Source organism: Micromonospora sp. CNZ295, assembly GCF_004217535.1.
The window spans coordinates 4907381-4963547 of record NZ_SHKZ01000001.1; the positions used below are offsets into that span (position 1 = coordinate 4907381).

At 73.1% G+C, this 56167-nt stretch carries 53 protein-coding genes and 1 pseudogene (1 of these 54 only partly in view); 18 read left to right on the top strand and 36 right to left on the bottom strand.

The genetic code is table 11. The features are described 5' to 3' along the window. Nucleotides 1–185 precede the first annotated feature (185 nt). From EV376_RS22915 to EV376_RS22965, 11 genes are read right to left on the bottom strand one after another with little or no spacing between them, the layout of a single operon-like run. Nucleotides 186–689, bottom strand: a complete 504-nt coding sequence (locus EV376_RS22915; RefSeq protein ID WP_130326429.1) for a hypothetical protein — start codon at nt 687–689, stop codon at nt 186–188. Nucleotides 690–705: 16 nt separating this feature from the next. After that, nucleotides 706–1506: a hypothetical protein gene (locus EV376_RS22920; RefSeq protein WP_130326431.1), complete on the bottom strand. Its 801-nt coding sequence runs from the start codon at nt 1504–1506 to the stop codon at nt 706–708. A gap of 26 nt (nt 1507–1532) precedes the next feature. Further along, complete coding sequence (locus EV376_RS22925) at nt 1533–2768, bottom strand: MlaD family protein (protein WP_165438065.1); 1236 nt, start codon at nt 2766–2768, stop codon at nt 1533–1535. Further along, on the bottom strand, nt 2765–4159 hold the full coding sequence (locus EV376_RS22930) for an MCE family protein (RefSeq protein ID WP_130326435.1): 1395 nt from the start codon (nt 4157–4159) through the stop codon (nt 2765–2767). The genes EV376_RS22925 and EV376_RS22930 overlap by 4 nt, the downstream gene beginning before the upstream one ends. A 44-nt stretch (nt 4160–4203) precedes the next feature. Then, nucleotides 4204–5451, bottom strand: a complete 1248-nt coding sequence (locus EV376_RS22935; protein WP_130326437.1) for an MCE family protein — start codon at nt 5449–5451, stop codon at nt 4204–4206. Continuing rightward, complete coding sequence (locus EV376_RS22940) at nt 5451–6434, bottom strand: MCE family protein (RefSeq protein ID WP_130326439.1); 984 nt, start codon at nt 6432–6434, stop codon at nt 5451–5453. Before EV376_RS22940 ends, EV376_RS22935 begins: the two co-directional genes overlap by 1 nt. Continuing rightward, nucleotides 6431–7465: an MCE family protein gene (locus EV376_RS22945; protein WP_207228324.1), complete on the bottom strand. Its 1035-nt coding sequence runs from the start codon at nt 7463–7465 to the stop codon at nt 6431–6433. The genes EV376_RS22940 and EV376_RS22945 overlap by 4 nt, the downstream gene beginning before the upstream one ends. After that, complete coding sequence (locus tag EV376_RS22950; protein WP_130326443.1) at nt 7462–8754, bottom strand: MCE family protein; 1293 nt, start codon at nt 8752–8754, stop codon at nt 7462–7464. Before EV376_RS22950 ends, EV376_RS22945 begins: the two co-directional genes overlap by 4 nt. A gap of 2 nt (nt 8755–8756) precedes the next feature. Beyond that, nucleotides 8757–9560 carry an ABC transporter permease gene (locus EV376_RS22955; RefSeq protein ID WP_130326445.1) on the bottom strand — a complete coding sequence of 268 codons (804 nt, stop codon included), beginning with the start codon at nt 9558–9560 and terminating at the stop codon, nt 8757–8759. 1 nt (nt 9561) lies between these two features. Next, nucleotides 9562–10332: an MlaE family ABC transporter permease gene (locus EV376_RS22960; protein WP_130326447.1), complete on the bottom strand. Its 771-nt coding sequence runs from the start codon at nt 10330–10332 to the stop codon at nt 9562–9564. Then, nucleotides 10329–11345, bottom strand: a complete 1017-nt coding sequence (locus tag EV376_RS22965; protein ID WP_130326449.1) for an ABC transporter ATP-binding protein — start codon at nt 11343–11345, stop codon at nt 10329–10331. The genes EV376_RS22960 and EV376_RS22965 overlap by 4 nt, the downstream gene beginning before the upstream one ends. Before the next feature lie 165 nt (nt 11346–11510). Between EV376_RS22965 and shbA the strand changes: the two genes are divergently transcribed. Next, nucleotides 11511–12089 (top strand): RNA polymerase sigma factor ShbA, encoded by a 579-nt coding sequence (shbA, locus tag EV376_RS22970; RefSeq protein WP_130326451.1) that lies wholly within the window; start codon nt 11511–11513, stop codon nt 12087–12089. Then, entirely contained in the window at nt 12089–12886 is a 798-nt protein-coding gene (locus EV376_RS22975) for an anti-sigma-D factor RsdA (RefSeq protein ID WP_130326453.1), read from the top strand. Before shbA ends, EV376_RS22975 begins: the two co-directional genes overlap by 1 nt. A 12-nt stretch (nt 12887–12898) precedes the next feature. Here EV376_RS22975 and EV376_RS22980 read toward each other — a convergent pair whose 3' ends face one another. The 3 genes from EV376_RS22980 to EV376_RS22990 all read right to left on the bottom strand — a co-directional run bounded on the left by EV376_RS22980 (nt 12899) and on the right by EV376_RS22990 (nt 17245). After that, nucleotides 12899–14368: a GTPase domain-containing protein gene (locus EV376_RS22980; RefSeq protein ID WP_130326455.1), complete on the bottom strand. Its 1470-nt coding sequence runs from the start codon at nt 14366–14368 to the stop codon at nt 12899–12901. After that, on the bottom strand, nt 14365–16221 hold the full coding sequence (locus tag EV376_RS22985; protein WP_486482764.1) for a dynamin family protein: 1857 nt from the start codon (nt 16219–16221) through the stop codon (nt 14365–14367). Before EV376_RS22985 ends, EV376_RS22980 begins: the two co-directional genes overlap by 4 nt. 109 nt (nt 16222–16330) lie before the next feature. Next, on the bottom strand, nt 16331–17245 hold the full coding sequence (locus tag EV376_RS22990; protein WP_130326457.1) for an IniB N-terminal domain-containing protein: 915 nt from the start codon (nt 17243–17245) through the stop codon (nt 16331–16333). A 297-nt stretch (nt 17246–17542) separates the two neighbouring features. Here EV376_RS22990 and EV376_RS22995 point away from each other — a divergent pair, with 297 nt between their 5' ends. The 5 genes from EV376_RS22995 (at nt 17543) to EV376_RS23015 (ending at nt 24317) form a co-directional block, all read left to right on the top strand. Continuing rightward, nucleotides 17543–18790: an Hsp70 family protein gene (locus tag EV376_RS22995; protein WP_130326459.1), complete on the top strand. Its 1248-nt coding sequence runs from the start codon at nt 17543–17545 to the stop codon at nt 18788–18790. A 5-nt stretch (nt 18791–18795) separates the two neighbouring features. After that, nucleotides 18796–21330: a helix-turn-helix domain-containing protein gene (locus EV376_RS23000; protein WP_130326461.1), complete on the top strand. Its 2535-nt coding sequence runs from the start codon at nt 18796–18798 to the stop codon at nt 21328–21330. Beyond that, nucleotides 21327–23186 carry a nitrate- and nitrite sensing domain-containing protein gene (locus tag EV376_RS23005; RefSeq protein ID WP_130326463.1) on the top strand — a complete coding sequence of 620 codons (1860 nt, stop codon included), beginning with the start codon at nt 21327–21329 and terminating at the stop codon, nt 23184–23186. Before EV376_RS23000 ends, EV376_RS23005 begins: the two co-directional genes overlap by 4 nt. Next, nucleotides 23164–23541 carry a DUF742 domain-containing protein gene (locus EV376_RS23010; protein WP_130326465.1) on the top strand — a complete coding sequence of 126 codons (378 nt, stop codon included), beginning with the start codon at nt 23164–23166 and terminating at the stop codon, nt 23539–23541. The genes EV376_RS23005 and EV376_RS23010 overlap by 23 nt, the downstream gene beginning before the upstream one ends. An 89-nt stretch (nt 23542–23630) precedes the next feature. Continuing rightward, nucleotides 23631–24317 carry a cellulose binding domain-containing protein gene (locus EV376_RS23015; RefSeq protein ID WP_130326467.1) on the top strand — a complete coding sequence of 229 codons (687 nt, stop codon included), beginning with the start codon at nt 23631–23633 and terminating at the stop codon, nt 24315–24317. Between the two features lie 62 nt (nt 24318–24379). Here EV376_RS23015 and EV376_RS23020 read toward each other — a convergent pair whose 3' ends face one another. Beyond that, entirely contained in the window at nt 24380–24895 is a 516-nt protein-coding gene (locus EV376_RS23020; protein ID WP_130326469.1) for a M23 family metallopeptidase, read from the bottom strand. A gap of 256 nt (nt 24896–25151) precedes the next feature. On the opposite strand from EV376_RS23020, the gene EV376_RS30540 reads away from it, so the two are divergent. Further along, nucleotides 25152–25328 carry a hypothetical protein gene (locus EV376_RS30540; protein WP_207228634.1) on the top strand — a complete coding sequence of 59 codons (177 nt, stop codon included), beginning with the start codon at nt 25152–25154 and terminating at the stop codon, nt 25326–25328. A 126-nt stretch (nt 25329–25454) separates the two neighbouring features. On the opposite strand, the pseudogene EV376_RS31015 reads toward EV376_RS30540, so the two are convergent. After that, a pseudogene (locus EV376_RS31015) lies at nt 25455–25586 on the bottom strand (helix-turn-helix domain-containing protein); the annotation flags it as partial. A 199-nt stretch (nt 25587–25785) separates the two neighbouring features. Here EV376_RS31015 and EV376_RS31020 point away from each other — a divergent pair. Continuing rightward, nucleotides 25786–25917: a hypothetical protein gene (locus EV376_RS31020; RefSeq protein ID WP_486482765.1), complete on the top strand. Its 132-nt coding sequence runs from the start codon at nt 25786–25788 to the stop codon at nt 25915–25917. A 154-nt stretch (nt 25918–26071) separates the two neighbouring features. On the opposite strand, the gene EV376_RS23035 is transcribed toward EV376_RS31020, so the two are convergent. Beyond that, a complete protein-coding gene (locus tag EV376_RS23035) occupies nt 26072–26530 on the bottom strand; it encodes an Lrp/AsnC family transcriptional regulator (protein WP_130326471.1) in 459 nt (152 codons plus the stop codon). A gap of 93 nt (nt 26531–26623) precedes the next feature. On the opposite strand from EV376_RS23035, the gene EV376_RS23040 reads away from it, so the two are divergent. Then, a complete protein-coding gene (locus EV376_RS23040) occupies nt 26624–27475 on the top strand; it encodes an LLM class flavin-dependent oxidoreductase (protein WP_130326473.1) in 852 nt (283 codons plus the stop codon). After that, entirely contained in the window at nt 27472–27897 is a 426-nt protein-coding gene (locus tag EV376_RS23045) for a nucleoside deaminase (protein WP_130326475.1), read from the top strand. The genes EV376_RS23040 and EV376_RS23045 overlap by 4 nt, the downstream gene beginning before the upstream one ends. 59 nt (nt 27898–27956) lie before the next feature. Here EV376_RS23045 and EV376_RS23050 read toward each other — a convergent pair whose 3' ends face one another. The 10 genes from EV376_RS23050 to coxB form a co-directional block, all read right to left on the bottom strand. Next, nucleotides 27957–29105, bottom strand: coding sequence for a hypothetical protein (locus EV376_RS23050; protein ID WP_130326477.1), 1149 nt, complete (start codon nt 29103–29105; stop codon nt 27957–27959). A gap of 105 nt (nt 29106–29210) precedes the next feature. Continuing rightward, on the bottom strand, nt 29211–30938 hold the full coding sequence (qcrB, locus tag EV376_RS23055) for a cytochrome bc1 complex cytochrome b subunit (RefSeq protein ID WP_207228326.1): 1728 nt from the start codon (nt 30936–30938) through the stop codon (nt 29211–29213). Further along, nucleotides 30935–31798 (bottom strand): Rieske 2Fe-2S domain-containing protein, encoded by an 864-nt coding sequence (locus tag EV376_RS23060; RefSeq protein ID WP_130326479.1) that lies wholly within the window; start codon nt 31796–31798, stop codon nt 30935–30937. The genes qcrB and EV376_RS23060 overlap by 4 nt, the downstream gene beginning before the upstream one ends. Beyond that, the gene (gene qcrC / locus EV376_RS23065; RefSeq protein ID WP_130326481.1) at nt 31795–32583 is read right to left on the bottom strand and encodes a cytochrome bc1 complex diheme cytochrome c subunit; all 789 of its coding nucleotides are present in this window, start codon (nt 32581–32583) and stop codon (nt 31795–31797) included. The genes EV376_RS23060 and qcrC overlap by 4 nt, the downstream gene beginning before the upstream one ends. A 3-nt stretch (nt 32584–32586) precedes the next feature. Beyond that, the gene (locus EV376_RS23070) at nt 32587–32973 is read right to left on the bottom strand and encodes a c-type cytochrome (RefSeq protein ID WP_207228328.1); all 387 of its coding nucleotides are present in this window, start codon (nt 32971–32973) and stop codon (nt 32587–32589) included. After that, nucleotides 32970–33875 carry a cytochrome c oxidase assembly protein gene (locus EV376_RS23075; RefSeq protein ID WP_130326483.1) on the bottom strand — a complete coding sequence of 302 codons (906 nt, stop codon included), beginning with the start codon at nt 33873–33875 and terminating at the stop codon, nt 32970–32972. Before EV376_RS23075 ends, EV376_RS23070 begins: the two co-directional genes overlap by 4 nt. Then, nucleotides 33863–34264: a hypothetical protein gene (locus EV376_RS23080; protein ID WP_130326485.1), complete on the bottom strand. Its 402-nt coding sequence runs from the start codon at nt 34262–34264 to the stop codon at nt 33863–33865. Before EV376_RS23080 ends, EV376_RS23075 begins: the two co-directional genes overlap by 13 nt. Then, the gene (locus EV376_RS23085; protein WP_130326487.1) at nt 34264–34884 is read right to left on the bottom strand and encodes a cytochrome c oxidase subunit 3; all 621 of its coding nucleotides are present in this window, start codon (nt 34882–34884) and stop codon (nt 34264–34266) included. The genes EV376_RS23080 and EV376_RS23085 overlap by 1 nt, the downstream gene beginning before the upstream one ends. Then, a complete protein-coding gene (ctaD, locus tag EV376_RS23090; protein ID WP_130326489.1) occupies nt 34881–36809 on the bottom strand; it encodes a cytochrome c oxidase subunit I in 1929 nt (642 codons plus the stop codon). Before ctaD ends, EV376_RS23085 begins: the two co-directional genes overlap by 4 nt. 8 nt (nt 36810–36817) lie before the next feature. Next, nucleotides 36818–37840, bottom strand: coding sequence for a cytochrome c oxidase subunit II (gene coxB / locus EV376_RS23095; protein WP_130326491.1), 1023 nt, complete (start codon nt 37838–37840; stop codon nt 36818–36820). Between the two features lie 133 nt (nt 37841–37973). On the opposite strand from coxB, the gene ccsA reads away from it, so the two are divergent. From ccsA to EV376_RS23125, 6 genes are all read left to right on the top strand, one after another. Next, complete coding sequence (gene ccsA, locus EV376_RS23100; RefSeq protein ID WP_165438066.1) at nt 37974–38729, top strand: cytochrome c biogenesis protein CcsA; 756 nt, start codon at nt 37974–37976, stop codon at nt 38727–38729. Next, the gene (locus EV376_RS23105) at nt 38729–39136 is read left to right on the top strand and encodes a cytochrome c maturation protein CcmE (protein ID WP_130326495.1); all 408 of its coding nucleotides are present in this window, start codon (nt 38729–38731) and stop codon (nt 39134–39136) included. The genes ccsA and EV376_RS23105 overlap by 1 nt, the downstream gene beginning before the upstream one ends. Next, nucleotides 39126–41066 carry a cytochrome c-type biogenesis CcmF C-terminal domain-containing protein gene (locus tag EV376_RS23110; RefSeq protein WP_130326497.1) on the top strand — a complete coding sequence of 647 codons (1941 nt, stop codon included), beginning with the start codon at nt 39126–39128 and terminating at the stop codon, nt 41064–41066. Before EV376_RS23105 ends, EV376_RS23110 begins: the two co-directional genes overlap by 11 nt. Beyond that, nucleotides 41063–41626 (top strand): redoxin domain-containing protein, encoded by a 564-nt coding sequence (locus EV376_RS23115; protein ID WP_165438067.1) that lies wholly within the window; start codon nt 41063–41065, stop codon nt 41624–41626. The genes EV376_RS23110 and EV376_RS23115 overlap by 4 nt, the downstream gene beginning before the upstream one ends. Nucleotides 41627–41688: 62 nt before the next feature. Next, the gene (locus EV376_RS23120) at nt 41689–42567 is read left to right on the top strand and encodes a cytochrome c-type biogenesis protein CcmH (RefSeq protein ID WP_165438068.1); all 879 of its coding nucleotides are present in this window, start codon (nt 41689–41691) and stop codon (nt 42565–42567) included. A gap of 211 nt (nt 42568–42778) precedes the next feature. Further along, nucleotides 42779–43198 carry a PPOX class F420-dependent oxidoreductase gene (locus EV376_RS23125; RefSeq protein ID WP_130326503.1) on the top strand — a complete coding sequence of 140 codons (420 nt, stop codon included), beginning with the start codon at nt 42779–42781 and terminating at the stop codon, nt 43196–43198. A gap of 42 nt (nt 43199–43240) precedes the next feature. On the opposite strand, the gene EV376_RS23130 is transcribed toward EV376_RS23125, so the two are convergent. The 9 genes from EV376_RS23130 to EV376_RS23170 all read right to left on the bottom strand — a co-directional run bounded on the left by EV376_RS23130 (nt 43241) and on the right by EV376_RS23170 (nt 55116). Then, nucleotides 43241–44497 carry a M50 family metallopeptidase gene (locus tag EV376_RS23130; protein WP_130326505.1) on the bottom strand — a complete coding sequence of 419 codons (1257 nt, stop codon included), beginning with the start codon at nt 44495–44497 and terminating at the stop codon, nt 43241–43243. Continuing rightward, nucleotides 44494–45540 carry a lantibiotic dehydratase C-terminal domain-containing protein gene (locus EV376_RS23135; RefSeq protein WP_165438069.1) on the bottom strand — a complete coding sequence of 349 codons (1047 nt, stop codon included), beginning with the start codon at nt 45538–45540 and terminating at the stop codon, nt 44494–44496. The genes EV376_RS23130 and EV376_RS23135 overlap by 4 nt, the downstream gene beginning before the upstream one ends. Further along, entirely contained in the window at nt 45533–48313 is a 2781-nt protein-coding gene (locus EV376_RS23140; RefSeq protein ID WP_130326509.1) for a lantibiotic dehydratase, read from the bottom strand. The genes EV376_RS23135 and EV376_RS23140 overlap by 8 nt, the downstream gene beginning before the upstream one ends. A 79-nt stretch (nt 48314–48392) precedes the next feature. Continuing rightward, a complete protein-coding gene (locus EV376_RS23145; protein WP_130326511.1) occupies nt 48393–50009 on the bottom strand; it encodes a nitroreductase family protein in 1617 nt (538 codons plus the stop codon). 10 nt (nt 50010–50019) lie between these two features. Further along, entirely contained in the window at nt 50020–51978 is a 1959-nt protein-coding gene (locus EV376_RS23150; RefSeq protein WP_130326513.1) for a TOMM precursor leader peptide-binding protein, read from the bottom strand. 95 nt (nt 51979–52073) lie between these two features. Further along, nucleotides 52074–52259 (bottom strand): thiazolylpeptide-type bacteriocin, encoded by a 186-nt coding sequence (locus EV376_RS23155; RefSeq protein WP_120331700.1) that lies wholly within the window; start codon nt 52257–52259, stop codon nt 52074–52076. 75 nt (nt 52260–52334) lie between these two features. After that, on the bottom strand, nt 52335–52553 hold the full coding sequence (locus tag EV376_RS23160) for a thiazolylpeptide-type bacteriocin (RefSeq protein WP_130326515.1): 219 nt from the start codon (nt 52551–52553) through the stop codon (nt 52335–52337). A gap of 189 nt (nt 52554–52742) precedes the next feature. Next, nucleotides 52743–52925 (bottom strand): hypothetical protein, encoded by a 183-nt coding sequence (locus EV376_RS23165; RefSeq protein WP_088993325.1) that lies wholly within the window; start codon nt 52923–52925, stop codon nt 52743–52745. A 55-nt stretch (nt 52926–52980) separates the two neighbouring features. Further along, on the bottom strand, nt 52981–55116 hold the full coding sequence (locus EV376_RS23170; RefSeq protein WP_165438070.1) for a TOMM precursor leader peptide-binding protein: 2136 nt from the start codon (nt 55114–55116) through the stop codon (nt 52981–52983). Between the two features lie 446 nt (nt 55117–55562). Here EV376_RS23170 and EV376_RS23175 point away from each other — a divergent pair, with 446 nt between their 5' ends. Further along, a protein-coding gene (locus EV376_RS23175) for an ABC transporter ATP-binding protein (RefSeq protein ID WP_130326519.1) crosses the window boundary here: on the top strand, nt 55563–56167 show its 5' portion. 352 nt of this gene lie beyond the right edge of the window; only the first 605 of its 957 coding nucleotides appear in the window; it begins with the start codon at nt 55563–55565; its stop codon lies beyond the right edge, outside the window.

A 56167-nucleotide genomic window follows, 5' to 3' on the forward strand; every position in this document is an offset into this window, starting at 1 on the left:
GGCGGGCCGACACTCGGCGCCGAGTTGTCAGGGTAAGGCGAGCATCCGGGCGTACCTGGAGGCTGGCGTCGTTCCGCAGTAATCCGTTTCGAGGGTTGCTGTGGTGCCTTTAGGTGGCGGTCAACAGTGAGAGCACGAGCGGGTAGGGAGCTTCCGTCGGCGTCGGCCACCGGCGGCTCGCCCGGTCAGATCGCCGTGGCTTTGATCACCTTCCATTCCCCGTCGACGGGGACCATGGTGAGCACGACCCGGTTCTGGTCGACCTTTTCCCCCGCGGTGGTCACATTGCGCCGGTACTGGTTGAGGTAGAGCAGCAGTTCCACCCGGTCGGTGTCCGCGTTGACCACTCCGGTGGCGGAGACCTCGGCGAGCACGACCGCCTGCTGTTTCGTGGCGGTCTGCTTCAGCGCGGCGGTGGTCTGCGCGTACTCGTCCGCGAACGCGCCGGTGGTGAAGGTGCGGCCGTTGGCAACGCTGTCGTCGAAGGTGCGGTAGTCGTACGAGAACAGGGCCTTCGCCGCGGCGGGCGCGGTGGCCAGGGCCTGGCGTACGGCGTGGTCGCGCTGGCCTGCCTGGCGGTCGCCGTACCAGCCGGCGAGAGCCACGGCGGCCGCCAGGACGATCGCGAGGACCAGCGCGGGTACGAGTCGGATCCGCGGCGGGCGGCGCAGAGCGGTTGGGACGCGCATCGGTGTTCTCCTCCGGTCAGCCGACGAACTGCAGCTTGGACACCAGCCAGTCGCCTGAGGCCCGGTCCCGGACCAGGTCGAGCTGGATCCGGTAGTGCGAGGGCCGGCCGTCGGGTGCCTTGGCGTTCTTCACTGTGGCGTCGACCGCCACCAGCACCACCGCCTGCCGGTGGTCTCCGGAGACCAGCCCGGCGCGCAGCACGGTGCCCTGAGACTGGACCTTGTTCTCCACCACGGCCTTGCGGACCTGCGCCTGGCCGCGGGTGAATTCGTCCTTGAAATCGCCGGTCGCCCCGGCGGTGACGCGCTGTAGGTCCCGGTCGACGCTGGCGGCGCTGACCGAGACGAAGTTGACCGCGGCCTGCCGCGCGGCGGCGACGGCCTCGCTCCGGGCCTGGTCGGTGGCCCGGTCGACGTACCAGCGGTGGCCGTAGACGCAGGCTGCGGTGAGGGCGGCGGCGAGCAGCGCCACGAGCAGAAGGGGCAGTATTCGGCTACGCGGTGGGCCGGCGGGGGCGGCATCGGCTGTGCCCGTCGTCCCGGCTGTCGCTCCGGGCTCGGGGTCGCTCATCGCGCGGGCGTCGGTTCCGCTTGGCTGTTCGGCGGGTTCGGCCTCGGCCGGGGCACCAGTCGGGGGCAGGTCGCCGGTCCCGCTCAGATCCTCGGCCGGTTCTTCGTCGAGCCGCTCCAGGACCGCCTCGATCGGCTCGGTCGAGGCGGTCACGGGTCGACTGACGAGGCGGCGGCGCGGCGGGGTCGACCCGCCGGCCGAGGTGCCCTTGACGACTCTCAACGTGGTGTTCCTGCGGCTGTTCACACCGCCACCTCCTCCGGTACGCCGGGTCATGGGGTCACCCCGGCGAGCAAGAGCTGCTTCCAGGACTGGTCACCGGCGGCGCGGTACTGGCCGCCGGTCCCGCCGAACTGCAGCGGCCGTCCGTCCGAGCCGAGCACCAGGCCGGTCGCCGGGTCGTAGCCGGCCTCGGGACCGGGGTCCGGCGGGGGTGGCGTCGGTTCCCGTCCGGACGGTCGGGGCGCGTTCTGCGACCCGCGTACGTTCGCGCCCGCGGCGTGCTCGCTGGCGTCGCACCGGGTGGTGCCGTTGCGGTAGACGCACGACGGCGGGTTGCCGACGTTGAGCACGAGACCCAGGTGGGCGGTCCCGTCGCCGGGGGTGACGGTGAACCCACCGGCCACGACGACCGGGTACTCCACCAGCAGCTGTTCGATGCCGGGCAGTCGGCGGGCGGCGACGCCGTTGACGGTGACGAGATTGCCGAGCAGGGTGCCGATCGTCGGGCCCAGCCCGCGCAGCAGCGCGCGAACCTCGGCACCGGCTGGCGGCCCTTCGGCGAGCAGCCGCCGCAGGTCGGGGTCGGCGGCGCGGACCGTGGCGGCCAGCTGCGCCAGCCCGGCCGACCACCGGCGCAGCGCCTCCGCGGACTCCGCCTGGGTGGTGAGCACTGTCCGGCTGTCGCGGATCAGCGCCAGCGTCTCCGGCAGCCGGGTCGCGGCGTCGACGAGCAGCGCGTCGCCGGCGGCGAGGATCCGGGCCAGCGACTGTTCGTTGCCCTCGAAGGCGGCGCCGAGTTCCGTGATCAACACGGTCAGGTCGTCCGGGTTGACCGAGCGGACCAGGGCGTCCAGGTTGGCCAGCAGTGTCTCCGGGGCGAGTGGGACGCCAGTGCGGTCGGCCGGGATCACCGACCCGTCGATGAGGAAGGGACCGGCGTCGCGTTCGGGCCGCAGGTCGAGGTACTGCTCGCCGACGGCGGAGCGTTGCGTGACCACGGCTCGCAGCGCGTCGGGTACCCGGACGCCGCGGTTGATCCGCAGGTCGGCGCGCACTCCGTCGGGGCGCAGGTGGACGCCGGTGATCCGGCCGACGGGCACGCCGCGGTAGGTGACCGGGGCGTTGGCGAAGATGCCGCCGGCCCGGGGAAGGTCGACGTGGACGACGTAGCCGTTGCCGAGCAGCCGGTCGCCGAGGCCGACGTAGCGGATCCCGACGAAGCCGATCCCGAGCACGGCCACCAGGACGAAGGCGAGGATCTGCAGTTTCGCAGTGCGTCCGATCACCGGAGCAGACCTCCTCCCAGCAGGTCCGTCAGCTCGCCGATCTGGCCGGTGACGGCACCGGTTATCGGTAGCAGGCAGTCGGCGGACAGGACGGTGTCGGGTGGCAGTTTCGTGCCGGCGGGGAGCACCGTGCCGGCCGGTACGACGCCCGTGGGTACGAGCAGTCCGCCGAGGGGCACGGTGGATCCGGGCTTGAGCAGCACGCAGCCGTCCGGCAGTCCGCACTCCTTCGGCGGGGTCCACGTCGCCGGGAGGGTCTTCGGATCCGGCAGGCAATCGGTCAGGGGCAGGGCGGGCAGCGCGGGCAGTCCGCCGGGGGTGCGTGGGGCACCGGTGGCGGTGGGCGACCGAGGTGCGCCGGGGAGCTTCGGGGTGTCCTGCCGGTCGGGTGCGGCGGCGACCAGGTTGGCCAGGATGCTGGCCGCGTCCAGGTCGGCGGTGACCTTCAGGTTGACGAAGTCGCCGACGATCGCGCCCTCGACGTTGGGTGGGAAGGGGTATGACAACATGAACTCCAGCGATTTCGGCAGGTTGTCGCCGGCCCGTGCGAGCTGTTCCAGGATCGGCTGCAACGCTCGTACGCTGGCGATGGTGTCCTCCCGGCTGCGGGTGACCACCTGTGTGCCGACCCGGCCGAGTTCGCCGAGGGCGGTGAGGGCCTTGGTGAGCTGGTCGCGCTGCTGGGCCAGCACGGTCAGGCCCGGCGCGAGGGAGTCGAGGGCGTCGCCGACGATCTGCCGCTGCTGGTGGAGCCGGCCGGTCAGCCGGTCGAGTGCCTCGATGGCGCGGACGATGTCGGTCTTCTGCCGGTCCAGGCCGCCGATGAAGGTGTCGAGCTGCTGGAGGGTGTCCCGGAGTTCGGGTTCACGGCCGTCGAGGGCTTTCGCGAGTTCCTGGTTGATGGTGCGGAGCTGGGCCAGTCCGCCGCCGTTGAGCAGCAGGCCGAGTGCGGCGAGGACTTCCTCCACCTCCGCGCCCCGGCTGGTGCGCGAGAGCGGGATGAGGTCACCGTCGGCGAGGCGTCCATGGACGGGCTCGGTGGGCGGGGCGTCCACGGTCACGTACTTCTCGCCGAGCAGGCTGCTCTGTCGGACGGCGGCGGTGGCGTTGGCGGGCAGCCGCACGGCGCGGTCGATGCGCAGCCGGACCCGGGCGTGCCAGCCGGACAGGGAGATCTTCTCCACGCTGCCGACGGTGACGTCGTCGACCTTCACGGCGGCCTGTGGCACCAGGTCGAGCACGTCGGAGAACTCGGCGGTGACCGTGTAGCCGTCGCCGGAGGGCTTGCCGCCGGGCAGTGGCAGGTCGGCGACGTCGGGAAGGCCACAACCGGCGGGCAGCAGCGCCACCGCGAGCCCGCCCGCCAGCAGGCGGAGCAGCCGGGTTCTCATGCCACCTGTGTGGCTGCCCTGATGGTTGGCTCGCGGACGCGGGCTCATTGCGGCCCCCGGAGAATGCCGCCGAGTGTCGGGTCGCTCGTGGTGGTGGACGGGCCGCCCGGCGCCGTGGCGGGGGCGCCGGCACCGGGGGAGCTGACGGACCCCGGTGCGGACCCGCCGGTCGCCGGGGCGCTGGGCGGCAGCTTGATCAGCTTGCGTAGCTGGTCGGTCAGGGGCAGGCCCCGGGAGTGCAGGGTCTGCGCCAGGGCGGTGCATGTCGCCGGCACCTCGGCGGCCGGAAGCTGGGCGGCCATCAGCGAGCAGACGAACGCGGGCGGGTCGTAGGGACCCATGACGTTGTCGCGGGTGTCGAGGGTGCCGGAGCGGGGGTTGTAGGCCAGGCTGAGGTTGCTCACGGCCAGCGGCGTCACGTCGAGGATGTCGATGAGCGCCTGCTGCTGCCGGACCAGGACGCGCGTGACGTCGGCGAGCGCGGTCACGTTGTCGACCAGCACCGCTCGGTTCTGCTGGACGAACGTGGTCACGTCGGCCAGCGCGGCGGCGAGGTTGCGCAGCGCGGCGGCCAGTTCCTCCTTGTCCCCCGCGAGCTGCTCGGCGACGTCGGCGAGCTGCTGGTTGAAGCCGCGGACCTGCTGGTCGTTGCGGGCCAGCGCGGTGGTGAAGCGTTGCAGGTTGGCCACCGTGCCGAACAGGTCCTGCCGTCCGTCGGAGAGGGTGGTGAGCGCGCGGGACAGTCCGTCGAGGGTGTCGTGCAGGTCGCTGCCGTTGCCCTCCAGGTTGGCCCGGGCGGTGGCGAGCAGGTCGGACAGCGCGCCGTCGCGGTTGGCGCCCTGGGGTCCGAGGGTGCGGTTGAACTCGTCGAGGGCCTGGTAGATGTCGTCGATCTCCATGGGTGCGGCGGTGCGCTCGGCGGGGATCTCGGCGCCGTCGGCGAGCGGGGGGCCGCCGGTGAAGGCCGGGGTGAGCTGCACGTAGCGGTCGCTGACCACGCTGGGCGGGACGATCACGGCCTGGGCGTCGGCGGGGACGTCCACCTCGGGGTCGTAGCGCATGGCGACGCGCACGGTGCGGCCCTGCGGGGTGACCGACTCGACCGTGCCGACGCGGACGCCGAGCACGCGCACGTCGGAGCCGGGGTAGACGCCGACCGCCTTGGTGAAGTGGGCGACGACCCGCCGCTCGGGTGCCTCGTGGTGCCAGAGCACGATTCCGGCGGCGACGGCGGTCAGCAACACGGTGGCGGCGGCCACCGGGCGTCGCCAGCGCTGGATCGGACCGGGCATCAGCGTCCTCCCGTGGTGGGCAGATACGGCTGGAGCAGGCCGTCCACGTACGAGTCGAACCACCGGCCGTTGCCCACGACGTTGGCGAAGGCGGTGACGAACGGTCCCATCCGGCGGATGGTCTGCTCCAGGTCGTCGCGGTTGCGTTGCAGCACGGCGACCACGTCGCGCAGCTTGCGCAGGGCCGGTTCGAGCTGGGTGCGGTTGTCAGCGACCAGCCCCGACAGCTGGGTGGCGAGCTGGTCGGTGCCGACCAGGAGGGCGTGGATGGCGTCGCGGCGGCGGCTGACCTCGGCGAGCAGCTTCTCGCCGTCGGCGACGAGTCGGCGGAACTCCTCATCCCGTTGGGCGAGCACGCCGGTGACCTCGCGGGCCCGGCCGAGCAGGGCCCGTAGTTCGGCGTCGCGGCTGGCGACGGTCCGCGACAGCCGGGACAGGCCGGTGAGCGAGGAGCTGACGCTGGGCGGGGTGTCGGCGAAGGTCTCCGACAGGGTGGTGAACGCCTGGGCGAGCTGATCGGTGTCGACCTTGTCGAGGGTGTCGGCGAGCCGGGTGACGGCCTGCACCACGTCGAACGGCGCGGCGGTGCGGGCCAGGGGGATCTGGGCGTCCTCGGGCAGCGTGCCCGGTCCGGCCGGGGACAGGGCGAGGTATTTCTGCCCGAGCACCGTCTTGATCCGGATGGTGGCGCCGGTGTCGCGGCCGAGGCGTATGGCGTCGTCGTCGACGCGGAAGCGGACTCGCACGTACGGCTGCGGGACGCGGGCGAGTTCCACCGCGGTCACGACGCCGACCCGGACACCGGCGACGCGGACCTCGTTTCCGGTGGTGAGACCGCTGGCGTCGTGGAAGGCGGCCTGGTAGCTGCGGCCGGTCAGGGCGGCCAGCCGGTCGAGCTGGAAGGCGCCGAGCAGGACGGCGGTGATCACGGCGAGCCCGACCGCGCCGACGACGACCGGGTTGCGTTCGCGGAAGGGTTTCATCGGCTGCCTCCGGTGACGCAGCGGGCGGCGGTGGCGCGGAAGGTGGCCGGGTTGAGGGGCGCGTGCCCGTCGACGGCCACCCGGCCGTCGAAGCCGCAGAGGTAGAAGTTGAACCAGGAGCCGTAGGAGGCCACGCGGGTCAGGGCCTCGTAGCGTCCGGGCAGCCGGCCGAGGGTGCCGTCGATGACGGCGGCGTTGCGGTCCAGGGTGCCGGCCAGGTCGTCCAGGGCGCGTACGTCGGCGGCCAGCGGCGGCCGGACGTCCTGCAGCAGCGCGGCGGTCGCGGTGGTCAGTTCGCCGAGGTTGACCAGCGCCTCGCCGATGGCCGTGCGGTCGGCGGACAGGCCGGAGATGAACTGCTGCAGCTGGGCGATGCTCTGGTCCAGTTCGCGGTCCCGGCTCGCCAGGGTGTCCAGCACGCTGGTGAGGTTGGTGACGACCCGGCCGATGACCTCGTCGCGGTCGGCGAGGGTGTTGGTCAGCGAGGCGGTGCGTTGCAGCAGGCTCGCGACGGTGCCACCCTCGCCCTGCAGGACCTGGATGATCTCGTAGGCGAGCTTGTTGACGTCGTCCGGGTTGAGCGCGGTGAACAGTGGCCGGAACCCGTTGAACAGGACGGTCAGGTCCAGTGCGGGCGCGGTCTGGCTGAGTGGGATCAGCCCGTCGGCGCGCAGTGGCCGGCCGTCGCCCGGTCCGTCGGTCAGGGCGACGTACCGCTGGCCGACCAGGTTCCGGTAGCGGATCTTGGCGTGGACGCTGGTCGCCACGGGCACGTCGCGGTCCACGGTGAAGGTCACCTCGGCGACCGTGTTGTCGACCACGGCTATGTCGCTGACCTTGCCGATCCGGACGCCGGCGATCCGGACGTCGTCGCCGGGCAGCAGCCCGGTGACGTCGGTGAATTGGGCGCGGTAGGTGACACCGTCGGGTGGGAACGCGCCGAGGGTCTGCGCCAGCATTGCGGTGGCCAGCAGCGTCACCACCGCGAAGAGCGCCAGCTTGACCAGGGCTGCGGTGGGCTTCGGGGTCATCGTGCGTTCACCACCGCTCCGCGCAGCAGCGGTCCCCAGAGCAGGACCGCGATGTCTGGCACCGCCGCCGGTGGGGTGCCGGTGAGCGCGCCGACGAGGGGCTTGACGAGGGCGCTCTCCTCGCGGGTGCCGGCCTGGCCCATGGTGGCCGGTCCGGGAGCCGGGCCCGCCGTTGCGCTCGCGGTGCCGACCGGCAGGGGCGGGCGGTTGCGGCTGCCGCCGCGGTCGTACCCGTCGGCGACGGCCACGTCGGGGGCGGGCACCGGCGGGTGGGGCAGGTGCCGGCAGTCGGGGCCGTTGCGCGCGGCGTAGACCGGCTCGTCGCGGCCGCGCTCGTACGGGCCGCCGTCGCGGGTCACCTCAAGGGTGATGCTCATCCGCCCGCTGGCGAAGACCTCCTCGACCCGGGGTTGCAGGGCGACCAGGCCGTCGACGAGGCACGGGTACTCGGGGGCGTAGGTGGCGAACAGTTCCAGCACCGGCCTGCTCACCTGACCGAGGCGGATGAGCTGGTCGCCGTGCCGGTCCAGGAAGACCCGGGTGGTCTCGGCGGTGTCGGTGGTGTCGGCGAGCAACGCGGCGAGTTGGCTCCGCTGGTCACCGACCGTGCGTACGGTCACCGTGACGTCGCGTAGCAGCGAGAGCAGGTCCGGCAGCGCGGCGTCGTAACTGTCCAGCACGGCGGCGAGCTGTCGCACGTCCTCGGCGATGGTGGGCAGCTCCGGGTTGAGCTGCCGCAGGTAGGCGCCGAGCCGGGTGAGGTTCTCTCCGAGCTGGTCGCCGCGTCCCCGCAGGGCGGTGGAGATCGCGCCGAGGGTGACGGCGAGTTGGTCGGGGTGGATGGACTGCAGCAGCGGCAGCGCCTGGTCGAGCACGCGTTCCAGCTCCACCGCGGTGCGGCTGCGGTCCTGGGTGATGACCGCGCCGTCGTGGATCGGTGCGGCGCGCCCGCCGCCGGGCGGTGGGACGAGTTCGACGTACCGCTCGCCGAAGAGGGTCTTCGGGAGCAGCCGGGCGGTCACGTCGGCGGGAATGCGGTCGGTGGTGGTGGGGTCGAGGGCCAGCCGGATGACGGCGCCGCCGCCGTGGCTGCGCACCGAGCGGACGTCGCCGACCACGACGCCGCGTACCTTGACGTCGGCGCCCTCGAGGAGGTGCAGGCCGGCGCGGTCGGCGTGCAGGGTGACCCGGTCGACCGGGGTGAACGCCTTGCGGTAGTGCAGCACCGACGTGGTCAGCGCCGCGGTCAGCACGGCGATGAACGCGATGCCGAGGACGCGATGTTTCATTCTCACCCCGCAATCCGGACCGTGGTGGTGGCGCCCCAGATGGCCAGCGACAGGAAGAAGTCGACGATGTTGACCGAGACGATCGCCGTCCGGACGGCCCGCCCGACCGCGACGCCGACCCCGGCCGGTCCGCCTTGGGCGGTGTAGCCGTACCAGCAGTGCACCAGCACCACGATCACGCTGAACACGAGCACCTTGCCGAAGGACCAGAGCACGTCCTCGGGCGGCAGGAACAGGTGGAAGTAGTAGTCGTAGGTGCCGGCGGACTGCCCGAAGTAGCCGACGGCGATGGTGCGGGTGGCGAGGTAGCTGGCGAGCAGGCCGATCACGTACAGCGGGATGACCGCGATGAAGCCGGCGATCATGCGGGTGGTGACCAGGAACGGCAGGGACGGCACCCCCATCACCTCGAGCGCGTCGACCTCCTCGGAGATCCGCATGGCGCCGAGCTGGGCGGTGAACCCGCAGCCGACGGTGGCCGACAGTGCCAGGGCGGCCACCAGCGGCGAGATCTCCCGGGTGTTGAAGTACGCCGACACGAAGCCGGTGAAGGCGCTGCTGCCGATCTGGTCGAGCGCCTGGTAGCCCTGTAGTCCCACCTCGGTGCCGGTGAAGAAGGTGAGGAAGCAGATCACGCCGACGGTGCCGCCGAACACCGCGAGCGCGCCGGTGCCGAAGCTGACCTCTGCCAGCAGCCGGAGCACCTCGTGCTTGTAGCGGGTCAGCGTACGCGGCGTCCAGGCGAAGGCGCGCAGGTAGAAGGCGAGTTGCCCGCCGAGGTCGTCGAGGTGGCGCAGGACCGCCATGTCAGCTTCCCTTCTGCGGTACGACCTGGAAGTACACGGCCGTGACCACGAAGTTCAGCGCGAACAGCAGCATGAAGGTGATGACCACGCTCTGGTTGACCGCGTCACCGACGCCCTTCGGGCCGCCCTTGGCGGTCATCCCCTTGTACGAGGCGACCAGCGCGGCGGCGGCCCCGAACAGGAGCGCCTTGACCTCACCCACCAGCAGGTCGGGCAGTTGCCCGAGGGCCTGGAAGCTGGCCAGGTACGCCCCGGGGGTGCCGCCCTGCAGGATGACGTTGAACGCGTACCCGCCGGTCACGCCGACGACGCTGACCAGTCCGTTGAGCAGGACGGCCACCAGCATCGAGGCCAGAACGCGGGGCACCACGAGGCGGTGAATGGGGTCGATGCCGAGCACCTGCATGGCGTCCAGCTCCTCGCGGATTTTGCGGGAGCCCAGGTCCGCGCAGATCGCCGAGCCACCGGCGCCGGCGATGATCAGGGCCGTGACGATCGGCCCCGCCTCGCGGACCACGGCGAGCACCGAGGCGGCGCCGGTGAACGACTGCGCGCCGAGCTGGCGGACCAGTGAGCCGAGTTGGAGGGCGATGACCGCGCCGAACGGGATGGAGACCAGGGCGGCGGGCAGGATCGACACGGAGCTGATGAACCAGGCCTGGTGGACGAACTCGCGGACCTGCACCGGCCGCCGGCCGAGCGCGCGCAGGGTGTCCAGGCAGAACGCGAAGTACTCCCCGGATCGGCGGACGGCGCTGGTTGGGATGCTCACCGGGCCGCCTCCGGGTCGCGGCGCGTGTCGGCAGTGAGCCGCTCGCCGAGGTCGATCGTGGGCTGCTGGGCAGGTCGAAGGCTGTCGAAGGAGCCGGGCGGCGGGGTGACGTCGTGCTCGCGGCACCACTGGCCGGGTGGGCGCTCGGCCCGGCGGGGCAGCCCGTCGGACGGTTGCAGTTGCGGCGGGATCGGCGGCAGTGGCGGCAGTTCCACGCCGGCCTGTGCCTCGGCGGCCAGTTCGTCGGCGTCCTTCTCCTCCGCCATGCCGATTGGGCCGATCCGTTGGGCGTTGAGGAACTGCCGGACCACCGGTTCGGTGCTGGACAGCAGCATCTCCCGTGGTCCGAACATGGCCAGGTGGCCGTGGTAGATCAGGCCGATGTTGTCCGGCACCGTACGGGCGGTGTTGATGTCGTGGGTGACGATCAGGAAGGTCGCCTCGGTGCGCTGGTTGAGGTCGATGATGAGCTGGTTGAGGTAGGCGGTGCGGACCGGGTCCAGACCGGAGTCAGGCTCGTCGAAGAGGACGATCTGCGGGTCCAGGACGAGCGCGCGGGCCAGGCCGGCGCGTTTGCGCATGCCACCGGAGATCTCGCCGGGCAGCTTCCGCTCCGCCCCGACCAGGCCCACCATCTCCAGCTTCTCGGTGACGATGGCCCGGATCTGCGACTCGGGCCGGCGGGTGTGCTCGCGCAGCGGGAAGGCCACGTTGTCGTAGATCGTCATGGAGCCGAACAGGGCGCCGTCCTGGAACAGGACGCCGAACAGTTTGCGCACCTCGTACAGCTCGCGTTCGGACAGGCGCGGCAGGTCCCGGCCCTCGATGAGGATCGAGCCGCGGTCGGGTCGCAGCAGCCCGACGAGCGTCTTGAGGAACACCGATTTGCCGGTGCCGGAGGGCCCCAGCAGGACGGAGATCTCCCCGGCGGGCAGCGTCAGCGAGATGTCCGACCAGACCGGCTGTCCACCGAACGACTTGGTCAGCCCGCGCACGGCCACCTCGACGCCCACTGCTGCCCTCCCCTCTTCGCTGCTGCCTGCTACATCGGCGTTCGCGCCGAGAACGCAACAACTTCTTTCCGCTGCGGACCCGTGGCGGAACGTGAGCTAGGAAAACGGCGCCGGGCTGGGTAGCGTGCCGGTAACCCGCCGGTAATGAAGGTGCCTCGCCAGCTCATGACAGTGATCCAGCGGACAGATCTCGTTCGCCGGGCCGCCGAGGGCGACCCGGCGGCGACCGAGTTGCTGCTCGCTGACGTCCGTCCGGGGCTGGTGCGGTACTGCCGGGCCAGGCTGGGCCGGATCGGCGGGGCGTACACCACCGCCGACGACGTCGCCCAGGAAGTGTGCGTGGCGGTGCTGGCCGCCCTCCCCCGCTACCGGGAGCAGGGCGCACCCTTTTCCGCGTTCGTCTACGGGATCGCCGCCCACAAGGTGGCCGACGCGCAACGATCGGCCATCCGGGACTCGGCCGTCGCCGTCACCGACGCACCACTGGAGCAGCCCGACGCCGCGCCCGGGCCGGAGCAGCAGGCGATGGCGAGCGATCTGGCCCGCCGGCTGTCCGCCCTGCTCGACCGCCTGCCGCCGGTCCAGCGGGAGATCATCCTGCTGCGGGTCGCGGTCGGCCTGCCGGCCGAGGAGGTCGGGACGATCGTCGGGATGACGGCGGCGGCGGTCCGGATGACGCAGTCCCGCGCGCTGGCCCGGCTCCGTACCCTTGCCGGGGGTTCACTGGACGAGGTGGCAGCCTAATGAGTGAGCGTCGACGCGACGACGAGGCGACGGACCTGGGGACCCTCGCCCGCGACGACGCGCTGCTCGACGCGCTCGGACGCGGGGACCCGGCGCCCGAGGGCGACGAACTCGCGACGCTGCTCGCCGCCTGGCGGGCCGACCTCGCCGACGACTCCGCGACCGAGGTGCGCCCGGCGGCACCACCTGCAGGGGGCCCGAGCGGGCCGCCCCGTCCGGCGCTTCGGCGGTCCCAGCCGTGGGCGCTGCGCCTGGCGGCCGCCGCCGTCGTCCTGGTGGCGCTCGTCTCCGGGCTCGGGATCGGCAGCCGCAACGCCGGGCCCGACAACCCGCTGTGGTCGCTGACCCGGCTGCTGTACCCGGAGCAGGCCGAGGTGCGCAGCGTCGAAGACAGCATCGTCCGGGCCCGCACGGCCCTGGGCGAGGGCCGGCTCGACGACGCCGAGCGCCTGATCGAGCGGGCCCGCCGGAACCTGGCCGCCGTCGACGACCCCGCCGCCGTCGACCGGCTGCGCGCGACGATCGAGATGCTGGCCCGCGAGTTGCGCGCCGCACGCGACGCGACCACCCCCGGCCCGACCGGCGCGGAGCCGGCCAGCCCGGGGCCGACCGCCGCACCCGGCCCCACCGCGGGTACGCCCCGACCGTCGGCCGACGGGGCGACACCGGAGCCGAGCCACTCGCCGAGCATCGAGTCGGTTCCCCAGCTACCGCTGCCCGAGGTGTCGCTGCCCATCGGACCGCTGCTGTCCCCGCTGCCGTCGCTGCCGCTGCCCACCGACGGGCTGCTCGGCTGACGGTCCGTCGCCTCACCGCCCGGTTGCCGCCAGTGTTGCCAGCATGCCCTCGCAGCTGCGCACGACGACCTGGGCCCCGCGCCGTTGAACCAGGCTGAGCAGGGGGTCCTCGGCGCGGTCCCGCCATCGCCAGTGCGCCTCCGCCGCGGCCTGCCAGAGTTGGTGCATCGGCGCGTTGTGCTCGAAGCCGAGCCGGGCGGCCAGGCCGGCGCCGTCCCCGCCCACCAACCGTCGCGCCTCCGTCGCCAGATCGGCGTCGAAGCCGAGCCCGGGGCCGGGCAGCGCGGCCAGCAGGCGCAGCTCCTGGAACTCGTGCGCGCCGGCGAGGATCCGCTCGATCGAGCCGAGCAGTTCCCCGGTGCCGGGGCCGGGCTCGGCGCGCACGAGTTCCTCGAGGGCGACCAGGACGCTGCGTGCTTTCAGCGTTTCCCGCTGGTCGATGAAGAACCGGCTGATCGCCTCCCGCAGCTCGGCCAGGCCGCTGCGGCGGATGAGCTCCGCCGAAAGCTTCGCCCGGCTGTCGCAGCCCGTGCGTACCAGGGTCGTCGCCAGTCGAACCCCGAACAGCCTGAGGCGGTCCAGCAGCGCGGCGCGCTGCGCGGCGTCCACGCGCGCGGGCGGGTCGACGCGCAGGAAGCGGTCGGCGGAGAGCAGGTGCCACTCCAGCTCCGGACGGGGCACGCGGGCCAGTTCCGCCAGCGCGGCGAACTCGGCTTCGGTGAGCGACCGGCCGGCGAGTCCGACCACGCCGCTGCAGGGCAGGACGGTCAGGCAGAGCGCCGCGATCCCGGTGTCGCGGTGCAGCCGCCGGGCGACCTGGCGGGCGGTCAGCAGGGCGTCGATCCGGCCGCCGCCCATCTCGTCCGCCCGGGACAGGACCAGCATCGTGTTCACCGGCGCGGCCTGCCCGCAGGCGCTGTCCCGGGCGGCGCGCAGCGCCCGCAGGTCGGAGCTCCGACCGTCGCGGCTCAGGTAGAGCACCGCGTCCGCCTCGCGCAGCACCCGGTCCAGCACCGCTGCGCGGCCGTGTTCCCTCGGAGCGGTGACCGGTGGCGTGTCGATCAGGGTGAGCTGCCGCAGCGCCCGGGTGGGCCAGCGCACGACGACGTCGCGCAGTTCACCCGCCCGCCAGCCGGCCAGGTCCACCCGCATCCCGGTTGCGGACTTGACGACTCCCAGCTCCTGCGGGGGATAGTTGGCCGAGTACGCGGTCGCCTGCGGCCGGGCCCCGTCCTGGTACCAGGTGAAGAACGTGTCGCCGGCTGCGCCGTCAACCGGCGCCACCTCCTCACCCATGATCGCGTTGAGGAGCGTGGACCTCCCGGACCGCCACGGTCCCGCGATCGCCACGCGCAGCGGCTGCTCCAGCCGGGCCAGCTCCTCCTGTAGACGGTCGGACATCCACGGGAGCTGCCGGTAGAGCTGGAGCGCCCGGTGCAGCAGACCCCGCACCGTCTCGTCCAGAGGTGTCCCGGCCGTCACGGCAACCGCTCCAACGGCGCCGACGCCGGCCGGCCCGTCGTCAGCTGCTGGGCCTGCTCGTAGAGGGCCGCCAGCCGGGTCATCTTCAACCGGGTCTCGCGCTGCCGCTGGTCGCGGACGGCCGCGTCGGTGTCGGCCGCCTGCTTGGCGCTGCGTAGCGACCGGATGATGGCCTCCTGCAGTTCCTCGGTCAGCGCCGCGAAGTGGTCCCGCAGCATCCGCTGTACCTGTCGGGCGGTGTCGCGGCAGTCGCGGGTCGTGCGCACGAAGAAGTCGTCCACGTGCCGCTGGACGGCGCCCTTCACGGTGGACTGTCGCTTGCGGAGCAGCTGCCGGCTCTCGTCGTGGATGCTCTTGCCGCCGAACAGGGCACCGGCGCCGATCGAGACCGGGTTGATCATCGGCATGCCGGCCAGCGTCATCGCCAGGCCGAACATCAGCAGGCCGCCATAGGAGCCCTTCATCCCCGTCATGAGCTTCTGCGTGGCGGTGAACCGGTCGACGCGCGGGCGCTCCAGCTCCGGCGGCCGGCCGGCGAGGTGCTGCGACACCGCCATGGACCACGGCGGCAGGACGTCGTGGCCGTAGCGGGCGAACTGGGCGGCCACCCGGCGGGCGACCCAGTCGCACCGGTGGACCAGCCATTCCCGGTTCGCCTCGGCCGCCTCGACGAGGCTGCCGTCCAGCCATTCCTGGAAGGTGTCCCAGGCGACCAGGGGGTCGGCGGCGTCGAACGCCTCGTCGACCGTACGCATGATCTCCCGGGTCCGGTCACGCAGGTCGTACTCGAGGTCGGAGATGAGGTCCGCCATCTCGTCGGCGAGGGTGTTCTGCCAGCGCGTGGAGCACCGGCGCAGCTCGTCGACCTCCCGCTGGGCGGCGTGCAGCCGGGACAGCGGCGCGGAGTCCCGCTCGGTGTCCCGGCTCTCCAGCTCGGCGCGCAGCGGCGCGGCCAGCTGCTCCAAGACCGTTCGGGCGGTCAGGCCGACCGCGGCGGGGGCCAGCCGGTCAGGTTTGCCGGCCAGGTCCCGGCACAGCCGGGCGATCAACGCCGGGAAGCCGGACTCGGCGTTGAGCACGCGGTCCTCGGTGGCGGCCGCCCGCAGGCGCAGCGCGGCCGAGACGGGGATCAGCGGGGCGGGGATGCCCGCGTCGGCGAGGTGCGTCCGGTTCCGTTCGGCGACCGCCCGCCAGTCCGGCACCAGATCAGTCCGGGTCTGGATCACCACCACGTTCGGGTGCGACCGGGTGACGTGCAGCAGCAGGTTGAGTTCGGTGACCGAAAGCTCCCGGGTCGAGTCGGACACCAGCAGCACGGTGTCCGCCCGGGCCAGACCGGCAGCGGTGACCCCCGTGCCGATCGCGGTCACCTCGTCGGCGCCGGGCGTGTCCACCAGGACCAGCCCGGCCTTGAGCAGGTCGCGGGGCAGTCCGATCTCGACGTACGCCGGGCCGCCTGCGGCGTGCCGCCCGAGCGTGCCGGCGACTCCGGCGGCGACCCGGTCCAGCGGCACGGGCGTCCGCTCGACGCTCGCCGGCGCGGCACCCATCACCGGCCGCGCGGTGGCGGCCGGTTCCTCAACGACCGCGGCCGATGGCGTCTCGGCGTACCCGACGACGGTCGGCAGGGCGGTGGTGGCGCCGTCTCCGACCGGACATACCGGAGCGTTCAGGATGGCGTTGACCAGTTGGCTCTTGCCCTGCTTCGGCTCGCCCACGACCAGCACCCGTAGCGTCGGATCCAGCAACTGGACCCGCTTGCGCCGGACCGCCTGGAGCAGGTCGCCCCGCCCGTACGCCTGACACGTACGGCCGATCTCGTCCAGGACGTCCAGCCAGATCCCCGAAATCACCGCAACAAGTGTGCTGATTTAACGGCAATTATCAAGAGGGATCGGAAAAGCGCCGGGTGAAGGGCCGGACCGGGACGGCCGGTCCGGCCCTCGGTGCCGGGCAACCCGGTCAGAGCAGGCCGTCCAGCAGGCCTCCGCCGGTGGTGGCGCTGGCACCGCCGGTCACACCGTCGTCGCCGCTCACGTTCGCGCCGAGACCGGCGTCCACGCCACCGACCGTGCCGGTCACGCCGGACAGGACACCGTCGACCTGCTGCGTGACGCCACCCACCGTGGACGGCACGTCGACCGGCACCACGCCGCTCACCGTGCGCTCGAGGCCAAGACCGCCCAGGGTGTCGTCGACGCCGAGCGAGTCGACGACACCGTCCACCTGGGCCCGGGTACCCGGCAGGACGCCGCCCAGCTCACCGCCGAGCAGGCCGTCACCGCCGAGCAGGCCGTCGCCGGCGTACCGCCCGTACTCGGCGGAGCCCAGCGTGCCGTCCGCGGCGCCCACGGTGCCGGTCACGTCACCGACCACCGGATCGGCGACCGTGTCGACGGCGCCGACGACATCCGCGTCCAGGGTGTGCGTCACGTCGTGCACGCCGGTCAGGTCGGTGGTGACGCCGGCCGGACCGACACCCAGGCCGATCCCCGGCAGCACCGTCGCGCCGACGGACACCGAGCCCGGGTCGATCGCGATGGCCCCCAGCACGCCCGCCTTGACGTCCACCCCGCTGTACGAGGTTCCGACGCTGATCTGCTGCGTCACCGCCTGCAGCTGGCCGACCACGTCGGTCGCGTCGGTCACCAGCGGATCGATGCCGAGTTGCCCGGTCGTCGTCGGCAGTGGAGCGAGACCCTGCACCGGGGCGTAGTCCACCACCAGCGGCACGACGTCCTGGACGTCGGCGGCGGTGATGTCGGTGAGGCCCGCCGCCTGCAGCGCACCCTCCGGGTCGAGGTCGAAGGCGGCCCGGGCATCGGGGTCGGTGAGCAGGTTGAGTACGAAGTCGTGCAGGGTCTGGTGCGAGTCCATGTGCCAGGTTCTCCTCGACGTAGCGTTGCAGGACGATCGTTCGCCGACAGCGACGATAGGAACGGGAGCCGGAGCGGGACATCGGGGACGAGCCCGCAACCCGGCCGGCGACACCGGGGGTCCCGACCCTCCCCCGTTAGGGGGACAGGGGGATTCGATGCGGCCAGAGTTAGGGTCCCGATGCCGGAGTGATCTCTGGTACGAACGTAGGAGCCCCCGGGTGGTCACCGGGGCGGGCCGTCCGGTGCACCGGCACCGTCGACGTCAACCGGGCCAGCTCGCGCCGGAAAGAATCGAATGCCGTACGTCCTGGGAATAGACATCGGAAACACGAACACGATCGCCGCCGTCGCCCGACGGCAGGGCTCCACCTGGGCGCGCCCCGAGGTGGTCGCCCTGGACGCCCGGTCGACGAGCGTGCCGTCCGTGCTGCACCTGACGGTCGACGGTTCACTCACCGTCGGTGAGCCCGACCGCCCGGATCCCAGCCGTACCGCCCGCTGTTTCCTCCGCCGGGTCGGCGACCACGTGCCCCTGCTCCTCGGCGGAGAGGCCTGCCCCGCGCACACCCTGACCGCCGTGCTGGCGGCGTGGGTGGTGGAACGGGTGTCCGAACTGGAGGGCGGCCCGGCGGACGCCCTGGTGCTCGCCCACCCCTCGGCGTGGGGTCCGCACCGCCGGGAGTTGCTGCGCCGCGCGCTGCGCGACCTCGGGCTGCACCACGTGACGTTGCTGCCGCACGCCGTGACCGTAGCCGAGAGCCACGCCGCCCGGGGATTCGCAGGCGGCACCGCCGCCGTGTACGCCCTCGGCGGGGAGACGTTCGAGGCGACGCTGGTCCGGCGCACGCCGTACGGCACGTACGAGACGTTCGGCCGGCCTCAGGCGCTGGACACGTTCGGGGCCGTCGACTTCGACGAGGCGCTGGCCGACCACGTACGCGCCGTCCTCGCCCGGGACCTTGCCGCCCTCGACCGGCGCGACGCGCCCGCCACGCTGCGCACTCTGCCGCCGCAGTGCGAACTCGCCCGGCGCGCGCTGAGCCTGGACGCGCACACCGACGTGCTGCTGGCCCTGCCGGCGGGCACCGTCCGGGTGCCGGTGACCCGGCCCCAGTTCGAGGCCATGATCCGGCCGGCCGTGCAGGCGACGGTCGACCTGCTGGTCCACGCGGTCCACGCCGCCGGCCTGGCCGCGGCGCAGCTCGACGGCGTCCTGCTCACCGGCGGCGCCACCCGGACTCCGCTGGTCGCCGCCCTGCTCGCCGGCCTCGGCGTCCCGGTCGAGATGGAACCCGAACCCCACCACACGACCGCCGTTGGAGCGGCGCTCGCCGCGTGCCAGGTGAGCGCGCCGGCACCCCGACCCGCCCCGGCACGCGAGGAGCCCCCCGACGGCGCCCGGTACGCCGTGCCGCGGGACGACGACCACCATCCGACGTTGCCGGACGAACCACCACCCCGCCCGCCGATCCGGACCGCTCCGCTGGACCTGCCGAAGGCGTCCCGGCTCACCCGGATCAGGACCCGCGGACGCGAAGGATGACCAGAATGATCACGAGCAGCACCATCGCCTGGCGCCCCGTGCCGGGTACCGCTGCGCACGCCCTGCTCGACGCGGCCGCGGCCGACCCGCACGCACCGTTGGCGCTCGCGCTGACCGCGCCGGGCGGCCACGGGAAGACCTTCGTCCTGCGCGAGCTGGCGCGGACCTACCGCCGGGCCGGCGTCCCGGTCCTGACGTCCGTGCCGGAGCCGGGCACGCCGGTCGAGCCGGTGACGGTGCTCCTGATCGACGACGCCCATCTGCTCGACGATTCCCACCTGCGCACGCTCCGGGGCCTCGCCGACGCGAACCACCGCCTCGCGGTCACGCAGCGGCCCGGACCCTGGCGGGCGGACCTGTTCGAGCTCACCGAGACGCTGCGGCGGCGGGGGTCGGCGCCGCTGCTGGCTCCCTTCACACCGGAACAGACGGCCGCCTGCCTCGCGGCCGTGCCCGAGGTGGACCGGCAGCCCGACCTTCCCGACGTCGTACACCGAGAGACCGGCGGCGTGCCACGCGACGTGGCCCGACTGGTCCGCGCGCTGAGTTCGGAGGCGGGCGCCGCGGGCCAACCGCCCCGGTCCGCTGTGCTGGAACTCGGCCCCGACCTGGCCGCCGTGAGCGCCGACGCCCGCCGACTCCTGATCGCCCTCGCCGCCGGCCCGACGGTGCCGGTGGACCTGCTGGCCGACCTGCTCGACCGGGCCCCAGAGGCGGTGGACGACCTGGTCGCCGAGGCCGCGGCGGCCGGCCTCCTCGGCCCCGACCAGCAGGTCACACCCCTCGTTCGACGGGCCGTCGTCGCGCTCGCCCCCACCGCTGAGCGGACCGCCGTGTGGCGCCGGTTGACCGAACTGCAGCTCGCCCGGGGCGGCCCGGTGCTGCCCACGGTCCGCGCCATCGCACCGGTCGGTGGCAGGCAGGTCTGCCCGGCACCGGTGCTGACCGCCGCCGCCGAGGAGGCACTCGCGACGGAGCCGGCGCTCGCGGCGGAGCTGCTGGCCACGGCCACCGCTGCCGGGCACCCCATCCCCGCCCGCCAGGCCTTCGCCGCCGCCCTCGCGGGTGACCTCGACGCCGCCCTCCGGCTGGCCGACCGACTGCTGGCCGGCGCCGACCCCTCCGAACGCGCGGAGGCCGCCCAGGTCGCCGCCACCGCGCTGGCCCACCGCGGCCAGGTACGCCGCAGCGTCGAGCTGTACCGGTGGTCAGGCAACCCGTCCTCGGTCGCGTTCGCCGCGGTGGGCGCGCTCGCCACCGGCCGGCCGGCGGCCGAGTTGCCCCCGGTGGACGACCCCGCAGCGCCGCCCAGCCTGCACGGCAGCGCCGCCCGGCTGATGGCCGAGGGGGTACGCGACAGCCTCGACGGTCCGCCCACCGCCGCGCTGTCCACGCTGGTACAGGCCGCGGCGTTGCTGGAACCGGACGGTCGCGCGCTGCTCCTTCCGGACAGCCCGGCCGCTCTCGCCGCGTTGACCGGGCTGCACTGCGGTGAGCTGGACATCGCGGAGGGGGTCCTGGACCGGGCCGTGGCCAGCGGCGTCGGCGGGCCGCTGATGGTGCCCCGGCACCGGCTCCTGCAGGCATGGATCGCGATGCTGCGCGGCCGCACCCTCGCCGCCGCCGACGCGCTGGCCGAGGTCGCGGCCGGCCAGTCGCTGGAGTCGCGGGACCTGCTCTTCGCCGCCGCCCTGCAGCTGGGCGTCGCCCGGCGCAACAGCGACCTCGCCGGGCTGCGGCGTGGTTGGGAACGCGCGCTGGAGGCGGTCGTCCGGCACCCCGTCGACCTGTTCACCCTCCTGCCGCTGGGTGAGCTGGCCGTCGTCGCGGCCCGGCTCGGTGACCTGCCCCGGCTGGAGCCGTACCTGCGCGAGGCCCGGGATCTGCTCGCCCGGCTCGGTGACCCGCCGCTGTGGAGCACACCGTGGCACTGGAGCGGGCTGCACGCCGCGATCCTGGCCGACCAGCCCGTGGCCGCCGACGAGCACGTGGCCGCGCTACTGGCCACGGCCGACCGCAGCCGGTACGCCGCCGTGGTAGCCGCCGCCGCCGCGAGCTGGGTCGACGTGCTGCGTGGTGCGGTCGACCCGGCCCGGGTGGAGACGGCCGCCCGTGGCCTGCACGACGTGGGCCTCCGTTGGGACGCGGCCCGGTTGGCCGGTCAGGCCGCCATCCGCACCGCCGACCGGCGGGCGATGACGGCGCTGCTGGAATGCGCCCGGATGTTCCAGGAACGACCGGTCGGGCCGCGGAACGCCCCGGAGGGCGACCGGACGGGTACGGAGGTCGCCGGGCCACGGCACCGCCTCAGCGAACGCGAACAGGAGGTGGCGGAGCTGGTGGTCGCCGGCCTGACCTACCGCGAGATCGGGGATCGGCTCTTCATCTCGGCGAAGACGGTGGAACACCACGTGGCCCGGATGCGGTCCCGGCTCAACTGCGCCAACCGCGCCGAGCTGCTGGCCCTGCTGCGTACCGTCGTGGCGGACCGCTCGAGCAGCGCCGCCGGGCGGTTCTGGCCGCAGCGGAGCGCGGGATGATCCGGCCGCCGGACCGACCGGTCCGCACGCGTCTGCTCGCCATGGTGGCCGTACTGCTCGCACTCTGGTCCTACGCCGCGTACCTGACCAGCCGCGATACCGCCGACCTGCTGCGGGTTCGGGCCCTCGCCGCGGACGTGGGGCAACCCGCCGACCGGTTGATCCTCGCCCTGCAGATCGAGCGCCGGCTCACCGTCGCCGCGATCGCCCGGGCGCAGGCACCGGGTGCCCTCGCCGACACCCGCGCCGCCACGGACCAGGCGGCGGCCGTGGTCGAGGCCGGCCGGGACAGTGTCGGCGTCCGGCTGCTCGACGGCGGCGAAACCCGGCAGCGGGCCGACGACCTCGTCACCCGGCTCCGCGACCTGACCGGCCTCCGGTCCCGGATCGACGCCGGCGAACTCGACCGGGCCGCGGCAGCCGCCGGCTACGACGAGCTGGTCGACGCGGCGTTCGCGGTCTACGAGCCGGCGTGGGGCACGAGGGAGAGCGGGCTGGCGGCGGAGAGTCGGGCGGTCGTCGCACTGGCCCGCGCCCGCGAACTGCTCGCCCGGCAGGACACGCTGCTCGCTGGCGCCCTGGTCGACGGGGTCACCCCGGCGGACCGGCAGCGCCTGACCGGGCTCGTGGCCACCCAGCGGTATGCCCGCGCCGAGGCCGCCGCCGACCTGCCGGCCGAGGGGCGGGACGACTACCGACGCCTGGTGACCGGCCCGGTTTTCGACGGTCTGCGCACTGCCGAGGAACGGCTGACGGGTTCCGGGACCGAGCTCACCGAGCAGACCTGGCGATCCACCGTGCAGCCGGCGCTGGACGGGCTCGACCAGGTGGTGCGCAGCACGGCCCGGCACAGCGTCGAGCGCGCCGGCGTGGACGCCGCGATCGCGCTTGGCTGCGCCGGCGCCGTGGTCGGGCTCGGCCTGATCGCCGTGCTCGCGGTGCTCTGGAATGTCGCCCGCGCCGTACGGCTGCGCACCGGCCCGGCGTCGGACCCGAGGGAGCCGTTCCTCCGGCTCACCCAACGTAACCAGGCCCTGCTGCGCGCGCAGTTCGATCTGCTGGATCAGTTGCAGCGCCGCGACCGCGCCCCCGACGACGAGGCCGACCTCTTCCGCCTGGACCATCTTGCCACCCGGATCCGGCGGAACGTGGAGAAGCTGGTGACCCTGGCCGGCGGCACGCCGGCCCGGCGGTGGCGACGGCCGGTGCCGATGCTGGACGTCGCCCGGGGAGCGATGGCCGAGGTGCCCGGGTACGAACGGGTGCTGGTCGCGCCGCACTGGCCGTGGGAGCTGGCGGGACCGGCCGTCACCGACGTCGTCCACCTGCTGGCCGAGCTGATCGAGAACGCCCTCGCGTCCTCACCGCCGAACACGGCCGTACGGGTCGCCGGGGTTCCGGACGGCCAGGGCTGCCGGGTCGTCGTCGCCGACGACGGACCGGGCCTGACGGCCGAGCTGCACGCCGAGCTCGAGGCGCTGTTGGCCGCGCCTGCGGCGCAGGCGCCGCCCGGTTGCGCCGGCCTGCACGCCGCCGCCCTGCTGGCCGCCCGCTGTGGCGCCACGATCTCGCTGCGGCCGGGTGGGCGCGGCGGCACGGAGGCGGTCGTGTTCCTTCCCGCGTCCCTGGTCACCCCGGTCGGCGGGCCTGCCCGTGCGGCCGGGGACCCGCCGCGGCCAAAGGACCAGGAGCCCGAGCCCGAGTCCGACCAGTTGCCGAACCGGAGCCGGACACCGGCCGGGGGCGCCGGCCCGGAAACGATCGAGTTGCCGGCCGCTCGGACGGGGGACGCGCCCGTCGTGCCGGCTCCGACGGTCATGAACGGAGACGCCGGTGGATCGCGACGGAGACCCTGAGGAGGCGTGGTACGACGAGGCCGCCGGGCCGGTCGCCCGGCCGTACACGCTGACCCGCGGTCGGACCGCGCCCCCGGGCCGGTTCGACCTGATCTCGCTGGTCGTGGCCCGGCGGGACGCGACGGTGCCGGCGGGGCTCCTCCCCGAGCACCGGGAGATCCTCCGGCGCTGCCCGCAGCCCCTGTCGGTGGCCGAGATCGGCGGGGTGCTCGACCTGCCGCTGGGCACCGTCCGGGTGCTGCTCGGCGATCTGGTGGACGCCGGGCTCGTCGAGACGCTCGACCCGTCGGCGCTCGCCGAGCGGCCCTCGATGGAACTACTCGCGGCGCTTCTCGCCGGACTTCGCTCGCTGTGAAGGACGAGGACCGGGAGCGCGGGACGCCTCCGACGGACGAACTGAAGGGTTGAGGGTTGTCGGCATCACCGCGCGAGCCACGGCGGACCGTGGCCATCATCATTCTCGACTGGCTCGTGGCCAGGGCTGGCTCCGCCGCCCGCGTCCTGGGCGGGCTGGACGGCTCGCGGGCCGCCTGGGTCGCCGCCGCAGCGTCGCTGGGCGTCCTGGTCGCGACGGCGGCCTCGATCGTCCTGGTCCTGCGTACACCGGAACGCCTGGCTCCGGTGGCACTCGAGCCACCGGCGGCTCCGGTGATCGTGAAGGCGCCCCCCGCCGGCACGCCGGGTCGGGAGGCGCGACCGACCGCCACGAGCCCCACGCCAGCGCCCACGGCCAGCCCCACGTCACCGCCGGCGCGGGCGGCCGCCGCCCCCGACACGCCGTCGCCGACGGCCGCGACCGCAGCGCCCCTGACCGCCGCGTTCACCGTCACGGACACCGCCCTGCTCAGCTATGGAGCCGCGGTCACCATCGACAATCCGGGACACGACGCCGCCCCGCACTGGACGCTGGTGGTCACCCTGCCGGCGGAGTCCCTCGACGTCACCGCCGTCGAAGGTGCGCGGGCGAGCCGCGACGGACCGACGTGGACCTTCGTGCCGGACGGACCCGCCAACGAGGTGACCGACGCCGGCTCGCACCGGGTGTCGTTCCGGGTAGGTGGCTCCGCCATCAGCTCGCTGCCGGTCGCCTGCACGATCGACGGTGTGGCCTGCGCAGGGCTCCGCACGTGACCCGGTCCGGTCGGCAACCGCTCCGTCTCAAGGCCGACGCCGCCGTGCCAGTCGGTCGGTGATCAGCAGCCGACGGTACGCGTGTAGTTCCGCGTCCCGAAGTAGAGAGCCAGGTTGCCGCTGAAGCGCACCTTGATGTCGTTGCCGTTCAGGCGCTGCTCGTAGTGCAGGTGCGACCCGGAGGAGCCGCCGCTGTTGCCCACGTACCCGATGGTGGTGCCGTAGCCGACGGACTGGCCGACCGAGACGTTGAACCCGCTGAGGTGGGCGTAGTAGGTGGTGTACCCGTTGCCGTGGTTGATCCGCACGTACCGGCCGTAGCTGGTGTTGCCGAGGTTGGCGACCACGTCCACCGTGCCCGGGGCGCTGGCCTTGACCGGATCACCGTGGTCGTTGGCCCGGTTGAAGTCGATCGCGTACTGCGGGCTGTGTGTCGTGCGGGTCTGACCGGACCACGTCTGGTTGCACGGGAAGGGCGTCCGGAACGACGGCGCGGCGGCGGCGGGCGACGCCGGAACCAGGAACGCGGCGGTCGCCAGCAGGGCGACGCTGAGGAAACTTGTCAGGCGGGAGCGCATCGAAAAACCTCCACGTTAAAAACCTTCGATATTTTCTCCGGATGGTGTCAGAAAGCTCCGATGATCGAAAGACCGTCAGCGCGTCGAGCAGTGGGTGGCAGCCAGCGACATGGCCCGCAGCGCCGTTCGATTGACCGACCCCTGTGGCGATCCCGCTACTTGCCGCCGGGCGTGTAGGCGGCCAGGACCGTCTCGGAGATGAGACGCGGGCGTCGGCAGGATCCAGTCGCCCCTTGGCCACGTCGATGGCCGCCCCATGCATGATGTGGTGCAGGACGCTGGTCAGCCAACCGGCTGGGAGATCGACTCGGAAGACCCCTTCGGACTGACCGCGGCGGATCAGGTCGTCGACGCGTTGCGCGGGTTTCGCGTGGAGTTCCTGCACCCGTCCGGGCGGCAGCGATACCTGCGCCGCCTCGAGGACGGCGCTTGACCGGGCGAGCAGCAGCCATTTCGAGCCGATCAGAACCCTCAGTGCGTCACGAGGGTCCCCGGTGAGGTCCAGGCTTGCCAACACCTTGTCCCCCTCGGCCAGCACGCGGGTCAGCGCGGCCTCGACCAGGGCGTCTCGCGACGGGAAGTGCCCATACAGCGTCACTCGGCCAACCCCGGCCACCTGGGCGATCTCACTGACGCTCGCGGCGGCGTCACGGGTCAGGCTGGCGACCGCCGCTTCCAGGATCTTCTCCACGTTCTGCTGCCCTGTGGGAGGGGACCCTGGCCATGGTCACCGGGGTCAGCCTCGCCGCCGCCGGCACCGGCACCGCCTTCGTCGTCGCCTCCGCCACCGCACTCGGCCAGGTTCAGCCGCACGAATCCGGTCTCGCGTCCGGAATCGTCAGCACCTTCCACGAGTTCGGCGCCTCCTCGGTGCCGCACTCGTATCGAGCATGGCCGCGGCAAGCATCGCCGGTACCAGCACGGAGGGCTTCGCACGCGGCTTCACCACCGGCGCCATCATCGCCGCCACCTCCGCTGTTCTGGCATTCATCCTCACCCCGACCGTCCGCGCCACCGACTGACCTTCAGGTGGTCGCCGAGAGCTACCCTCCCACCGGCGACCCGCCAGCAAGCTGCCAGCTTCTTCCCCCGTCAGCCCACCTATGGCCGCACCAGGCCCAGCCGGCGGCGCCTCTGCGGTCGTTCCCTCGCTGCAGAGGCGTCGGCATGCCGGGGTCACGAGGAGGGCGGTGTCCGGCGCGGGCCGCGATAGGGCAGGGTGGCGCTGTAGACCACGTTGGTGGTGGTGCTGCCGAACTCAGCGAGTTCGTCGACGACCTGTTCCAGGTGTGCCATCGACGTCGCGGCCACCTTCAGGACGTAACAGTCGTCTCCGGTGGTGCGCAGGCACTCCAGGATCTCCGACCGTCGCTCCAGTAAGCAGTGCAGCGGCTCGTGCCGACTGCCGGGATACTTCAGCCGGACCACCGCGAGCACGGCGAAGCCCGCCTTGGACAGGTCGACCTCGGCGCGGTATCCGCTGATCACACCGCTCGCCTCCAGCCGCCGAACCCGTTCGCTGGTGGCCGATGCGCTCAGCTGGACCCGCCGGCTGAGCTCGGTGATGGGCAGGCGGCCGTCGCCCTGCAACTCTGCCAGGATGGACCAATCGATAGGGTCAAGATTCCCGGCCATCGGGCTAATCTACCGGCGGATCCACGGCAAAGGCCAGCGACGGCCGGGAACATGGTGTTCCACCGTGGGTGTGCCGCGACTAGCCTGGGACCCGTGCAAATTGGTGTGAACGTACCTAACTTCGCCCCGGGTACCGACCCCGATCTGCTGCGACGCTGGGCGCAGACGGTCGAGGGCATCGGCTTCGACCTGCTGATGGTCTCCGATCACATCGCGGTGACGCCGGACGTGGCCGAGAAGTATCCAGCGCCGTTCTATGAGCCGTTCACCACGCTGTCCTGGTTGGCCGGGGTGACCCGCCGGGTCCGGCTGGGCACCACGGTGCTCATCGTCCCGTACCGGCATCCGCTGCTCACCGCCCGGATGGCGGCGAATCTCAACCGACTCAGCGGCGGCCGGCTTGTCCTCGGCGTCGGCGTCGGCTGGGCCCGTCAGGAGTTCGAGGCGCTTGGCGTGCCGTTCCGGCGCCGCGGCGCGCTGACCGACGAGTATCTGCACACGATGCGCGACGCCTGGCGGAACACCGACGACTATGACACGGCCACGATCCCGATCTGGGTCGGCGGCAACAGCGACGCCGGCATCCGACGCGCGGTGTTGCTCGGTGACGCCTGGCACCCGCTGCGGGTTACGCCCGGATGGCTGGCGGACGCAGCCGGGCGGCTGAAGGCCACCGCCGACGACCTGGGCCGCCCGGCGCCCGCGTTGACGCCGCGCATCAAACTCCGGGAGACCCCGGAAGCGATCACCGCTCCGGACCGGCTCGCCGGTGTCGGCACCATCGACCAGATCATCGCCGACATCGACCAGATCCGCCTGCTCGGCGCGGAAACGGTGGTGCTCGACCCGTACAACGACGACCTGACCGAGATCCGCCAGCCCGAGCGGGCCTGGCAGACCCTTGCGGCCGTGGCCGCGCACCACAAGTCCCAGGAGGATCGATGACGCCCGACGACGAGACCTTTCTCCGCCGTGCCGTGGAACTCGCCAGCCGGGCCGGGGCGTCCGGCGAACGGCCGTTCGGCTCGCTGCTGGTCAGCGCGGACGGCACGGTCCTGATCGAGGACCACAACACCGTGGTGTCCGACGTGGACATCACGGCGCACCCGGAACTCAAGCTGGCTCGCTGGGCTGCCCGGGAGCTCGCCCCCGAGGTGGCGGCCACCACCACCATGTTCACCAGTTGCCAGCCCTGCCCGATGTGTGCGACCGCGATCGACCGGTCCGGCCTCGGCCGGGTGGTGTACGCCCTGTCCGCCGAGCAGTTCGAGGAGCTTAAGCCGCCTACCGCGCCCCTGCCCCCGGTGCGGTACGAGGGGCCAGCGCTGTTCGACGAGGCACGCCAGCCGATCGACAACTATTACTAGACGTGGAACCTGCCGGCGGGGCCGCCGCCGACGTAAGCCCATAGCAGGGTCGGAGGCCGCTATCCGGCCCGCAATGCGAGCTGGTCGAGGTGCGGCAGCGCGACATCCAGCTGCCGAGTGCGGGCGGTCGCCGCCTCGACGGCGTGCAGCCGGCCGCCGCCTGCCAGCACGAACAGCCACCGGCCGTCCGGCGACCAGACCATTTGCTGCTGCGGGAAGAATCCCGGATCCAGCGGCAGGTCCACGGTGTCGCTGCGCCCCGAGCCCAGGTCGAGCAGGTGGATCCGGGGCTCGCGGGGCCCGGTCACCAGCATGGCCGCTCGTGTCCCGTCCGCCGAGGTCAGCCCGGCGCTGAGATCCGCAACGTCCGGTCCGAGCCGCACCGCGTGCCGGCCACCGGTGCGCTGCTCGATCAGCACCGTCCCGCACCGCAGGCCCGCGTCGCACTCCCGAGCCAACCAGTGTCCGGCCCCCACGGCGAGCACGTCACCGGTGGTGATCCGGCGCACGCCGTCCGGGCGCAGCGTGTACGCCCCGCTGGTCGCGCTCACGAGCGGGTACCCGCCGCCGTCCGGCTCGGCGAAGCCGTTCGTCCCGCGCGGCAGTGCGAGCGACTCGTTCGTCGGTCGGCCGTCGAACCGGACCCGGAGCATCCGCTCGCCCACGTTGTCGCTCACCCAGACCGACGTGGGGTCCGGGCCGGGCAACATGGGTCCACTGTGGGCCAGGCCGGCGGTCGCCTGGGCCGCCGGGCCGCCGTCCGGCACCACATAGCCGGGTACCGCGTCGAGCGGCCGGACCACCACCCGGTCCGGGCCGGCCAGAAAGCTGACCGGCCCGCTACTGCTCAGCGTCGGTACGGCGGTGGTGGTGATCCGGCCCTGGGCGAAGTCGACGCGGACGACCACGCCCGGTCCCCGGCCGTACAGCTGCCAGCCGGCGTCGATGCCGAGCAGCGGGCGGCCGACCTCGGTGACCACCGGCGCGGTCGCGGTGGGGGTCGCCGGCGGCGCCGCCGCGGTCGCGGACGGCGACCTGGTCGCCGGCGGTGGCTCCGGTTGGTTGTCGACGTTGCTACGCGCGTAGATGGCCAGAGCGACGCCGGCGACGAGCACCAGGGGCAGCCACCTCCGCCACGGGCGCCGGGGGCGGTCGTCGCGGGGCGCACCGCCGATCTCGATGATGTCGGCGGGAGGGTCGTCGGCCATCACCCGGCCATCATCCTCGCCCCGACGCCGCCGGTCATCCCCCATGGTGCGGTCGTGCGGCGGGCGTGCGGTTGCGGTGCGTGCGCGCCGTGATCGTGGAGGCGTTCACTGCTCCTTTCCGGGTCCGTGTGTGTCGCTGTCCTGTCGCCAGCGGCGGTCCCGCCGGCGCTCGATCAGCGCCGCGATGAGCAGCGACCCGGCGGCCGCCGCGCGCCCCCAGCGGCGCAGCGCCACCCGGACCGTCCGGGCCGGCGGCGGGGGCGGCACCGGCACCACCACCCGGTCCACACCCGGGTACGCCAGCCCTGCGGCCTCGACCGCTTCCTCCTCCGATCTGACCGCCCGGTTGTTGATGAGGGTCAGTCCGGCCTCGTTCCGGTAGCGCCACCGCCACACGTCCTCCTCCGGCCACAGCTCGATCCGCTCTCCCGGCCGGTGCAGTGCGGGGACCTCGGGTTCGTCCTCGCCGGCGGGGCGACGGGGCGCGGGGCGCACCGCGCGGCGCAGGTCGGCCCGGGTGAGGTCGCCGAGCGAGGCCGCCTCCGCGCGACGCAGCGCCCGGGCGATGAGGAACGCGACCGCACCGGTCAGCGGCGGCAGGACGAGCGCCAGGACCCGGAACAGCGACAGCAGATCGTAGACCGGCACCCGGAGCAGCCGGGCGAGGATGTCGTCGCCCGCGGCCACCACGAGGACCAGGTAGAAAGTCAGGGCGGCCACGCCGATGCCGAGCCGGACCGGGTGGTCCCGGGGCCGGTCGAGCAGCTGGTGGTGGCGGCGGTCGCCGGTGCGCAGCCGTTCGGCGAACGGCCACAGGTAGAGGGCGACGAAGGTCAGCCCGCCGAGGACGACGCCGGGGAAGAACGGCTGCGGCACCAGGTATCCGCCGATGCGGAACTCCCACGACGGGAACAGACGCAGCGCTCCGTCGCCCCAGGCGACGTACCAGTCGGGCTGGGCCGGTGAGGTGGACTCGGCCGGCTCGAACGGGCCGTACAGCCAGACCGGGTTGATCTGGACCAGCCCGCCGAGGGCGAACAGCACCGCCAGCAGCCAGAGGAAGAGAGCGAGCGAGCGTAGCGCGTACGCCGGCCAGAACCGTGATCCGACCACGTTGTGCTCGGTACGGCCCGGACCCGGGAACTGGGAGTGCTTCTGCCGCGCCACGATGGCCAGGTGCAGTGAGATGAGGGCGACGAGGACGGCCGGGACGAGGAACACGTGGGTGACGAACATCCGGGGGATCATCGCGTCGGAGGGGAACTCGCCACCGAGGGCCAGCGCGACCAGCCACGTTCCGACCAGGGGAATGGACTCCACCACCGAGGTGATGATCCGGAGACCCAGTCCGGAGATCAGGTCGTCGGGCATCGAGTAGCCGGTGAAGCCGTTGGCGAGGGCGAGCGCGAGCATGGTCACGCCGATCAGCCAGTTGAGTTCGCGCGGCTTGCGGAAGGCCCCGGTGAAGAAGATCCGGGCCAGGTGCACCACGATCGCCGCGACGAAGACCAGGGCGGCCCAGTGGTGGGTCTGTCGGATCAGCAGGCCGCCGCGCACGTCCCAGCTCAGCCGCACGGTGGAGGCGTAGGCGGCGGAGGTGGTCGAGCCGTCCAGCGGGGTGTAGGCGCCCTGGTAGACGCGGTCGGCGGAGCTGGGGTCGAAGAAGAAGGTGAGGTAGGTGCCGGTGAGGATCAGCGCGACGAAGGAGTAGAGGGCGATCTCGCCCAGCATGAACGACCAGTGGTCGGGAAAGACCTTCGCCAGTGCCCGGCGGGTGGGCGGGGAGAGCCGGAGCCGGTCGTCCAGAGCGCGGGCCAGGCGGCCGGTGATCATGGTCTGCTCCAGAATCCGGCGCCGGGTGGTGCGGTGAAGTCGCTGGTGGCCCGGAGGAAGCCGTCCGGGCCGACCTCGATCGGCAGTCCCGGCAGCGGCCGCGCTGCGGGGCCGGCGACCGGCCGGGCGTCGGCCAGCAGGTCGAACGAGGACTGGTGGCAGGGGCAGAGCACCCGGTCGGCGCCCTTCAGGTAGATCCGTACCGGGCAGCCGGCGTGAGTGCAGAGCAGCGACCAGACGACCAGTCCGCCCAGGTGTCCCCCGGCGGGCGGGCGGGTGAAGCGTTCCGGGTCGAGGCGGACGGCGAACGCGGGGGCGTCCGCAGCGTCGGCGTTTCCCTCCGGGAAGACCCCGACCAGCGTGTCGGCGGGTACGTCCGCCGGCCGCAACGGTCGTCCCTGGTTGTCGACCAGCCGGACGCCGGGCCCCCACGGGGTGTCCTTCAGGGTCCGGGGCGGGCGGGGGCGGTCCCACGGGAGCAGGGAACGCAGCGGGAACAGCGCGGCGACGCCGAGGGCGGTCAGCGCGAACCCGAGCGCCGCGAGCAGGCCCCAGCGGCGCGTCGGGCTGTCCGGCGCGTGGAACACGGACGCGGTCATCGCCTGTTCGCGCGGGGGCGGGGCGAAGCCTTCGTGCTCCTCGACGTATCCGGCGGACGGCACCAGCCGTCGGCCCCAGACCGCGAGGCCCACCGCCAGGCCGGCGAAGGCGACCGCCAGGCACACCCCCTCCCACCGGGTGTCGCCGCCGAGCCCGTATGTCACCGCGAAGCCGACCGCGCCGGCGGTGCTGACCAGGAACGCGCTGGCGATCCGCCGGCTCGCGGACCGCTCGGCCTTCGACGGGGTCCGGCCTGTCACTCGCCTGCCCTCCGGCCCAGCCACCGCGCGGCGGCGACCAGCAGCCCGAGCACCGCCAGCCAGGCGACGAGCCCCTCCACCATCGGGCCGAGCCGGCCGAGCGGGTTGCCGCCGGCGTCCAGTCGCTCGCTGCGCAGCCGTCGCACGTAGCTGGTCAGGTCGTCCACCTGCCGGTCGGTGAGGACCTGGTTCGGGAAGGCCGGCATCAGGCCGGGCCCGACGCGGACCGCCTCGGCGACCTGGACGGCGGAGGCGTCGTACAGCGGCGGCGCGATCCAACCGTTGGTGAGTATGGCGCCTGAGCCGGTCGCTCCGTGGCAGGGCGCGCAGTTGGCGGCGAAGAGTTCCCGCCCGGAGACCACGTTCCCGGGCGCGACCTGGGGAATCTGCGGGCCGCCGCCGCCGAAGCTGGCGACGTGGCCGACCAGCGCCGAGATCTCCTCGGCGGAGAGGACGGGCGGTCGGCGGGTGGCCTGGTGCACCTCCCGCGACGCCGGCATCCGGCCGGTGGAGAGCTGGAAGTCCACCGATGCGGGGCCGACGCCGACCAGCGACGGTCCCTGCTGCGTCCCCTGCCCCTGTGGGCCGTGGCAGCTCGCGCACTGTCTCAGGTAGAGCTGCGTGCCCGGGTCGTGGGCGGGGGTGGTGCCGGTCGGGGCGGGGGTGGTGGGGTTCGGTGCGGGCGCGAGGGCCACCGGACCCAGGGCGAGCACCAGCACGAACCCGACCGCGAGGGCGCGCCGTGGGTGCGGGGCGGGCAGGGTCACCGTTCGTCGTCGCCGCATCGGTCAGTCCAGGGTGTAGAGGTACGCGGCGATGTCCTGCGCGTCGAGCGCGCTGACGCCCAGCTTCGGCATGGCGGTGCCCGGCTCGACGGCCTGCGGGTCGATGATCCACCGTTGCAGGTTGTCCGCGTTGTTGGGCAGTTCCCCGGCGATGTAGGAACGGGCGCCGAAGCGGGTCAACGGCGGCCCCACGAGCCCGTCGGCCCGGCTGATGCCGGGAATGGTGTGGCACGAGCCGCAGCCGTACTGGGCGATGAGTTGGGCACCGCGGTCCGGCCGACCGGCGCGGGATTCGGGCGGTGGTGGTGGCGGCGTCGAGGCGCAGCCGGTCGCGGCGACGAGCGGCAGCGCCCCCAGCAGGGCGCTCAGCATCCGCAGACGACGGCTCACCGCATCATCCCTTCCGTCGTGGTGGTTGTCGCCGGCGTGCCGTGCGGCGGCGCGCCGACCAGGTGGTCGGGGCGTTCCCGGTCCAGGCGCAGCAGCCAGCCGAGGAAGATCGCCAGCGTCGCCACCAGCACGGCCAGGTCCATCGGCGCCCACATCAGCAGGCCTGCGAGCTGCTGGTCGGCCAGCGGGTCGGGGGCCAGCACGCGCGCCGGATAGACCGGTTCGGGGGCGAAGGTGAGGGCCGCGCCGAGGGCGGAGGCGGGCAGCATGGTGCCGATCAGCAGCAGCACCGACACCGGCGCGGGAGCGCGGTGCCGCGCCGGGCCGAGCAGGGGCGCCCACAGCAGCCAGGCCGCGGCCACCAGGGTCAGGTGCTCGACCGCGTGCAGGACCGGGTGGTTGACGGCGGCGACGTACGGGCCGGGCAGGTGCCACAGCCACAGGACCAGGGTCTGCGCCGCTCCGGCCAGCAGGGCGTACCGGATCGGGCGGCGCAGCCGGCGCACGGGGGCCGCGGTCCGCCAGCGGGCCAGCAGCCGGCGCAGCGGCCGGGGTGCGGTCAGGGTGAGCGGCAGTCCGGCCGCGCCGGCTGCGAGCAGCGGGCCGGCCACCAGCAGAAGCAGCATGTGCTGGGTCATGTGGCCGGCCAGGGAGGACTCCGCCAGCCGGTGTACCGGCCCCTGGTCGGCGGCCAGCACGACCAGCAGCCCGGCACCGAACGCGGCCACCCGCCAGGCAGGCACGACCCGGCCGGGGCCGCGTCGTGCCCACAGTTCCTGCACCCCACGGCCGTAGCCGGCCGCGAGCAGGCACAGCACGGTGATGGCCAGCATGGCCAGCAGGCCGTCGGCCACGTCGCCCGGGCCGGGCCCGTGGGCCCGGTAGCCGCTCAGCCCTGGCATGGCGGGAACACCAGCACGGCGGCTCCACCGAGCACGATGATCGTCAGGAACAGCAGGTTGGCCCAGACGCCCACCACGGCGAGCAGCCAGGAACGCTCGATGGCCCGGTCGTCGGTGCCGGCCGACCGCGCCCGCGTGGTGCGCCGCCAGGCCAGGGCGGCGACCAGTAACGATCCCAGGGTGGCCAGGCCCGGGACCAGGACGGCGATGCCGAGCGCCGGTCCGAGCGGCACGCCGGCGATGCGCTCGGAGCGGGTGGCGCAGGCGAGTTCGTCCAGGCTCCAGGCGGCGATCAGGTGCACCGCCCAGGCGATCGCGCCGCCGAGTACGCCGTACCAGAGCAGCAGTCCGCCGGTCAGGCGGGCACGTGGGCCGGGTGGTGCGGTCATCACAGTCTCGGGGAGAGGTAGATGGTGAAAAGGATGGCGACCCAGACGATGTCGACGAAATGCCAGTAGATCGCGGCGTTGCGGACCTGCTCGTGGCGGTGGGCGCCGAAGCTGCCGCCGCGCAGGGAGGCGGCGAGCAGCCACCCGATCATCGTCAGCCCGACCAGGACGTGCAGGCCGTGGAAGCCGGTGGTCACGTAGAACAGTGAGCCGTAGACGTCGGTGGTCATCGTGTAGAGCCGCAGATCTTCGCGGTACTCGATGACCAGCAGGCCCAGGAAGGCCAGTCCCATCACCAGGGTCGCGGCGAGGCCGGCGCGCAGGCGCCACCGCTGGCCCCGCCGGATGCCGTGTTCCGCCCACACCACGGGCAGGCTGCTGGGCACCAGCACCGCGGTCATCACCAACGGGATGAGCAGCTCGGGTTTGTCGATGCCGTCCGGCGGCCACTGGGATCCGTGCTGGAAGCGGAGGTAGTAGTAGCTGCCGAGCAGGCAGGCGAAGAGGGTGGCCTCGGTGGCCACGAACATCACCATGCCCCACCAGCCGGTGGATCGGCCGACCGGCAGTTCCGTGGTCAGCGCCTCGACGCCGGTGGCCGCCCCGCCCCGAACGGTCATGACGCGATCCCGAGTTCCTCGTCGGGTCGCCGCGGCGGCCAGAGCCACACCGCGATGGTCGCCGCCGCCATCAGCAGGGCGGCGACCGCGATCGGGTACGCCCCCAGCAGCAGGGCGGTGAAGAAGGCCAGGAGCGCGCCGGCGAGCACGAGCGGCTTGAACGTCGGCTCCGGCATCTGCGCCGCCCGCTCGGGGCGCGCGTCCAACTCGCTGGTGATCAGCGTACGGCGGCCTTCGCTGAGGATGCGGTCGCCGCTGGCGTGCGTGGTGGTCGACTCGGCGGTCCGCTCGTCCCAGGTCGGGTGGAGGCTGTGCACGCGCGGGATGACCGGGAAGTTGTACGGCTCGGGGGGCGATGCGGTGGACCATTCCAGGCTGTCGCCCTCCCACGGGTCCGCCGGCGCCGGCCGGCCGCGCCGCACGGCGTGCACCACGCCGATGAGCACCAGCAGCAACCCGAGCGCGAGCAGGTACGACCCGATGCTGCTGACCAGGTTCCACCCGTTCCAGCCCAGGTCGCCGGGGTACGTGTAGACGCGCCGGGGCATGCCGAACAGGCCGTACAGGTGCATGGGGAAGAACGTGACGTGCATGCCGATGAAGACCAGCCAGAAGGCCCACCGCCCGAGCCCTTCGTGGTACATCCGGCCGGTGATCTTGGGCAGCCAGTAGTAGATGCCGGCGATTATCGGGAAGACCGCCCCGCCGATCAGGACGTAGTGGAAGTGCGCCACCACGAAGTACGAGTCGGTGACCTGCTGGTCGAACGCGGTCAGCGCGAACATCGCGCCGGTGAAGCCACCGAGCACGAAGGTCACCAGGAACCCGATGACGAACAGCAGCGGCACCCGCAGCACCAGCCGGCCGAGCAGCATGGTGGCCAGCCAGGCGAAGATCTGGATTCCGGACGGGATGGTGATGATGCTGCTGGCGGCGCTGAAGAAGCTGTAGGACAGTTGGGGCAGCCCGGTGGCGAACATGTGGTGCACCCACACCCCGAAGGAGATGATCGCGATGGCCACGATGGACAGCACGATCAGGGCGTAGCCGACCACGCCCCGGCGGGTGAAGGCGGGCAGCACCGCCGAGACGATGCCCAGCGCGGGCAGCACGATGATGTACACGTCGGGGTGCCCGAAGATCCAGAACAGGTGCTGCCAGAGCAGCACGTTTCCGCCGCCGGACGGGTCGAAGAAGTGGGTGCCGAACCGGCGGTCGAGGAAGAGCATCGCGTTGTCCGCGTTCAGTGCGGGCAGCGCGAAGACCACCATGAACGCGGTGGCCACGATCGCCCAGACGAACAGTGGCACCCGGTTGAGCGACATCCCCGGTGCGCGCAGCTTGAGTGCGGTGACGATGAAGTTGATCGCGCCCGAGGTGGTCGAGATGCCGAGGAAGAGCAGGCCGAGCGCGTAGACGTCCATGTGCAGGCCGGGGTTGTGCTGTTCCTGGTTGAGCGGCGCGTAGGCGAACCAGCCGTTGTCCGGCGCCGCCCCGAACGGCAGGCTCGCCCACATGAACAGCCCGGCGAAGAGGAACCCCCAGTAGCCGAAGGCGTTCAGCCTCGGGAAGGCCATGTCCCGGGAGCCGATCATCAGTGGGACGAGGAAGTTGCCGAAGCCGAACAGCATCGGCGTGGCGAACAGGAAGATCATCGCCGTGCCGTGCATCGTGAACAGCTGGTTGTACTCCTGCGGCGACACCACGCCCGCCTCCGGCCGGGCGAGTTGGGTACGCATCACCAGGGCGCTGAGCCCGGCGAGGACGAAGAAGAACGCGGCCGTGACCAGGTAGCGCCGGCCGATCTTCTTGTGGTCCACGGTGGTGAACCAGCCGCGCAGCGACCGCGGCTCGTCCCAGTGCTCGGTGAGCCGGGCCAGGTCGTCCCGGCCGATGCCGGGCGGCGTGCTGGTGGTCGTCGACATGCTGGCGCCTACTCCAGCGACCGCAGGTAGGCGATGAGGTCGGGCAGCCGGGCGGCGTCGACCGGCTGCGGGGGCATGGCGTTGCCGGGCTTGGCGGTCTGGGAGTTGGCGATCCAGCCGCCCAGGTGCCCGGCGTCGTTGGGCACCGCGCCGGCGCCGAGGCTCCATCGCGAGCCGACGTCGGACAGGTCCGGCCCGACCCGCCCCTGCGCGCCGGTGCCCCGCACCGTGTGGCACGCGGCGCAGGTGCCCTGCACCAACGTCTGCTGGCCCCGCCGTTCGGCGTCGGTGCGGGGCGCCCGGGCCGGGGCGTCCAGTCGGGCGCGCCAGGCGTCGAAGTCGGCGCGGTCCTGGGCGACCACGAGGAAGGCCATGTGGGCATGCTGCGTGCCGCAGTATTCGGCGCACTGGCCGCGGTAGCTACCGGCCTGCCGGGCCTCCAGCCAGGTCTCGCGGGTCTGGCCGGCGATCAGGTCCATTTTCGGCATCAGCTGCGGCACCCAGAAGCTGTGCAGCACGTCGTCGGTGCGCAGGCGCACCTTGACCCGCTCCCCCACCGGAATGTGGATCTCGTTGGCGGTGGCGCCGGACGAGCCCGGGTAGCGCACCTCCCACCACCATTGGTGGCCGGTGACCTCGACGGTCAGTGGGTCCCGGCCCGGACCGGCCCCGAGGGCGGCGAGGTCTCGCAGGCCGACGCCGTAGACGGTCACGAGGATGAGGAACGGCACTCCGGCGCCGGCGATGGTCACGAAGCGCAGCGGCTGGCCGTGGCGCACCCGCGCGGCGCCCCGCCGGAACACCAGCGCCCAGGCAAGCAGCGCCATGACCTCGGCGAACACCGCCACCGAGATCCAGAACAGCAGCCACCAGAGGCCGCTGACCCGCGCCGCTCCCGTACCGCCGGGGTTCAACGCCGACGGGCTGCCGCCGGAGCAGCCGGCAAGCAGCAGCAGACCGGGCAGCAGCGGCAGCAGGGATCGGCGCTGCCACCGGGCCGGGCACGAGCTGGTCTGTGCCGCCGTCTTCACCGGGAGAACGTTAGCCTCGGCTGGCCGCCTTTACCCATTTTATGCCTAAGAAGGCGTATGGGGGATTACGAGGCTTATGGTGGGCTCCAGCCCCACCTTCGGTCGAGCGCCTCCGGGCGCGGACAGGGAGATCATGCCAGCCTCCACGGTGGACCTCCTCGCGGACACCGCCAGAGCAGCCGCCACCCGGCGGACGATGGCCTGGGCCGCCTGCGGGCTCGCCGCGGCGGCCGTGGTGGCCGGCGGGTGGCTCGCACCCCCCGACGAACTGCAGGGCGAGGCCCAACGGCTGATGTACCTGCACGTGCCCGCCGCCTGGGTGGCGTACGCGGCGTTCGCCGTCGTGCTGGCCACCAGCGGGGCGTACCTGGTCGGCGGTGACCTGCGCTGGGACCGGTTCGCCCGGGCGGCGGCGGAGATCGGGGTGGCGCTCACCGCCACGGCCATCGTCACCGGGGCCCTCTGGGGGCACCTGGTCTGGGGCACCTGGTGGGCCTGGGACCCCCGCCTGGTCAGCACCACGCTGCTGCTGCTCGCCTACGCCGGCTACCTGGCTCTGCGCCGGGCCCTCGCCGAGCGGACGGGGGCGCGCGACGGCGGGGACCACCGGATCGCCAAGCCCGCCGCGGTGGTCGGGATGGCCGGCTTCCTCCTCGTGCCTGTGGTGCACTTCTCCGTCATCTGGTGGCGTTCGCTGCACCAGCAGGCGACGATGCTGGCCCCGCACCGGCCACCGATCGACCCTCGGATGGCCACCGCGCTGCTGCTCGCCGTGGCCGCCGCCACCCTCGCCGGCTGGTGCCTCCTGCTGCACCGGGTGGTCCGCCTGGAGCGTCGGCTGACTTCCCGGCCCTCCTCCGCCGAGCGGACCCCGGTGGGAGTGGGCTGATGCGTCGCCGGGCGGGCCGGCTGGCTCTCCTCGCGGTGCTGCTCGCCACCGGCGGGCTGCTGGTCACCAGCGCGCTCCGCGACACCGTCACGTACTACCAGACGCCGGGCGAACTGCTCGCCGACCCCGACGCCACGCAGCACCGGGTCCGCCTCGGCGGCGACGTGGTACCCGGGTCGCTGCGCCACGACGGCGACCGGGTCCTCTTCCGCCTGACCGAGGACGGTCACGAGATCATCGTCGAGCAGCGCGGCGCACCCCCGCAGACGTTCCGGGAGGGTACGGAAGCGGTTGTCGAAGGCACGCTGTCCCCCGACGGCGTGTTCCGCTCGGACAGCGTCCTGGTCCGCCACGGAAACGAGTACCACCCGTCGTCCGCACCGACGGTTCCGGTCGATGCTCGGTGACCTCGGCACCGCCGGCCTCGCCGTCGGGCTGGCCTGCGCGACCCTGACCGCGCTGCTCTGGCTGCGGGTGGCCCTCCTCGGCGCGCCCGTGCGCCCCGCCCGGCTCGGGACCGCCGCCACCCTGGCCGCGGCCGCGCTGGCCTGCGCCCTGCTGGAGGCGGCGCTGCTGCGGCACGACTTCAGCGTGCGGTTCGTGGCCGAGAACGGCGGCCGGCACGTTCCGCTCTACTACACCCTGACCAGCCTCTGGTCCGCCCTGGACGGTTCGCTGCTGCTCTGGCTGCTGGTCCTCGCCGGGTACGCGGTGCTGCTGGCCCGGCGCGCCTACCCGCCCCGGCTGCACGCGTACGCGATGGTGGTCGTCAGCGTGGTCACGCTCTTCTTCTTCGCGTTGTCCACCTTCGCCGCGAACCCGTTCCGCCCGGTGAGCCCCGTTCCGGTCGACGGCCCCGGCCCGAACCCCCTGCTGCAACAGCATCCGGCCATGGGTGTGCACCCACCGCTGCTCTACGCCGGCTACCTCGGCCTGGTCATACCGTTCGCCCTCGCGCTGGCGGCGCCGCTGGCGGGACGGGACGGCGCGGGCTGGGTACGAGCCGCGCGGCCGTGGGCGCTGATCGCGTGGGCCGCGCTCACCGCCGGCATCGGCCTGGGTGCCTGGTGGTCGTACGCGGTGCTGGGCTGGGGTGGCTACTGGGCGTGGGACCCGGTGGAGAACGCCTCCCTGCTGCCCTGGCTGACCGCCACCGCGTTTCTGCACACCACCCTGGTCCGCGGCCGGGCCGCCTGGCACAGCGCGCTGGCCTGCGCCAGCTTCCTGCTGGTCCTGCTCGGCACCTTCCTCACCCGGTCCGGCGCGGTGGCCAGCGTGCACGCCTTCACCGACTCACCGCTCGGCCCGATGCTGCTCGGCTTCGTGCTGCTGGGGGTGCTCGGGTCGACCGTCCTGACCGGCCGTGGGATCCCCGAACCGGCCCGTCCCGGACGCCCACCGGCGCTGTCCCGCCCCACCCTCGCGCTGGTCAACGGCGTACTCCTGGTGACCATTGCCGCGGTGGTGCTGATCGGCACGATCCTGCCGCTGCTGTCGGCCCCGGTCAGCGGCACCCGCGCCTCGGTGGGGCCCGCCTACTACCAACGGACCGCGGTGCCGCTGGCGGTCGTGCTGCTCCTGGTGATGGGCGTGACCCCCGCGCTGCGGGTCCGCGACCGCTCGGCGGCGCTGCGCCGGCTCGCCGTTCCCGCCGGCGCAGGCCTGGGCGCCGTGGCCCTGGTCGGCCTGCTCAGCCGGCCCGGCCTGGCCGCGCTCACCGCGTTCGGCGCGGCGGGGTTCGTCCTCACCGGCCTGGCCGGGGAGGCGGCCCACCGGCTGCGACGGTCCGCCCCGCCCCGGCGATCGGGCCGGCTCGGCGCGCTGGCCGCACACGCCGGGATCGCCCTGGTCGCGCTCGGCGTGGCCGGGTCATCGGCGTACGGCCGGGACGCCGAGCGGACGCTGCGGGTGGGTGAGACCCTGCGGGTCGGCGACGTCGCGGTCCGCCTGGAGGGCGTGGATCGCACCGGTGGCGAGGCAACCATGTCGGTGCGGGCCCGGCTGGCGGTCACCGCATCGGGCCGGGCCGCTGCGGTGATGACCCCGGCGCTGCGCTACCACCCCGCGCGGGACTCCGCCGTCACCGTGCCGGTGATCCGCACCGGCCTGCTGGGTGACACGTACGTCACGCTGATCGCCGTCGCCGCCGACAGCGGCAGCGCCACCGTGCGGCTGGCGGTGAACCCGCTGGTCGGCCTGCTCTGGGCCGGCGGCGCGCTGACCGCCACCGGCGGGCTGCTCGCGGCCGCCGCCACCGCCCGTGCGCGGGGACGCCCGGCCGGCCGCGGCGAGCGCCCGCGGTCCTCGGTGCCGGCCGGCGCCGGAGACCCGACGTGAGACGGCCGGCCCTACGGCGCCCCGGGTGGCTGCGGGCGGGTCAGGCGACGGTGCTCGCGCTCACCGTCCTCGTCGGCACGCTGGTCGCCGTCGGCCTGCGCGCCCCCGATCCGTCGCATCCCGAGCGGACTCCGGCGGTTGTCGGACCCTCCGCCCCGGCACTGTCGGGAGCCACCCTGGACGGTGACCGTTTCGCGCTCACCGACCTGCGCGGCAACGTGGTGCTGGTCAACGTCTTCGCCTCCTGGTGCGGGCCCTGCCGCGACGAGCTGCCGCTGCTGGTGGACGCCGAACGGGCCTGGTCCCCGCGCGGCCTGCGGCTGGTCGGGCTGAACGTCCGCGACGGCGCCGACGCGGTCCGGGCGCTGCTCGATGAGACCGGCGCGAAGGGGCTCACCGTGGTGCCCGACCCGGACGGCACCCGGGCGGTCGAGTGGGGGGTGCGGGGCGTACCGGAGACCTTTGTGGTGGACCGCGACGGAAGGATCGTCGACCGGCAGCCGGGCGTGGTGACCCGGCAGTGGCTGGAGCAGCGGATCGCGCCGCTGCTGACCGGATGATCCGGCGGCGCGCCTCCGGGCGCGTCACCCGAGTCTCGGCGGGAACCAGGCGGTACGCCCTGGTGGCGCTCGTCCTCAGCGCACTGGCCGCCGCGGCGGGCCTGGGCCTGTACCGGTCGGCGGTCGAGGACGGCCGGCCGGACCCGGTGCGCGCGGTCGCCGCCGAGCTGCGCTGCCCGTCCTGCGAGGGTGAGTCGGTGGCGGACTCCCGGTCACCGATCGCGGCGGCCATGCGTCAGGTGGTGACGGACCAGGTCGCCCAGGGGCGGGACCGCGACGAGATCCGACGGTGGTTCGTCGAGCGGTACGGCCCGGACGTGCTGACCGATCCGCCAGGGCGCGGGGTGCGGCTGCTGCTCTGGGGCGTACCCCTGCTGGCTCTGCTGGGCGGCGGCTACGCGGCGCGGCGGACGCTGCGACCCGGAGCCGCCCGGGCCCGCCCCGCCGCGCCCTGGCGGCCGGACGCCCGGGGCGCGCGGCGGGTGTGGCGGGTGGCATCGGCGGCCGTGGTGGCACTCGTGGCCTGCGTCGCGGTCGTCGCCGGCCGGCTCGACCCACCCGCCCGGCCGGCCCCGGCGGACCCGGTCGCGGTCGCCCTCCATCTCGCCCATGACCTGGAGACGCAGCACCGGTACGACGCCGCGGCGCAGATGTACCAGGAGGCGTTGCGGGACCGGTCCGACGACGGGGTCCGGTTGCGGCTCGCCTTCGCGCTGCTGCGGGCCGGCGACGACGGCGGCGCGCAGCGAACCGCCCGAGAGGTCCTGGCCCGCGAGCCGGATTCCCCCGACGGCCTGCTGGTGCTGGGGCTGGCGCAGCGGAACAGCCGGTCCGCCGAGGCGGAGCGGACGCTGCGGCGTTTCCTGGCGGTCGCACCGGCCCACCCGGCCGCCACGGAGATCAAGCAGCTGCTTGCCGCGGGTCAGTCCACCGGGCGCTGACGGTGCTCCGTGAAGATGGTGGGGTGCGATCGGAGACACTGTCGGGTCGCGTTGCGCTGTCCGCCGGCGACGCGTGGTTCCTGCACAACCGGCCCTGATCAGACCGTGCCCCGGCGGGCCCCCCGAGTGCGACGGCCAGACCGTAGCCGACCCGACCGGCCCGACGGTTGCGTACATTGCGGGAGGTCACGCTGCCGCGAGGAGGAACATCATGTCGAAGCCGCCGCTGCCCGAACCTGCGGTCACCATGCTCCGCAAGCCGAACCCCGCCGTCATCGCCACGCTCCGACCCGACGGTCAGCCGGTCTCCGCGGCCACGTGGTATTTGTGGGACGACGGCCGGATCATGGTGAACATGGACGAGGGTCGCCGCAGGCTGAGCCATCTGCGCAACGACCCCCGGGTCACCCTGACGGTGCTGGACGACCAGGCCTGGTACACCCACGTCACGCTCATCGGGCGCGTCGTCGAATTCCGCGACGACGAGGACCTGGCGGACATCGACCGGCTCTGCCAGCACTACAACGGAAGCCCGTATCCACGGCGCGATCGCCGACGGGTCAGCGCTTGGTTCGAGATCGACCGCTGGCACGGGTGGGGCGCGCTGAAGGACAACAGCCAGGTCGGCTGAGGCGGCGACCGGCCAGCAGCGAGGACGGCTGTCCGCCCGCGCTCAGGCCCGTGCGGCCGCCCGTCGTGACGCCGCCTCGGCCGAACCGCCGCCGGCCGCCGCGTGCCGACGCCGGGCGAGATGACCGCCGAGCGCGAGCAGCAGAACGGCCTCGGCGGCCAGCACGAGGACCGCCCAGCCCGGGCCGATCCACCGGGCCAGCGAGTCGTACCAGAACCGGACGAGTACGGTCAGCACCGTCACCGCGAACAGCGCCGACGCGACCCCGTACGCGACGAAGACCACCCGGTCGCGGCGGCGGTAGCCGGCCACGGCCGGCGGGCCACCACGTAGCAGGCGGCCCCAGAACGCGTACGTGTCGCCCCGCAGGTCGACCAGGTTCAGCGCGTGGCTGAGCATGTAGTAGCCGTCCAGCCGCAGGAACGGCACCAGGTTGAGCGCGGCGGTGGCGGTGCCGAACAGCAGCATCGGGCCGGCCAGGTCGCGCAGCGGGCCGGGATCGGCCCAGATCCGGATCGCGACGAACGGCACCAGGGCGAGCATGCTGACGAACACGCCGGCGAACGCCGTGGCAACCCGCCCGCGCCGGCTGAACAGCACGACGTCGTCGACCTTGCAGTACGGGGCGAGCAGCGGGAACCGCCACATGACGCCGATCTCGGTGACCTGCCCGCCGAAGTGCCGGCAGGTCAGCCCGTGTGCGCACTCGTGCAGGAAGACGATCGCCCAGGTGATCACCACCGCGGCGAGGACGGCGGCGAGCGGGCGTGCGCCGCCGCCGACTCCGGCAGCCAGTTCGGGCAGGTGCGCCGCCACGTAGCCGGCCACGACGCACACGGCGAGCAGTCCGGGGAGCACGAACGCCCAGCCGAACAGGGGTCGGAGCAGGGGCAGCAGGCGATCGAAGAGCCGGCTGGGGTCCAGGAGCGGGAACCGGGCCGACAGCGGTCCCCGGCGCGTCGGCGCCGCGCCCTGCGCCGCCGACTCGGCGAGCCGGGCCAGTTCCTGGGGTTCGGTGGCACCGTCGAGCAGCTGCCGCCGCTGGAGCATGCCGAACAGCTGCTGCCAGCTCTGCGGACCGAGCCGCCGCTGGTACGCCGCGGCGTAGTCGGCGGCGAGTTCGTCCAGTGTGCGGGTGCCGTCCATGCGGGACAGCAGGAAGTGCTCCCGGGGGCCGATCCGGTAGTAGCAGCCCGTTTCCGCGTCCTTGACGTGGTGTACGAGCTTGCCGCCCCGCCACTGGCCGGGGCCGAGCACCACCGCGGGGCGCAGCCGGGGGCGGGACCAGACCGCTGTCATCGCGCGCCGGCCGGGGTGTCGTCGCGCAGCGCCGTACCCATGAGGTACGACAGGTAGATCTCGTCGAGGATGCTCACGCCGAGGCGGTTGTTGGTCATGTGCGCGTACGAGCTGAGCAGGATCGGCACGGCGGTGTCGGGGTCGGTGACCGTGGTGGGTGTGCCGGCGCCGCGGCGAAAGACGAGCTCGCCGCGGTGCGCCGTGGCCACCACCCGCTCCCGCAGCTCGCGGCAGTGCACCAGCCACCGGCCCTCGACGCCGCCGGGGTGGACGGATGTGTCGTCGCGAGCGGCGGCACGGATGTCGGCGAGCCGGTTGCGCAGCGCGTTGTCCATCCGTCGGTAGCTGGCGTCGAAGCTGTCGTGGTAGTCGTCGCTGGGCTCGGCGTAGGAGATCTCCCAGAAGCGCCGGTACTCGTCGAGGAAATCGGCGATCCGCCGGTCGTCCGGGAGGAAGGCGGCGCACATCATCATGGTGAGCTGGGCGGACAGCCCGAGCAGCACGGGTCGCACGTGCACGTTGGTGGTGGCCAGCAGGTCGAGCACGATGTCGCTGGAGTGCTCGAAGTGCCACTCGGCGAGCTCGACGCCGACCGGGCCGCCGTACCGCCCGTACTCCCGCTCGTAGGGGATGTGGTGGTAGCTGTTGTTGGGCCGCATCGGCATGACGCCGTCGGGTCCGTACTCCGCGTCCCAGCGCTCGCGACCGTACTCGGCGAGGAACATCTGCTTGTACAGGTCGCCCAGGCCCTCGCTGTCCACCTCGTACAGGGCGGGCCGGCGGTGCAGGAACGCCGTGACGGCCGCGTCGACGCGGGCTCGCACCACCGTGGGGTCGACGCCCGGCGCGGGCAGCACCCGCAGCCGGACGTGCGGGCCCTCCATCCAGTACTTGATGAAGAAGTACCGGCTGATCATCCCCGTGGCTCGCAGGGCGTCGACCAGCGGCCGGACGCACTCGACCAGCATCGGGTTGGCGTTGCTGGCGTAGAAGACATGCACGCTCAGCCAGCCGTGGTCGGTCGGCGACGGGTAGTCAGGCATGGTCCACTCCCCCTCGGACGCCATTGAGTTCGACGGTCAGTTCGGTCACGTAGCTGCCGGAGTCGCCGCGCAGCACCTGCTCGTCGCGGCCGGGCAGCATCTCGGTCAGCACCATCCGGCTACCTGCCGCGCGGGCCGTCGCCTCGAGAAGCTGCAGCGAGAAGTAGCTGTCGAAGTCCACGTAGAGCGGCTTGTGGTCCGGTCGCCCGCCGGTGCGCGCGCCTCGCGGACCGGTCTGGTCGTCGGCGACGGGCGTGAGCCGGGAGCCCTCCGGCGTGGCGAAAGCCCGCCGGGGCAGCGAGTTGTCACGTCGCCACCGCTGCCAGGCCAGGAACCAGTCGGCGTCGCCCTGCCCGGGGGTGCGGTACGGCAGGCAGGCCGGGTGCAGCTTCCACATCCGCCGTTGCAGCACCAGGTCGCCGTACACGATGCGCGGATAGCCGGCGACGCCCAGACCGGGCAGCGGCACGGTGGTGCCGGCCCACAGGTCGGGCTGGGCCATGCCCAGGTAGCCGAAGTTGAGCAGGACCTGCTGCACCTCGGGCAGTGCCATCGGCAGCAGGAAGCCGAGGTACACGGGGATCACCTCGGCGTCGAGTCGGCGCGAGTGCAGCAGCAGCCGGTCGGCGACCGGATCGTGCTGGATGCTCAGGTCGTCCATGTGGATCTGCTCGGCGACCGGCCGGAAGCTGACCTCGCCCGGGCAGACCAGCTCGTACGGGGTGACCGCCGGGTGCAGGTTCAGGTTCGTCGCGTCGTACCCGCCCTTGAGTTCGGCGAGCACGGCGCCGGGCGGCCGGAGGCGGGTCAGTTCGGCGCGCAGCGCGCCGGCGAGGTCCTGGTCGGCGAAGAGGCTGGCGAAGCGGGAGAAGAGCAGGGTCATTCCGGAGTAGATGCGGTTGACCACCACCCGCTGCCGCTCGCCCTGGTCGGCGATCTGGAGGAAGAACGACCGCGGGTCGAGGGTGCCGAGCGTCTGCGGTACCAGGGCCACGACCTCGGTCATGAACGCCTCGTCGAGGACCAGTTCGTCGGCGCCGGTGGGCAGCCGCCGGTACGCGTCGTTGATTCGCCGGGCCACCTCCACCCGGGCATCGTCCAGCGCCGTGATCTCCTCCTGCCGGAACCAGTTCTCCTGCCGGACGTAGCGGTTGTCCTCGTCGAACGCGCGGCGGCGCAGCATCCGGCCGGTGTAGTGCTCGAAGAAGTCCTGCTGGAACTCGTGGGCGAAGGTGAGCAGGTCGTCGCAGCGACCGCCGGCGCCGTACCGGGCCCGGAAGAACCCGCGGGTGGCGAGCCGGCGGGGCAGGTTGATGTCGAACACCGGCATGATCCGGGCCAGCGCCCGTAGACCCGGCAGGACGTCGCGTTCCCAGCGTTCCCGGTCGGCCGTGACCGGCCCCTGGGTGTGCAGTGCGCTGTCCTCGTACAGCACCGTCCGGGGAGCCGGGATGTCGGGCCGGCCGAGGTCGGCGTGCGCGGTGGTCAGCTCGGTGCGGATGCCGTCGAGCGCCCGGCGGCGTCCATCGATGTCCTGCCTCGGATAGCCGGCCGCCAGTTCGTTGGCCGCGGCGATCCGCTCGGCGAGCGCGTCGGCCCACGGCCGGTCGATGCGGCGCAGCGCGAGCCGGTACGCCTCGACCGGGTCGTCGGCGTGGATGTCCAGGTGCAGGTTCGGCACCACCAGCAGCCCGACCCGGAGCAGGTGGTGCAGGTACTGGGCGATCTCGTCGGCCGAGCGGCTCTCGGTGGTCAGCTCGGTGACCAGATCGGCGAACCGCCGTACCCGGCCGTCCTCCAGCGCCGCCAGGATCTCGTGCAGCACCCGGCCCGTGGGCAGCACGAACAGCGACTCGTGGACGGACTCCAGGGTGATCGCCGCGTCGCCGTCCTCGGAGCTGGTCCGCCGGCGGCGCAGGTAGCGCAGCCGGCCGTGGGCGATCCGCCACCCGGTCGTCACGGTCAGCGGCAGGTCGGCCCGCAGCGTCTCGTCGGCCAGGACGATGGCGGACAGCCGGCCCAGGGCCGCGAGGTTGAGTCGGGCGCTTCCCCGTTTCGCCGTACCCGCCCCCTCGGTGGTCGGTACGACGTGCAGCAGGGAGCCGGATCCGGTGCCGAAGGCGCCCACGTTCACCGTGGTCAACCGGCTGAACGGGCTGGTCTTGGTGGCGGTGCGGAAGGTGTACTCCAGCAGCGACCGCTCCACCCTGCGGGCCCGCTTGCCGAGCGGTCCGGTGCCCGTGCGGTAGCCGGGAAGGTAGCGGTCCAGCGACGGGGACGCCAGCAGGATGCCACTGCGCAGATCCGGGTCGTCGGCGAGTTCGCGGAGCGCGTCCCGCCGCCGGATCAGCTCCTCGTCGAGCACCGCCGGGCCGGTGGCGATTTCCCGGTGGTAGGCCGCCATGGTGTCCAGCCATCCGGTCAGCTCCCGGTGGGTCCGCGCGCCGAGCGCCGCCGCCGGCCACGCTGCCGGGTCTGCGGGGCGGGGTTGACGGATGTTGAACACATCCCGGCGGAGCCGGATCAGCCGTTGGCGCAGCTCGTCGTCGGCCAGGTTCCGCGCCACCGCGGCCTGCAGGGCGTCGGCCAGCTGACGCCCGCTCGCCCGGAGCCGGTTCTCCAGGTCCAGCACGCGGCGGGTCCAGTCCGCCGTCCGGTCGAAGGCCAGCCGGTCGGCCACCTCGATCGGCAGGCCGGCGGTGCGCAGCATGAACACCTCGGGCATCCGCCAGGAGACCGCGGTCACCGGGGGTGCGGGCAGGGACACCGTCACGGGTTTCTCCTTCGTCGGCGGCGGTCGGGAACGGGTGCCGGTGACCGGCCGGCCACGGGCGCCGGCCGACCCTGGACTGTCACAGCCGGTGCACCAGATCGGCGGTGATCTCGGGTTGCCGTCCGAGGAGCAGGAACAGCACGGTCCGCTCGTCCGTGCCGTCCAGCCCGAGGGCGGTGTTCATGGCGACGTTGTCGAAGCCGAGCACCGCACCGCAGCCGAGCCGCTGCGCGGTGGCGGCGCAGTACGCGCGCTGGGCGACGCTGCCCACCTCGGCGTTGAGGATCCGGTAGCCGCGGGGGCCGAACACGTCGAGGACGGCGTCCGGCCGGCCCGAGATGGCCAGCACCGCGCCGACCTGGTCCATGGTGTAGTTGGTCAGGAAGTACTGCTGTTGCAGGAAGGCGGCCATCCCGCCGGTCGGCTCCGGACCGGCCGGCAGAAGCGCGTGCCGGCGGGCGCAGTAGGCATATCCGCCGCCGGGCAGCCCGGCCACGTGGTTGGCGAAGACCCACAGCCGGGTCAGGGCCGGCCCGCCGTCGTCGCGTTTGACGTCTGCCGGGTAGCGTCGCGCGGCGGCGGCGACGGCGAGCGTGGTGCCGAGATCCGCCGTGGTCAGCTCGGGGGGCCGCCGGAAGCGGCCGAAGCTGCTGGACCGGGTGCTCAGCACGGCCGACAGTGGCCGGTGGAGCCGGTCCAACCCGGGCGTGGGCAGCGCGACCGTCTCGCCGGGCAGTTCGTGGGGCGCGGCGTCGGCGACGGCGTCGGGTGCCGGCGCCGCGGGGGCGGCCGCGGCCCGGTGCACCGCGGTGACGGCGGCGAAGTCGCGGATCCGGCGGGACCGCTCGAAGGCCCGGTGGCGCACCTGCACGTGCGGCCTGGGCTTCGCTGGCGCCGGGGCGGCCGGTTCGACGCCGGCCCAGTTCAGGGGTACGGCGGCGAAGACGCTCTCCTCGTCGCCGGGCAGGCCGAGCAGCCGGTCCAGGGGTGCCGGGTCGAAGCAGAGCAGCCGGCGCAGCGGTGCGCCCAGCGCCGGTGCGAGCAGGTCCCACGAGCCCAGCAGGGCACCGAGGTCCTGGGTGACCACGTGGTAGCAGAAGCTGTTGTATTTGAACGAGTTCTTCCAGAACCGGATGCTGGCCAACAGGTAGCTGTCGGCCGGCGGCGGTGTCGGGCCGTCGGTGGTGAGGGCGGCGCGGACGGTGCCGGTGACGTCGCCGAGCAGGAGCCGCTCCAGCAGGTGCGCTCCGGTGTGGTAGTGGTACACGCCGGGCAGCAGCGGCCCGCGCGGGCCGGCGACCAGGTAGAGCTCGACCGGGTACATTCCTCCGCCGGATGCGGTGCCCCGCCCCCAGACCGCGTGCTCGAAGTGCGTCCGCTTGGCGACGTCCTGGTTCCAGTTGACCGTCAGCCGTCGGTCCAGCACCCCGTACGACAGCCGCAGCAGGGCGGCCAGCCGCGGCAGCGACCAGCCGGTGGCCGGTGGCAGGCCCTGCCCGGTGTGCACGTCGCGCAGGGTCGGCAGCTCGGGCAGGTCCGCGGGCAGCGGCAGCCGCAGCGTGTCCGGGTAGCTCTTGTGTCGCGAGGGCTGGTCGGTCCAGTCCACCTCGTAGTTGAGCGGCTCCATCGGCGTCCGGGCCCGGCGGAACACCGCCTCGGTGTAGCCGCGGACGACCTCGAGGGCCTCCTGCTGCATGTCGGCGCTCCTAGGGGAATGGGTGCGGGTGGGGGTTGCGGCCGGTGGCGCCGAGACCGTCCGGCCCGTGCCGGCCGCGCGCCAGGTACCGGGTCAACCGGTCGCTCCAGAGGACGCGCTGCCGTTGCCAGCCGAAGTCGATCGGCACCAGCGCCGGAGCCACCACGGCCATCGTGTGCACGCCGGCGGCGTCCTGCTCGGGGCAGGTCTGGTCGACGGCGACGACGTCGCCGCCGAGGCCGGCGATGAGCCCGGCGAGGTAGGCCATGTCGTCCCGTAGGTCGTCGTGCGTGGGCCGCGCGGCCAGCCAGTCGTCGTAGAGCTGCGGCATGGACCGTCGGGGCGGGTCCGCGAAGAGGAACGCCGCGTGTCGCGCCATCTCCGGCAGGCCGTAGAGCAGTGCGTGGTGGCTCAGCTCGGTGACCTTCGTGTAGTCCCGGACCATCTCCCGCAGCTCGGGCTCGCTGGCGGCGACGCGCTCGTCGAAGCCGGGGACGTACGAGGCGGTCTCGCACAGCGCCGCGCGGACCGCGTCGTCGGGGTCGAGGCTGGCGCCGGCGGCGAAGCAGAGCTGCCCGAGGCCGTCACCGCGCTTGACCGCGACCGCGGTGACGACCGGCACCGGCAGGTCGGCGCGCGTGTCGAAGAGCCGGATGTCGTAGCCGAGCAGGTCGACGCGGTCGAGCATGAAGTGCACCCGCTCGTCGCGGCAGCTGACCGGGTCGATCTCGGCCAGCCGGGCCGAGCCGTACCAGGCGAGCAGGAAGGCGTCCCGCTCGACCAGTTCGAGCATGCCGTGCAGCAGTGCCTCCTCGGGGCAGCTGCCGCTGGCGCAGCCGTTGGAGCACTCCTGGACGAACTTGCGCTGGTCGGTGCGGCGGTCGAGGTAGTAGACGAGCTGTTCGGGGACGAGCCGGGGCCGGTTGTCCCGCAGCGACCATCCCCACACCCAGTGCATGGGCTCGTCGGGAGAGTACGGCGCGTAGTAGAGGCCGTGACCGTGGTAGAAGGCCGGGTGGTAGCCGAGGCCGGCCGGGTCCAACGCGTCGGGGGCGAGGTTGGCGTAGCTGTCGAACACCTCGGTGCGGCGGGCCCGCGGAAACTGGCCGGCGTACCGTTCCAGGCCTTCCAGCAGGGCGTACGTCTCGCTGCTGCCGTAGCTGTTGGCGTGCCCGCTCCACCACATCTCGTGCAGGTCGTAACGGCTGCGGACCCGGAAGTAGCCGGTCACCGGCGCCGTGGCGGTGGCGTTGTAGGCGCGCAACGGGTTGCCGCCGAGCGCACCTGCGACGGGGTTGGCCAGCGCCGTGACCGGCAGGTCCAGCTCGCCGGCCGCCCGCAGCCGGTACGTGGTCGGGCCGGGCTTCGGCCGCCGGGTCAAGGGGATGACCGCGGCGTCGCGGCTGTCCGGCCGCGGTGTCGCGCAGGCGGGACACTCGGAGTCGGCCAGCACGTCGACGGTCGTCGTCTCCAGGGTGTCCATCCGCAGCTGGTACAGCCGGCCCACGCCCGGGCGGTCGGCTCGCGGGCGGCACGCCTGGCCCACCAGGTGCCACAGCGCGTCGACGGCGAACGGGGTCAGGTGCGGCAGTGGCGCCACCACGCCCACCCGGGCGCCGTGTTCCAGGGCGTGCCGTTCCTCCCGGACCCGGATGGCCTGCCATCGGCGCTGCACGCACAGCGGGCACGGTCCGGGCTCGGCGCCGGCGGTGCCGGTGAAGCGCGGGCCGACGAGCGCCGTCGCGCCATTCAGCCAGATCGGAACCACCTCACGGGTACGTCCGTCACCGGCCTCGGCGTACGTGTCGCTCAGGCCGAGCGCGGCGATGCGTACGGCGAGCTGGCCCGGCGGCACGGCGCGGTCGCCGGGCGGCTCCGAGCGGTCCTGGACGCGCTGGTGGAACGCCTCCCCGAGTTGCTTGAGGCTGATGTCCCAGGCGGTGGAGGTGGTCCGGACGTCGATGATCATGCGCGTTCACCTGTCTGCGGTCGCGGGTGCGGTGGATCGAAACCGGGCTCCCCGCCGGCGTGGCTCGCCGGCGGGGGCGGCTGCGACGGGACGGATCACCCGCCGCCGCATCCGGTGCTGGTGCTGCTGCTGCAGCAGCTGGATGTGCTGCAGCTACAGCAGCTTGAGCAGGAACAGCTGGAGCTGGACCAGTCCATGACCATCGCGTCGATCGCGTCGACGTCCTCGATCTCGAACGTCTCGCTCTCCAACGCGCGAAGCTCCTCGGTCAGTTCCGGCATTTCCTCAACCTCCCCTCGGGCTTGTCCGGGCCGCCTCGCCGTTCGGCCGTCCGGATCGGCCGGTGGCGCCGGGGCTCAGCTGGTGCTGCTGCAACTCGACGAGGTGCAGCTGCAACAACTGGACGTGCTGCAGCTGGAGCAGCTCGATGTGCTGGTGCTGCTGCTGCAGATGTCCATCAGGTCGGCGGACAGGTCTGCGATGTCCTCGACCTCGAACGTCTCGGTCTGCAGGTCACGCAGTTCGGTGCGGACCGAGTCGGGCAGTGCGGCGGGTGTCCGGGGTTGTGTCGGCATGGCCTCTCCTCGAGCGGCGGTGAACGTCGGTCATGGTGGGTCTGCGTCCGCACCACCACGGTGGACCCAGTGGAGGCAGGCAGGGCTGCTCGCCGGCGCGGCCGGCGGCGGATGGTGCGTCGTGTGCGGCGTCCCACCGGAGAAGGCTCTGGTCGGCGCGGGGCTCGGGCCCCGGGCATCCGGTCACGGTCAGCCGCAGCTGGACGTGCTGGTGCTCGTGCTGCAGCAGCTGGATGTGCTGCAGCTACAGCAGCTCGAACAGGAGCAGCTGGAGCTGCTGGCGGCCAGGGCCTCGCCGCCGTCCTCGACCTCCTCGATCTCGAAGGTCTCGGTCTCCAGTTCGCGGAGCTCGTCGTTGAGCGTGATCGGCATGGGTGTCACCTCCTTCCCGCGTCGCGTGCCTCGCTGGGACCACTGTCGTGGTGGTTCAGTCGGCCGTGCGGCCGTCGTGACGCAGCAGCACCACACCGCTGTGGAAGGCGCCGGTGGCGCGGACGTCCCGGGTGGTGGTCTCCACCAGAAGGGCGCTGATTCCCCGGCCGGCGAGAGCGGCCAGCACCGCGTCCCGGTCCGTGCCGCCGGTCGCCGGGGCGGGGCCGCTGGCGGTGGCGGTGAGCACGGCCGGGTCCAGATCCGCGAGCACAGGGTCGCCGAGATCCGCCTCGATCCCCTCGAAGTGCCGCACCTGAAGGCGCCCGACCAGGTCGCGTACGGCGGCGAGCCGGGTGGCGACCGGATCGAACCCGGCGGCCAACCACCAGTCACGGGTGCTTCCGTCCGGCCCTTGCGTCACCGCGAACACGGCGTGCGCCGGCGCGGCGCCGGTGAGGACGTACCCGGCGATCTGCCACCCGAAGCGGTGGGCTGCCTTGACCACGAACGCGGTGTCGTCGTCGGCGACGAGGTCCGCCTCGCTCAACCGGGCCAGGCCGGTGCCGGTGCGCAGCGCCGAGGTCAGTGCGTGGTGGGCGAGGGCGTCGGCCAGACCCTGGTCGATCACTTCGTCCAGGGTGGCTGCGGCCGCCGCGCCGGCGACCGTCCGCTCGGCGAGGCCCTCGCCGTTGGCAGCGGAGGTGGCCAGCGCCACCGCGGCGGGCACCCATAGCGTCTCGGTCCGGCCCAGCACCCGGGCCGGCAGCCAGCGCAGCAGCCGCCCCGGGTCGTACGGCGGCAGTCCCGTGGCGGTGTCCAGCGCGGTCCAGGGCACCGGCTCGTCGCCCCGCTCGCGAAGCTGCGCGGCGGTGGCCACCACACCGAGGTGCGGGTCGGCGTACCGGGCGGCGTGGTCACGGACCGCCGCCCGGTACGCGGCGAGTCGAGCAGTCATCACAGTGTGCACGTCGAAGGCGGTCAGCTCGCGCGGTCCGGGCACCCGCAGCCGGGCCGTCTTCAGCGGCGCCTGCTCGAGAGGGTCGTCCACGAAGCGGGTGAAGACGCCGACGTTCGGCGACACCAGGGCCTGCGCGCGCTGGTAGGTCTCCTCGTCGGATTCGACCCGCCCGGCCGGCGCGGGGACCTCGACGTGGCGGCACCAGGGGCAGGCCGGGTGCGGCAGCACCGGTTCGCGCACCGATTCCAGGGTGGCGCGGTCCAGCAGGAGCACCCCGTCGGCGGTGTCCGGCGGCAGCGCCCCGGTGAGCGACCGGAACACCTCGAACGCCGCGGCGTTGCCGAGCATCCGCGCGGTCACCTCGGGCAGCGGTGCGGGCGCGTCGCTTCCGGCTCCGAGCGCGACGTGCCGCCAGAACGACGCGGCGAGCGCCGGATCGGCGGCGGCCGTGAGCCGCAGTTGGGCGCACAGCCAGCAGGGCGTCCGGCCGGCCTCGACGGCCGGCCCGACGACCGCCCGCTGTTCGTCCCAGGTCACGGGCACCAGCAGTGGGCCGTCGCGGTGGCAGGCGTGGGCCAGCTCGGCGAGCCGGGGCAGGCGGTCGCGGTCCGCGCAGTACAGCAGCGCGTCCGCCCCGCTCGGGTCGAGAGGTCCATCGTGCACCGTGACCTCGGCGGTCAGGCCGTCGGCGCGCAGGTCGGCCACATCGGCGCGCAGCGCCTCGGCGTACCGGCCCGGATCGTCGTCCGGGTACAGGTCCAGCCGCAGGCAGCCGTTGCGGAGCAGGCCGGCGGCGGCAGCCAGCAGGGTGGGGCCGCCACCGGCCAGCACCACCCGGGCGGTGGCGAAGCGCAGGAACCGGCCGGCGGCGTCGTCGGCGAAGTGGTCGACGAACTCGACCTGCGCGGCGAAGCGCCGGGCCAGCGGTGCGGCCAGCGCGGTGCGCTCCCCCGCGTCCTTGGCGAAGCCGCGGGCGAGCAGCGCCTGCACCAGGCTGAGGACGGTCCGTCGTTGCCCGCTGTCCAGCGACGCGGTGAGCTCGGCCAGAGTGTGCTCGCCGTTGAGGTACGGGCTCAGCGAGGTCAGCCAGCGGAAGGCGGACCTTCCCTTGATCAGGAACGCGGTGTCCGGTCCGCGGAGGTACGCGCCGGCCGGCGCGTCCAGGAAAACCACGTCATGCCGCAGCTTGGGCCGCATTTCCATGGTCCGTGCACCGTCCTGCGGCAGGCTCATCCCGGCTCCTATGCCAACGATCACAGGTGATTCGAAAGTGTCTTCATGCTGCCCAAGATCAACTCTTTCGTCAACAAAATGTTTCGTCCTGACCAGTGACGGCAGCCAATTAACCGGCGTTGAGCTGCGGCTAAGACAAAAACGCGAGCGCACGCGGGATTGGGGCCTTCCGAAGCGGATCAACCTTCGCTACCCTGTGGGCGTCGTCGACGCTGCCGCAGGTCAGAAGGTTTTACATCGTTCCAGGCCGCACGGCGATCCGACGACGGGCGGCGTGCGCGATCCGGATCCGGAACGGGTAGCCGCCGAGCAGCCCTGCCCTTAACGAACAGTTAGTTTGCGGTTCGGCAATTAACCCTCCGTCACGCTCGAAATTTCTGAGGACAGCTGCATGAACAGTGCATCGAATTGTGGCCGACGAGCCCACGAGCGTTTGCGGCAACCCGGTGGCTGAGCAGCCATTCGCCATTGAGCTGCGCGGGGTGACGAAGCGTTATCCCGGCGGGGTCACCGCGGTCGACAGCCTGGACCTGCGGGTACCGGAAGGAGTCGTCTTCGGCTTCCTCGGCCCGAACGGCGCCGGCAAGACCACCACCATGCGCATGCTGGTCGGACTGGTCCGGCCGACGTCCGGCCGGATCCAGGTTCTCGGTCGGCCGCCCGGGACGCCGGCGCAGCTCGTCCGGGTGGGTGCCCTGATCGAGTCGCCCGCCTTCTATCCACACCTGTCCGGGCGGGACAATCTACGGCTGGCCGCCCGATACGCCGCCGTCCCCGACCGGGCCGCGGACCAGGTCCTCGACGAGGTGGGGCTGGCTCCACGGGCGGGCTCGCCGTTCCGCACCTACTCCCTCGGCATGAAACAACGCCTCGGGGTCGCCGCCGCGCTGCTCAAGCAGCCGAACCTGCTGATCCTGGACGAGCCAACCAACGGGCTCGACCCGGCCGGCGTCGCGGAGATTCGGGAACTGCTCCGCACGCTGGGCCGGGACGGGCGCACCGTGCTGCTCTCCAGTCACGTGCTCGGCGAGGTGGAGCAGGTCTGCGACCG

Coding starts and splice junctions, on each gene's coding strand:
- EV376_RS23135 (WP_165438069.1), bottom strand. CDS start 45,540: ATGCCTGACTACCCGTCGCCGACCGACCACGGCTGGCTGAGCGTGCAT.
- ctaD (WP_130326489.1), bottom strand. CDS start 36,809: ATGTCGACGACCACCAGCACGCCGCCCGGCATCGGCCGGGACGACCTG.
- EV376_RS23000 (WP_130326461.1), top strand. CDS start 18,796: ATGATCACGAGCAGCACCATCGCCTGGCGCCCCGTGCCGGGTACCGCT.
- EV376_RS23145 (WP_130326511.1), bottom strand. CDS start 50,009: ATGCAGCAGGAGGCCCTCGAGGTCGTCCGCGGCTACACCGAGGCGGTG.
- EV376_RS23035 (WP_130326471.1), bottom strand. CDS start 26,530: ATGGCCGGGAATCTTGACCCTATCGATTGGTCCATCCTGGCAGAGTTG.
- qcrB (WP_207228326.1), bottom strand. CDS start 30,938: ATGATCACCGGCCGCCTGGCCCGCGCTCTGGACGACCGGCTCCGGCTC.
- EV376_RS22945 (WP_207228324.1), bottom strand. CDS start 7,465: ATGACCCCGAAGCCCACCGCAGCCCTGGTCAAGCTGGCGCTCTTCGCG.
- EV376_RS22915 (WP_130326429.1), bottom strand. CDS start 689: ATGCGCGTCCCAACCGCTCTGCGCCGCCCGCCGCGGATCCGACTCGTA.
- EV376_RS22940 (WP_130326439.1), bottom strand. CDS start 6,434: ATGAAACCCTTCCGCGAACGCAACCCGGTCGTCGTCGGCGCGGTCGGG.
- EV376_RS23150 (WP_130326513.1), bottom strand. CDS start 51,978: ATGATCATCGACGTCCGGACCACCTCCACCGCCTGGGACATCAGCCTC.
- EV376_RS23005 (WP_130326463.1), top strand. CDS start 21,327: ATGATCCGGCCGCCGGACCGACCGGTCCGCACGCGTCTGCTCGCCATG.
- EV376_RS23045 (WP_130326475.1), top strand. CDS start 27,472: ATGACGCCCGACGACGAGACCTTTCTCCGCCGTGCCGTGGAACTCGCC.
- EV376_RS22995 (WP_130326459.1), top strand. CDS start 17,543: ATGCCGTACGTCCTGGGAATAGACATCGGAAACACGAACACGATCGCC.
- EV376_RS23080 (WP_130326485.1), bottom strand. CDS start 34,264: ATGACCGCACCACCCGGCCCACGTGCCCGCCTGACCGGCGGACTGCTG.
- EV376_RS22930 (WP_130326435.1), bottom strand. CDS start 4,159: ATGAGAACCCGGCTGCTCCGCCTGCTGGCGGGCGGGCTCGCGGTGGCG.
- EV376_RS23075 (WP_130326483.1), bottom strand. CDS start 33,875: ATGCCAGGGCTGAGCGGCTACCGGGCCCACGGGCCCGGCCCGGGCGAC.
- EV376_RS23155 (WP_120331700.1), bottom strand. CDS start 52,259: ATGCCGGAACTGACCGAGGAGCTTCGCGCGTTGGAGAGCGAGACGTTC.
- shbA (WP_130326451.1), top strand. CDS start 11,511: ATGACAGTGATCCAGCGGACAGATCTCGTTCGCCGGGCCGCCGAGGGC.
- EV376_RS23125 (WP_130326503.1), top strand. CDS start 42,779: ATGTCGAAGCCGCCGCTGCCCGAACCTGCGGTCACCATGCTCCGCAAG.
- EV376_RS22975 (WP_130326453.1), top strand. CDS start 12,089: ATGAGTGAGCGTCGACGCGACGACGAGGCGACGGACCTGGGGACCCTC.
- EV376_RS23020 (WP_130326469.1), bottom strand. CDS start 24,895: ATGCGCTCCCGCCTGACAAGTTTCCTCAGCGTCGCCCTGCTGGCGACC.
- EV376_RS23050 (WP_130326477.1), bottom strand. CDS start 29,105: ATGGCCGACGACCCTCCCGCCGACATCATCGAGATCGGCGGTGCGCCC.
- qcrC (WP_130326481.1), bottom strand. CDS start 32,583: ATGCGGCGACGACGAACGGTGACCCTGCCCGCCCCGCACCCACGGCGC.
- EV376_RS22955 (WP_130326445.1), bottom strand. CDS start 9,560: ATGGCGGTCCTGCGCCACCTCGACGACCTCGGCGGGCAACTCGCCTTC.
- EV376_RS22935 (WP_130326437.1), bottom strand. CDS start 5,451: ATGCCCGGTCCGATCCAGCGCTGGCGACGCCCGGTGGCCGCCGCCACC.
- EV376_RS23165 (WP_088993325.1), bottom strand. CDS start 52,925: ATGCCGATCACGCTCAACGACGAGCTCCGCGAACTGGAGACCGAGACC.
- ccsA (WP_165438066.1), top strand. CDS start 37,974: ATGCCAGCCTCCACGGTGGACCTCCTCGCGGACACCGCCAGAGCAGCC.
- EV376_RS22990 (WP_130326457.1), bottom strand. CDS start 17,245: ATGGACTCGCACCAGACCCTGCACGACTTCGTACTCAACCTGCTCACC.
- EV376_RS23170 (WP_165438070.1), bottom strand. CDS start 55,116: ATGAGCCTGCCGCAGGACGGTGCACGGACCATGGAAATGCGGCCCAAG.
- EV376_RS22950 (WP_130326443.1), bottom strand. CDS start 8,754: ATGAAACATCGCGTCCTCGGCATCGCGTTCATCGCCGTGCTGACCGCG.
- EV376_RS23160 (WP_130326515.1), bottom strand. CDS start 52,553: ATGCCGACACAACCCCGGACACCCGCCGCACTGCCCGACTCGGTCCGC.
- EV376_RS31020 (WP_486482765.1), top strand. CDS start 25,786: ATGGCCGCGGCAAGCATCGCCGGTACCAGCACGGAGGGCTTCGCACGC.
- EV376_RS23105 (WP_130326495.1), top strand. CDS start 38,729: ATGCGTCGCCGGGCGGGCCGGCTGGCTCTCCTCGCGGTGCTGCTCGCC.
- EV376_RS30540 (WP_207228634.1), top strand. CDS start 25,152: ATGCATGATGTGGTGCAGGACGCTGGTCAGCCAACCGGCTGGGAGATC.
- EV376_RS23130 (WP_130326505.1), bottom strand. CDS start 44,497: ATGACAGCGGTCTGGTCCCGCCCCCGGCTGCGCCCCGCGGTGGTGCTC.
- EV376_RS23110 (WP_130326497.1), top strand. CDS start 39,126: ATGCTCGGTGACCTCGGCACCGCCGGCCTCGCCGTCGGGCTGGCCTGC.
- EV376_RS23085 (WP_130326487.1), bottom strand. CDS start 34,884: ATGACCGTTCGGGGCGGGGCGGCCACCGGCGTCGAGGCGCTGACCACG.